This window comes from Microcoleus sp. PH2017_09_SFU_O_A (genome assembly GCF_020738625.1).
In the GTDB taxonomy this organism is placed as follows: Bacteria; Cyanobacteriota; Cyanobacteriia; order Cyanobacteriales; family Microcoleaceae; genus Microcoleus.
Genome location: NZ_JAEQCF010000006.1, coordinates 126,967 through 184,637, shown reverse-complemented (window position 1 = coordinate 184,637; position 57,671 = coordinate 126,967). Strand labels below are relative to the sequence as shown.

Sequence of the window (57,671 nt, the reverse complement as noted above, 5' to 3'; positions counted from 1 at the left end):
TGGACTTCCGTCTTAATTTTAATCTTGCTGCGGTTAGCTTTGGCTTCGAGAACCGATCGCCCTGCGTTGTATTCCTCGATCGCGTCGATCGCATTTCCGATCAAATTCATAAACACCTGATTGATTTTACCGGAATAGCACTCAACTAAAGGCAAGTTGCCATATTCTTTAATTACGGCAATTTCGGGATAGTTGCCTCGGGCTTTCAGGCGGCTTTGCAGGATTAGCAGCGTTCCTTCAATGCCTTCGTGTAGATTAACCTTGGTCATTTGAGAATCGTCTTTGCGAGAGAAATTTCTGAGCGATCGCACAATTTCCCGAATGCGATCGGCTCCAATCTGCATCGAAGAGATAGCTTTTGGCAAATCTTCTAAGAGAAAATCTAGCTCGATATCCTCAATTTTCTGTTGAATTGATGCCGGTGGCTGTGGGCAGTGCTGCTGGTACATATCGATTAAATTCAGCAAATCTTCGGTATAGTGACCTATGTGGACGAGATTGCCGCAGACGCTACTAACGGGATTGTTAATTTCGTGAGCAACACCGGCTACCATTTGACCGAGGGTAGACATTTTCTCGGTGTGAATTAATACTGCTTGAGTTTGCTGCAATTCCTGTAAAGTATGTTCGAGCTGAAGTTTTTGCTGGGTTAACTCGGTTTGCGATCGCAGCAAAGCTTCCTCGCTGCGTTTTTGTTCGGAAATATCAGTAATTAACCCTTCCAAAGCGAGCAATTCGCCTGAGTCGGAATATACTCCCAAACCTTGCTCCCAAACCCATTTTAATTCCCCGTTTTTAGAAGTTATGCGGTAATTTAACTGATATGGTCGATTTTCTCGCAGGGCAATTTCTACGGCATTACAGAAGATTTCGCGATCGTCCGGGTGAGTCAATTCCGATAGAGAAACTTGCGGGGTGCCGATAAATTCTTCGGGAGAATAGCCGGATAATTGATAGCAGCCTTCGCTGACAAACTCCATACTGCGATCGGCATCGTTGCGAAAGCGGTAGGCCATCCCCGGCAAATTGCTCATTAGGGTGGACAAGGCGCGCTGGCTTTCCCGCAGGGCTTCTTCTGCGTGTTTGCGATCGGTAATATCTGTCATCACCACGAGCACGCAGAGTTCCCCCTCCAAATGAATCAATTCGGCTGACACCAAACACACCACCACCGATCCCGACTTCACCCGAAATTCGCATTCGGCGTTGCGAACAACACCCTGTACTTGCAGCAATTGCCTAAAATCAAGTCTGTTTTGAGGCTTTACCCAAATATTTAATCCCGCTACTGTATTGCAGGTCATTTCTTCTAAACTGTAACCAGTTATCGATAAAAAACTATCATTAGCTTCTATAAAACGACCCTCAGCAAAAGTAGTAATAGTCATTGGATCTGGACTCGATCGAAAAGCCTTAGAAAACTTTTCCTCCGACAAACTCAACCTTTTAATAGCTTCTTCCAACTGACTTGTCCGCTCTTTAACCCGGCATTCCAATACCTCGTTAGCCTGCTTCAGAGCAACCTCTGCCTCCACCCGATAAGTGATATCGCGCACCACGGCTTGCAGCCGCATTTTGCCGCCGATATCCATAGAAGTTAACAGCACTTCCGCCGGAAACTCTGAACCGTCCAAACGGCAGTGTACCCAGTCAAAACGACTATTTCCTGTTTCCATAGCCGTATTAATTCGCTCTAGAGAAAGACTCATAGAATCTTGCCCGTTCGGTTGCAGCCGCGGGCTAAATTCCGAAGGATGCTTGCCACAAAACTCCGATTCACTGCTGCATCCAAATAAAGTTAAAGTAGCCGGATTGCAATCTAAAAAACTCTTTTCGTCTAGCAGCATTACCGCATCTGTCGTCGATTCGTACAGAGTGCGAAACTTTTTTTCTGAAGCTTGCAAAGAAGCAATCAACTGCATTCTTTCTTCTCCAGCCCGCTTTTGGTTAGTAATGTCCTGCATTACTTGAGAAAAGCCCTGCAACTCTCCGCTTTCATCCCGCAAAGGAGTCACAATAATCTTCGCCCAAAATCGGGAGCCATTTTGGCGGAACCGGTAGCCTTCACTTTGATATCTACCTCTTTCGCTAGCTGTGATTAATTTTTCTTGGGGTTTGCCAATTGCAATATCTTCAGGCGTATAAAAGCATTCAGAATTTTTCCCAACTATTTCGCTAGATTCATACCCCAAAATTCTTTTGGCTCCCGAATTCCAGCTTGCTACATACCCCTTAGTATCTAGCATGAATATAGCATAATCTTTAACACCTTCTATTACCATTCGCAGGCGTTCTTCACTTTCTCTAAGCCTAGATTCGGCATTTTTGCGCTGGGTAATATCTTCGACAAAACCTTCGTAGTAGAGCAATTGACCGCCTGGGTTGCGGACTGCGCGGGCATTTTCCGCGATCCAAATTACTGTTCCATCTCTGCGATAAATCTGCGACTCAAAATCTGACACGATGCCTTTTGCTTGCAAAGCAGAAATAAAATCATTGCGGCGATCGGGATTGACGTAAAGCTGATCGCTAATATTAGTCAGACTGTCCATCAATTCTTCGGCAGAATTATATCCGTAGATGCGAGCCAAAGCTGGGTTAGCGCTGATGTAGCGACCGTCATGGGTTGTTTGGAAAATGCCGGAAACAGCATTTTCAAACATACTCTGATATTTTGCTTCCATTTGGTGCAGTGCCTCCTCTATATTCAGGCATTCTATCGTTTTATTTTCTAATTTACAGTCGTTCGTTTTGTTTGCTAATTTTTGGTGTGCCATTTTTGAATACCCTGGTGTGTTTTTGTGAAAGATTCAATATTGTTGAGTGTCTGTTAGTAGTATAGATGCTGGATCGCCAAGTCGATAAATCCACCGCCGAGCCGTGCGATCGTTGTTGTCAAGCCTTAATTGCTTGCAACACATATCAGGACACAACGCTGTGTTGTGTCCCTACAGAATATGTGTATTGGATCCGATCGAGAACGGCTAGAGTCTGAGATTCTCCGGACACTGCTGTATTTATTGACTTCATCTACTGCGCCGTTAGTTGTTAGTAGAGTTACGAAAGTTTAACCAGTCGGGTTTATTTTATTTTGAGCTACAAATGACTGTCAAAATCGGATTTGCCAATCAATCTGCTGAAAGTTGCGATCGTTCGATCCAAACTCGTCTGTTAAAAGCTTCCTGAATAAATGAGGAATAATTGTACAGGCTGAAATTAGCTGTAAACTGTTTTTTCCTGTTTCGGCAGTGACTTTGACAACGATCGCTCCAAAGTACAGTACCAACTGCTGATTTTTTAGACGATCGCCCCATCGGCTGGCAAACTTGCTGCAAGCAATCCGCCACTCTAGCTGAATGCTGCCACCAATGGTGCCAGTTACCATTGATTTTTGCTGGCAGATTATATAGCTGACGGTCGATCGCTCTTTAGTAGATGAGGCCCCTATCTAAAATTGTCACAATCCGAGGGAGCATTGTTGTATCAAAAAATTCATATTGGGCTAGTTTCGTGGAATAAATTCTGTAGCCGTTACATAAATCCTACCCAAAGCGACCCAAAATTAGGCAATGTTGGATGCCTCGGGGCTTCGTTTACTTCCTGCTTCATCCTGGTAGTGTCGGCACTTGTCCAGTCCACAGGCTAACCCCGCCTAACTGACGGTTTTTGACAAATTGATTGCCGCATTTAAGTCGCGGTCAATCTTAAAACCACAATGGCTGCATTCAAACATTCGCTCACACAGAGAGAGTGTTTCTTTTTTGGTTCCACAATTAGAACAGGTTTTTGAGCTTGGGAACCAACGGTCAACTATTACCAACTTTGAACCGTACAACTTGCACGCTCTAGGTTAACTGGCGGCGGAACTCAAAGAAACCCATATCAGCAACTGATGCAGCCAGTTTATGATTAGCCATCATCCCGGATACATTCAAATCCTCTATAACTATTACACCGTGGTTTTTGGCAAGTAATGTCGTTAGTTTGTGTAATGTATCTTTACGGATGTTAGCTATCTTTCTATGCAATCTTGCTATCTCGTTCTGTGCTTTTTGACCATTACTCGAACCGATGACTTTATGGCGACTAAACCATTGCATCCTTGAGAGTTTTGCTGCGTATTTTTTGTAAGATTTAGCACCTATAACTACTTCACCTGTTGAGAGAGTAGCCAATGCTTTAATACCGAGGTCAACTCCTACAATATTTGTTTGGCATGATTCTTGTTGTTCTACATCAAACCTGAAACTGATAAACCACCTGTCGGCAATCCGGGATATCGTGCAAGATTTAGTCAATACTTGCGGTAACTTTTCATAAGTTTTAATGACGCCAATTACAGGAACTTGGATTTTGTTGCTCGCGCTGATTTTGACTGTTCCTTCTAATGTGAAAAAATCTCCCCTTCCTTTTTTCTTAAACTTCGGTACGCCAGCAGTCTTTTTAAAACACCGTTTCCATGCTTCTCGCAATGCTATTAATGCGATCTGCGGTGTAGATTTGCTGCACTCGTAATACCAAGCATTCTCTGATTTTACCATAGCTACTAACAGTTTGTGCAGGTCAATAGCTGTAGGAAATTTGAGTTTTTCGTTGGGGTTTGCTTGATTGTGGTCGAGAATGTTTTTGGTCAACCACAGTCCCCAATTCCAAGCGTGACGAGCTACCCCGCAATGTTTGGCTAGCAGTATTCGCTGTCGGGCATTAAGTTTTAATTCGGTTTTAAATCCGAGTAGCATGGCATTCCTTTATTTGGCTCGCGGCATATATTTCTTGCTTGCACTGTCTGATTGTGACCAATATCAGACACCGCAGCAAGTATGGAAAATCTAACAGAAGACAAAAGCTACCCACGATCGGGCGCATATGGGCAACTTTGTCTAACAATCTAGTTACAGTTTTTCGCCCTGCTGTCATTTTGGCAAAAATTTGGGTCAGGGCGCGCCAAATGTCGGCAGCAACTCTGGTAAAATCCCGATCGACACTCGGCCCAGGCCCGACATCAAACAGCCCACCCCAGCAAAAAATTCATTGTCGCTACATGACTGATTCTTCCGTACTTACAACACCAGATATATCCGCAGCTTCAACTTTGACAGCGGATTCTCCCCTGTGGCCAGCCCTGCTGCAACAACTGTTAGACAGACAATCTCTTTCGCACGTCCAAGCTGCCGACTTAATGCAGGGATGGCTGGCAGAAGCCATACCCCCCGTGCTTTCAGGAGCCATTTTAGCAGCCCTCCAAGCCAAAGGCATCTCGGCCTCAGAATTAGCAGGAATGGCTCAGGTATTGCAGTCTCAGTCCCTGACGGGCGAGTCCCAGAGCGTTGTCGATCGCCAATCTCCCATCTCGAATCTCAAATTAATTGATACTTGCGGCACAGGCGGCGATGGTGCGTCCACATTTAACATTTCCACTGCTGTAGCCTTTGTGGCTGCTGCGGGCAAAGTTCGAGTCGCCAAACACGGAAATCGATCGGCATCCAGCAAAGTCGGTTCGGCTGACGTGTTGGAAGCACTCGGAGTCAACCTGGGCGCCGATCCTGCCAAGGTAAAAGCTGCGGTAGACGCTACGGGCATCACCTTTTTATTTGCGCCTGGGTGGCATCCCGCACTTAAGGCTGTAGCATCGCTCCGACGCACTTTGAAGGTGCGGACTGTTTTTAACCTTTTAGGGCCGCTCGTCAATCCTATGCGCCCTACAGGGCAGGTAATCGGGGTGTTCGATCCCAGTCTGGTATCAACTATTGCCCAAGCTTTGGGCGAGTTGGGAACTGAGTTGGCGATAGTCGTTCACGGCCGAGAAAAGTTGGATGAGGCGGGTTTGGGTGATGTGACGGATTTGGCGGTTTTGTCGGGCGGCCAGGTTGAACTGACAAGTTTGCATCCGGAACAGGTAGGATTGACGCCAAGTGCGATCGGCTCGTTAAAAGGCGGAAATGTTGAGGAAAACGCCGAGATTTTGAGCAACGTGTTGCAAGGCAAAGGTACAGCAGCACAAATGGATGTTGTAGCTTTGAATGCGTCTTTGGCTTTTCAGGTGGGAGGTGTAATTCCGATCGGTTCCCACGCAGCAGGAGTTACTTTGGCCAAGGAGATTTTATCGAGTGGTGAATCTTGGTTGAAGTTGCAGCAGTTGGTGGAGTTTTTGCGGTGAAGGAATAAGTTCGGCAACGATCGATGTGCGGGATTTAACGGATTAATCAAGGTACAAGGTACGTAGTTGGGCTTTAGCCCTCTATACAGGTATGTTGAAAGAGGGCTGAAGCCCAACTACGTACTTATTTCCATGATGACAAGAAAAGCACCCTGCTTTTTAAGGGGGATGCGAGGGAAATCTGTGGGTAACAAAAAGTGTTAAGTGAACCGTATTGCGTTACATCTGTTACATAATCCGCTGCCGAACTTCTCTCTATGAGCGCGAGCGAAATTCAATCACATCTTGCTTAATAGTCACATCTTTATTACCAAAAAAATCGTGACCGAGCAGCCCAATTTCTAGTGCTGGGGAGATGGGTACAACTATATTATTAATCGCCAAACCGCCAGCTTCAATTGAAGTAAGACTGCCGAGAGAAAAAGTAGCCTCTCCGTTCGGAGTTTTTGCTTGCACGGTTCCTTTAGGAACTATCCCCAAAGCGGTAGCCATTGCTGGTGTAATGACGGTGCGGCTGGCTCCCGAATCCACCATCATCTCAAACTTTTGTTTGCCATTAAAGGTGACTTCTATGACTGGGATATTAGCTTCTCGGCGTTTAATTTTGACTAGAAACACTCCCGACTTGGTATCAGGCGAAGCAGGCGAAGCAGGCGAAGCAGGCGAAGCAGCGGGAGTCGATTCTTGAGGGAGAAAACCGCATACCGATCGACTCAAGCTGACAGTTTGACCGCTGGAGTTCCGCATAAAGCATCCCTCGCTCTCTTGAGCTGTCGCTCGCGAAGAGTAGACGGCGGTGTCAAGTAAAATTGAGCTGCTCAGAGAAATAACTGCTGTTAAAGCCAGTAAAGGTTTCCGCAGGTTTTGAGGGTTCAGCAGAGGCTTGATTGAATTGGAGGATAAAGGTAAGGGAGATTGGCCGATCATAATTTGATTAAACGGTTTAGCTCGATCGTAACAACGACAACTGCCTTTTGGCATAGATAGCCCTGGACTCCGGCACCAACACATTCTGCCTCGGCTGGCACAAATTCCAATAATATCTGTATATTGCCGGCTAGCATCAAATCCCAGGCAGTGGTAAGAATTAAACCAAACGACTGTAATTTAAGGATGCCATGTCACTTTCAACTGCACAACCCGCTCTCCTAGTCCTAGCTGACGGTACTGCTTACCGCGGCTGGTCTTTTGGCGCTGACGCCACCGTCGTCGGCGAGGTCGTATTCAACACGGGAATGACGGGCTATCAAGAAGTTTTGACCGATCCGAGCTATTGCGGTCAAATTGTCACTTTTACTTATCCAGAATTGGGCAATACCGGGGTAAACCTCGAAGATGAAGAATCTTCGCGGCCGCAAATCCGAGGTGCGATCGCCCGTAACGTATGCAGCCGACCCAGCAACTGGCGCTGTTCAAAATCCCTGCAAGATTACCTAAAACAGTACGACATCCCAGGTATTTACGGCATCGATACCCGCGCCCTGACTCGCAAAATTCGCACCGTAGGAGCCATTAACGGCGGCATTTCGACCGTGATTCTCGACCAGGCGGAGCTTTTGGAGCAAGTCCAAGACGCCCCCAGCATGGCCGGGCTGAATCTGGTGAAGCAAGTAACCACCCGCGAGGTTTACGAGTGGTCTGAAGCCACGGATGCTGTGTGGGAGTTCAGTCCGACAGTTAAGCCTGCTAATGGCAAAATGTGGACAGTGGTAGCCCTAGACTTTGGCGTCAAGCGCAACATCCTGCGCCGTTTGGCGAGTTACGGCTGTCGGGTAATTGTTGTACCCGCCGACACGTCAGCGGAAGCAATTCTCAAATACAACCCGGATGGCATTTTTCTGTCCAACGGGCCTGGAGATCCTTCGGCGGTAACGGAAGGGATCGCGACGGCGAAAGCTTTGTTGAAGTCGGACAAACCTGTGTTCGGCATTTGCATGGGACACCAGATTCTGGGCATTTCCTTGGGTGCGGAAACTTTTAAACTGAAGTTCGGGCACCGGGGATTGAATCATCCAGCAGGTTTAACTCAGCAGGTAGAAATTACTAGCCAAAATCACGGTTTTGCGATCGACCCTGATTCCCTAGTCCCGGAAGTAGAAATTACTCACCTCAACTTGAACGATCGCACCGTAGCCGGATTGAAGCACAAAACCTTACCCCTGTTCTCAGTCCAGTACCACCCAGAAGCCAGTCCGGGCCCCCACGACGCTGACTATTTGTTCGATCGATTCGTCCAGTCAATGCGAGACAATCAGAAAGTACCAGCTTAGTCATTGGTCAATAGTCAATAGTCATTAGTCATTAGGAAACATGACCGATTACCAATGACTGATGACCTGTTTGGCCAATGACCTGTTTGGCCAATGACCTGTTTGCCCCATGCCCCATGCCCCATGCCCAATGCCCCATGCCCCATGCCCCATGCCCCATGACCCATAACTAAAAAACTGTAGACAAAATACCAAAAAACTCCTATAATGAAGCCTCGACTTTAAGCCATACCTAGCTAGGAGGGTGTCATTCCTGAGTCATTGACCCTGACCGTTAGCCTCAGAGGCACTCGCGAAGTCAAGAATAACCATCAGTTATTTCGCTTGACTGGCCTGCTGGACGCTTTTTCTGAGGCCACTTTTCGGAAGGTACTAAGCAAATGTATTGACGAGGGCCCAAAACACGTAATTTTGGACTTGTCTCAGATAGATTTTGTGGATAGTTCAGGCTTGGGCGCACTTGTGCAACTTGTCAAGAAAGCCCAAACCATGGAAGGGACATTGCAAATTGTCTCAAATCCCCGCGTAACTCAGACTGTTAAACTGGTTCGCTTAGAGAAATTTTTGTCTTTGCAGCCTTCGGTTGATGAGGCGGTAAAAAACGTCAAGGATGCTTGACGCTACAGTGGGTTTAATTCGCTATCCGGCGATCGATGCTGGATAGCAAATTCTTATGGTTGTGCCGCGAGTTTTCAGCTCGCTTGTCTGTAGAAGATCTCAGTTTCTCACAGAGCACACTCCTGTGAAAGCTATAATTATCTGAAGTGACAAAAGACGAAATAAGTAAGTGTAGAAAAGCCAAGCTGTGCCGAAGTTTTATTTAAAAAAGTATGTCGCCGATCGCCGATGACAACCCAAAGCTGAGTCTGACAGATCTCGGTTTAGATCGAATCCATCCTCCGAGGGCGACACCCGCAGAAATAGAAAGAATTTCGCCCGCAGCATGGGCATATTTGGGGGATGCAGTTTACGAACTCTACATTCGGAGTTCGTATTTAATGCCACCGAGAAGATTGCAAGCTTATCACGAATTGGTGGTGGGGCAAGTACGAGCAGAAACTCAAGCGCGTCACTTGCGATCGATCTCTCCTTACTTGAACAGTACAGAATTAGCAATTGTCAAGCGCGGCCGCAATGCCGTATCGGGCCGTTCTAAGCGAGCAGATCCAGAAATATACCAACAAGCCACCAGCTTAGAAACGTTGGTTGGATATTTGTACCTGACAGACCCCGAAAGATTGACCGAAATTTTGGGATTTTTAGAACTTGATACTGAAAGTATTTAGCCGAAATTTGGGAAGAGTGAGGAATTAATTGATAATTCTGGCACGGTTAGCCTAAAACAGCAAAAAGCTCGCGAAGACAAACAAGATTGATATGTCGATCGTTAGCAAGTTAAGCAGCAGTAAAATCCTTGCTCCCTCAATCTAACATCTAAAATCTCAAAGCCCTAAGATTGCTCCCTCAATCCTAAATCCCAAATCTAAAATCTAAAATCGTGTTGACCACAACAAACAAATGAGAAAATTTACTAGACCAAACTCCTCGCGATCGAATTCCGACAGCAAGCCCTGGAGCAGCGAAGGCCGCCGTCAGGACTCACAACCGTCCTCTGCCAGATTTGAACGCAAGCCCCGTCCCGACACTCGCCCAACAGACGCCCCTCAAAAGCGATCGACCTTTTCGCCCCAATCCCGAGAAATGCCCGTGCGAGCAATTTTCAAACGGAGAGTCGATTCCGACAGCCAACCGCCCACCGGCAGAAAGAATTTCCCCGACAGAGACAGAGACGGAGACGGATACAGCAGCCCGCGGCCAGCCCGCAACAATTTCCGAGACAGAGACAGCAGCCCGCAGCCAGCCCGCAACAATTTCCGAGACAGAGACGGCAGCCCACAGCCAGCCCGCAACAATTTCCGAGACAGAGACGGCAGCCCACAGCCAGCCCGCAACAATTTCCGAGACAGAGACGACAGCCCACAGCCAGCCCGCAACAATTTCCGAGACAGAAACAGAGACAGCAGCCCGCAGGAATCCCGGGGCAATTATTACAAAGACAGAGACAAAAACAGAGACAGAGATAGTAGCCCGCCGGAATTCCGCGGCAACCATTTCCGAGACAGAGACAAAGACAGAGACACTCGCCCGGTAGACACGAACTCAAATACAGTCGTGCAGCCAGACGCAGACACAGATGACATGATTTACGGCCGCCATGCAGTGCAAGCAGCCTTAGAAAGCAACCAAGTCCTGAACCGAATTTGGGTTGTCCCGCACCTGCGCTACGATCCCCGCTTTCACAGCTTGCTAACCGAAGCCAAGGCCAACGGCAGCATTATCGACGAAGTTGACGATTTGCGCCTCGACTACATCACGCGCAAGGCAAACCACCAAGGCGTAGCCGCCCAAGTATCAGCTTACGAATACCTGGATTTGAGTGAACTGATCGCACAGGCTAAGGCTGCTTGTGCAGATCCCGTAATTGTGGTAGCCGAAGGACTCAACGACCCCCACAATCTAGGGGCGATTATTCGCACCGCAGAAGCATTGGGAGCTCAGGGGATGGTGATTCCGCAGCGACGGGCAGTTGGGATTACCTCGGCAGTGAGAAAAGTGTCAGCCGGCGCATTGGAAAGCCTGCCAGTGGCAAGGGTTGTGAATCTTAACCGGGCCTTGGAAGAATTGAAAGAGGCTGGATTCTGGATTTACGGCACAGCAGCAGGCGTGGGTGACTCATTAGAGACAATCAACTTCTCCGGGCCGACTGTTTTAGTTGTGGGCGGTGAAGCTGACGGTTTGAGCCTTTTGATACAGCGCGGATGTGATGGATTAGTTTCAATTCCTTTAAGGGGAAAGACTCCTAGCCTGAATGTCTCGGTAGCAACGGGAATGGCTTTATACGAAATTTACCGCCAGCGCGGGCCGAAAAAATTTCACGTCCACGGATAGTCAAATTGGTTGAAAAAAACAGCACAACAGAGTAATTTATGTAAGTAGCTAAAGCCTGGTTATCGGTGTCTCTAGCTACTGAGACCTCACTAGCAAAATATCGAGTAGAATGTCACCTGAGAAAACACCTAATATGTACTCAAATTAGAGCCCAACTGCATAACAAACAGATAACTCTGAGGATAAAGCACTTTGGTTATTCCCAATAGGTAAGCAACTACGGTGATGCAAAAATATGCGAATGCCGCCAAAACATTGAGCGGTAGTACCCTCCGAACAAGTAATAATACATCGGCCGCCGTTACGGACAGGCGAAAGTAGAAGGGGCCTTCTCCTTACTGTCAAACAGGAAATCGACACCAATCTATTTAGATATTGACTTTAAATAGGTTTGGATTGTTTCTTTGTAGCATTAAAGCCGCGTAAATAACAAAAGCGCAGGCGTTGCCCGCAGCACCCTGAAAACACCGTTAAATACATTAGAAGAAAAGCAGATGAAAGAACTCTTGATTAGCTTGCTCAACTTTTTCGGATTGGCTTGGTGGGTTGAAGTGAAAACTTCAGCGCCGCGGTGTATTTACTATTTTGGCCCCTTCTTGACGGCTCAAGAGGCGGAATCTGCAAAAGCAGGATATATAGAAGACATAGAAAATGAAGGTGCAGAAGGTCTGAGTGTTTCCATTCAGCGCTGCAAACCTATTGCTTTGACGGTTGCAGATGATTTGGGAAAGTTTGGTGAGGGAGGGTTGTTGCCTGTTTTGAGCAGCCAGTAGCAGCAGGAATTTTGAGTTTTGAGTTTTGAGTTGTCAATTTAAATCCGGCAATATCGGAATTATACCCTGCAAGGGAACCCCGATCGCCATTTGGGACGATCGCACTGTTTAACTCGGATGCCAACGCCAACGATATAGCTTCAAAACTCTAGACGGTTGGATGATTGATTGCTTCTAAAAATTCAAAACTCAAGACTCGGAATTGCCAACTGCTTGGGGGTGACTCTCAATCCACCGATCGATATCTGTGACTACCCGATCGGGAATTTCCCAAGGAAATAAGTGGGCTGTATTGGGATAGCACTGCCACTGACTGTCCTGAAGGTGGCGGGCTGTTTCTAAACTGGATGCTGAGGTGATATGTCGATCGCCCTCTCCGGCCAACACCAAGCACGGACATTGAATCTCGCCGAGTTGTGGTAAGCGATCGTATCCGGCTCTGAGAGCGGTATTTAACGCCTTTGTCGCCTTGTGGGAAGTCTGGAGGTAGGCGGGAGTACCTGCTGCGGCTAAGTAGCGGTAAGGGGTCGCTGTATGCTGCTGGATTAAGTAGCGAAAGAGCGATCGCCTGCCAAAAGTATCAATATTCCACTGCCAACCGGGTACCACCCAGTTGATAATTCCGGCTAAACCGGTGTAAAGATTATCTTGCCAAGAAATGGGCGGGTGACTTCCGCGCGGTTTGGCTGCGGATGCGAGGAGAATCAAACCGGTGACTCGCTGGGGATATTTCATGGCTAATTCCAGGGCTAAAATGCCTCCCAAAGACCAGCCGATGACTAAAGTGCGATCGACTCCCAATCGGTCTAGAAGTGCCTCTAAATCAAGCAAGTGGTCGGTCATTTCAAAGGAATTTGAGGTGCGACTGTTGCCATATCCGCGCAAGTCTGGGGCGATCGTCCGAAACCGCTGTGATAGGTGTTCTGTGAAGACAGACATACAATCGCCGGAACCGGGATGGCCGTGCAAGCAAAGGATCGGAAATCCTTCGCCTTTGACGGAAACGTTGAGTTTTGTGTGGGACATTTTCTGATTTGGCGATTATATAAATCTACGTTATTAAGGTATGTTGTTGCGCTTCAGCGCTCTTGTCTATATGAAAGAGCGCCCAAGCGCAACAACGTACCTAATTATGTTAATCGCACTTTAAACCTGCCGCAGCCGCTGTCGGATACTTGACGGGAACAAAAGCAAGGCCTAACTGCTTTCCGACAAAGAGTTCTTCATTGAGCGGAGTTCCTTCGATGTATTCTTGAATTAAGTAAAAATTTCCATTTTCTGGAAAGCGATGAACCTAGGAGTGCACTCGCACTTATAGAGTTCCTCCAGGGCTTTAGCTTCTTTTTCAAATAGTGCTTTTGCTCCTTGCAAAACTTGCGAATCTTTAGATTGAGGAGGCAAAATTTCCTTGACTACACAAGGAGAATTTTCTAGTTGCTTTAAATCCTTAGCTGTATAGGTAATCGCAAACCCTCCCCGCCCCAATTTTTCGATAATTTCGTAGCGATCGCACAGAATATCTCCTGGATTCAGGCACATAAATTTTTAACAAGTTTTCACATTTTTAAAAGCTGGGATTATTACTAATATAATCGGCAATTTTAGCAATAGACTTGCGGATTTGTAGATCGCCACTGGTGCGGCTGTCTATCACAGTCATCACATAGGCTTCGCCGTCAATGTTCATCGCTAAAGTTGTGCCTAGCACCAGGGAATTCTCCCCGGTTTTTTCGCCCAACCACTGAGCTTTACTTCCTTTCAAGGCGGCAAATCCCAAAGCGCGATCGTACTGCTGGTTGAGAGTTTCTACTAACAGTTTAGCGCCCGGTGTTTCGCCGTTGTAAATTTGCACCATCATTTCGGTGAGTTCGTTAGCAGTTACGCGGTTGGGCCCGGAACCGGGGTTGGCGGGCATAGTTTTTTCCCCCATTAATTTGAAGTTCACGCGGGTGACTTGGTAGCCGCGATTTTCTAAGAATTGATTGATGTAATCGGAACCCAAATAATCGATCAGTTGATTGGTGGCGATGTTGCTGCTGCGATCGATCATTTCTTCTAACAGTAGTTGTACCGGGTAATTGCGCCTAGACAAAATCTTCGTCGATGAGTCTTCGGTGAAATTGCCCGGATCGACGAATACTTCATGGTTCAGACTGATTTTTTCTTTGTCGAGTTTTTGCATCAGGGCGACAGCTATCGGCACTTTAATTAAGCTGGCCGGGCTGATAGGAGGCACATCGCCCCGGAGGTTGACGCACTCTCTAGAAAGGTGGCAAATCCCGATCGACGCTTCATTCGACAAACCGCTTGAACGGGCAACCTCTGCCAAAAAATCGGATTTTGCTTGCTGGACTTGAGAGGTTGCTACGGTTAAATTTTCCCGGTATTCTTGAGCTTTGGAGGCTGTGAGGGGAGCTAAAAATGAATTTTGCGGAACTTCTTGTAAGTTGTTGAGGGCCTGGTGCCACAAAAATTGAGTTTGCTGCGAAGATTCGATCGACTGATTTGACTTCCCTCCCGTTTCTACGGCTCGGTTGGCTAAACGGACTGCTTGCTGTAAGTTGTCGTTAGATCTCTGTTCTACTAATATTTGAACTTCCACCTCTTGCAACTGCTGTACCAATTTTTCTTGAGAATTGCCGGCGAAGGGAACTAAGCCAGAGAGCAGGGTTGGTTCTGGGGAGGGTGAGGCGGGTTGTTCTAGTTGGGTGACGAGCCGATCGCGAATTTTGTAGAGTTCGTCTAGGGAACGCGGATTAGATGATTGAGCAAGTGAACTGGCGATGGTTAACACCTGAACCAGTCCGATGCTGGCTGCTACTGCCGCCATCTTGTTTGCGATCGACAAAAAACGGCTGAACCCTGGCATACTCGACATCCTCAACACAACCAAATTCAATCTAATCAGCTATTATTGCACGATTCAAACGATTTTAGATTTTAGATTTTAGCCGCAGCCGTAGGGTGCGGATACATCGACAATCCTCAAGAAAGAGCGACAATCGATCGAGCGACGCACTTTTTCTTTTCAAGGGATGAGGAAACCAACCCAACATTTTTGTGGTAGCAAGCTTGTTGATAAATCATATAAGGTGCGTCGCCACAAAATTGTGGATTTAATTTAGGGATTTATCGCAGGCGACACACCCTACGAATACTGACAACTGACTAATGACTTCTGCCAAAATAAAGGGAGCGATCGCACCCAATGGCGATCGACCCCTCTAAAATATTGCGAACTATCTACTTTCTGCGGCGGCGCCGCCAATCAACACCCAACCGCTTGAGGTAATCCCAGCCGCGTTGGGGCCAAACATGAGCGCTACCAGTCTTTTCAGCAATCCAGCGAGCTACTTTGGGGCCTGTCCAGTCTCCGCCGTCGGGGGCGGGGCCTTGCAGGGCTTGTCGCAGTTCTTCTTGCTGTTCGGGGCTCAGCAAGGATTTGGCAGGAGGGGGCTGGCGGTCTCCGCTGCGGTTTCTCACAGAGTTAGGCCCTTCTCGGTTGTAGCGCTGGACAATTTCTTTGGCGTAGTCGTAGTTAATCCCTACGACTTGGGCTGCTTGTTTGATAGTCCAATTTCGGGAAACTAAGAGTAGCAAGTGCCAGCGGCGCGACTCTGTGGTGTTTTGTGCCTGCCGGTAGCGAATTTTGAGTTCCTCTGCCGTCAGGTGAGATTCTAAGTGAGCTTTAGGTGGCATTCCTCCAACGGGGCATCGGGAACTTCTTACCATATATCTTTGGTTTTGGGGAGAATTCCGGATGAAATTGTCTTCTTGGGGATCGTCGCGGCAAATACGTAGCTTTTTTTACCGCAGATGCAAGCATAGAGACGCAGTTGAAGAAGGGCTGTAAGTGCGTGCAATTGCCAGCTATATTGGCTAAGTGGCTGAAAGTAGAAATGATAAAGGTACGAGCATGGCATCCATCCGCGAGTTGCACCGACAACTGGTCAATAAAGAACGCTCTGCTGTGGAAATTACTCAAGAAGCATTAGACCGAATTACCCAGCTAGAGCCGAAATTGAAAAGCTTTCTGTGCGTGACAGCAGACAGCGCATTGGCGCAGGCCCACAAAGTGGATGCCCAAATCGCAGCAGGCGAGGCAATTGGGTTGTTGGCCGGCATCCCGATCGCCGTTAAAGACAATATGTGCACCGAGGGCATTCCCACAACCTGCGCCTCTCGGATTTTGGAAAATTTTGTCCCTCCCTACGATGCAACCGTCGTCTCCAAACTCAAAGCAGCCGGTGCGGTGATTCTGGGCAAGGCCAATATGGACGAGTTTGCCATGGGGAGCTCGACGGAAACTTCGGCCTATCAAGTTACCGCGAATCCTTGGGACTTGGAGCGCGTGCCCGGAGGTTCTTCTGGCGGTTCTGCCGCAGCGGTAGCCGGCGGAGAATGCGTCGTTAGCTTGGGTTCGGATACTGGAGGTTCGATCCGCCAACCTGCTGCTTTTTGCGGTTTGGTGGGGCTGAAACCGACCTATGGGTTGGTTTCTCGTTACGGTTTGGTGGCCTACGCTTCTTCTCTCGATCAAATCGGGCCCTTTGGCCGGACTGTTGAGGATACGGCGATTTTGTTGGGGGCTGTCGCTGGTTATGACAGTAAAGATTCGACGAGTCTCAATGTCCCAATTCCTGACTACGCCCAAGCTTTGAGACCCAGTTTGCGACCGAAGGGTCAGATTAGAATTGGTGTAATTAAAGAAACTTTTGGCGTCGGGTTGGACTCGGCGGTTAAAGACGCCGTGACAAAGGCGATCGAGCAATTTCAACAATTGGGCGCAGAAATTCAAGTCGTTTCTTGTCCCCGGTTCCGCTACGGTTTGCCCACTTACTACATTATTGCTCCCTCGGAAGCTTCGGCGAATTTGGCGAGATATGATGGAGTAAAGTATGGTTTCCGATCGCCCGATCCCGAAAATCTTTTGGATATGTATGCCAAAACTCGCGCTCAAGGGTTCGGTGCAGAAGTTAAACGCCGGATTGCGATCGGCACTTACGTGTTGTCCGCTGGATATTACGACGCCTATTATCTCAAAGCTCAAAAAGTTCGGACTTTGATTAAAGAAGACTTTGAAAAAGCTTTTTCTCAAGTTGATGTTTTGGTCTGTCCCACTGCTCCGACTACGGCTTTTAAGGCAGGCGAAAAATTCAACGACCCCCTGAGTATGTATTTGTCAGATTTGATGACTATTCCGGTGAATCTTGCTGGTTTGCCAGCTTTGAGTTTGCCCTGCGGATTTGATGATAAAGGACTGCCGGTGGGTATACAACTGATTGGTAATGTTTTGCAAGAATCTCGGCTGTTTCAAGTGGCTCATGCTTACGAACAATCCACTAATTGGCACTTGCGTCACCCGGAATTGAATTAATTTTTGAAATTCGGCGGAACGCTGCTGCGGAAGTTAGTAATCGATCTAAAGCTAATCATATGAATTAATCATTTGTCATTAGTTTTTGACCGATTTCTAATCTCCCGCGTGTCTTATTTTCTATGAACAAGTTACTGGTATTTGTTTTGTCTAAATCCCTCATAACTTTTGGGATAGTTTTGGCGATCGCTTATTCTGCTGCTTGTGTATTGCTATTTGTAGCGCAAGGTAAGTTTATCTTTTTTCCGGCGCGGGCGATCGAAACTACGCCAGATGATTTTAAGTTGAAATATCAAGATGTTTGGCTGCAAATTCCAGCTAAAACAGCGGCGCTGGAAATGGAAAGCGTACATGGGTGGTGGATTCCTGCCTCGGAAAACCCCCGCAAATTTCGGGGGGAAGTAAGAGAGGTGGTTCCACTTCAACCATCCCAAACCCCCCCCAGCCCCCCCTTGTTAAGGGGGGGAGTCAGAGAGGCTGTTCCTGTCCCCCCCCTTAACAAGGGGGGGTTAGGGGGGGTTCCGGTTCCCCCACTTCACAAGGGGAACTTAGGGCGGGTAGTTTTGTACCTGCACGGTAATGGTTCAAATGTGGGAGCAAATGTCGAACACGCTAATCGATTTCATGGCTTAGGTTTGTCAGTATTTCTGATCGATTATCGCGGTTATGGAAAAAGTCAGGGCGATTTTCCGAGCGAATCTCGGGTTTATGAGGATGTTGAACAGGCCTGGGATTATTTGGTGAAACAGCGGGGGATTAACCCAAATCAAATTTATATTTACGGTCATTCTTTGGGAGGGGCAATTGCGATCGATCTAGCAGTGCGGCACCCGGAGGCTGCGGGGTTAATTGTGGAGGGTTCTTTTACTTCGGTAAGGGCAATGGTAGACTTCCAAAAACCGCTATTTAGGGCGTTTCCGATAGATTTGTTGCTGGCGCAGCGGTTTGATTCTCTGTCAAAAGTCGATCGCCTGCAAATGCCGGTACTATTTATTCACGGGACTGCTGACACTGTAGTTCCAGCCGAAATGAGCCAAAAAATGTTTGATGCAGCACCCGAGCCCAAACAGCTTTACATGGTTCCCAATGGAGGACACAATAATGCGGCACAAATCGGCGGTGCAGAATATCTGCGGGTAGTGAGCAAATTTTTATTGTAGGGTGCGTCAGCTCATAGTGCGATCGTAAAAAAAGATAAAAAAGGGTACGTAGTTGCGCTTGGGCGCTCTTATCTTATATATATGAAAGAGCGCTGAAGCGCAACTACGTACCTAAAGATCGACACCTATAAACGGCTTACCAATTAATTCAACCTTAAAATATCTAACCACCAGTCATTGACGGCACGGCAGTAATTGCAGTAATTGTTCGAGCTAATCGGTTGTTGTTTTTTAACATCACAACCTCGCCGAGATATTTTGCGGTTCGGCATCCGGGCGCCGCAGAAATTAGCATCTGTAAAATTAGCTTTGTTCAATCTCGCATCGCTCAAATCTGCCCCTCTGAGGTCAGCACCGCTGAGATTTGCACCGCTTAAATCAGCTTCTTTGAGGTCAGCACCGCTGAGGTTTGCCCCAGTAAAATCGGCGTTTCTCAGGTCACTTCGACTTAGTTTAGCTGCGATCAAATTACTGCATTTTAAGTTAGCCAACTGGAGAGTTGCGTCGAGCAGAGAACTCTCGCTGAGATTGGCATTTTCTAAGTTTGCTCCCCTGATGTCTGCCCTGCTCATGTCGGCTTTGCTGAGGTCGGCATCGATTAAAAAGGCATTTCTCATGTTGGCGTTATTTAAATTAGCTTCCATTAAATCCGCCGCAGTCAAATCCGCATCTACTAAGTCGGCCCTGCTGAGAGTGGCGCGACTCAAGGAAGCGCCAAACAAATCTGCACGGCTCAAGGAAGCGCCAAATAAGTCGCATCCGGGACATCCTCTTGTTGCTAGCAGCCGCTTGATTAGAGGCAGATTTTGAGCTTGTAAGGGAACTGCTGCGCCAAATGGGAGTAGCAGAATCACTGCTGCCAGAATTGTCAGTTTAATTTTTGTCATCAGGTGTTGCGCGTTTAAATTGTATATGTCAATTACCTATTACCTAGTTGTCAAATCATCTCCTCATCAGACTTTCTCCCTGGATCTCTCCCCTCTGCCGGAATCTCCTCGAACATAACAGACTATGTAGATGCAAGCAAAGCTTAGTCCGGGTAATTCATCTAACTGCGTTTTATCGCCTAGTTTTCTCCTGGAATAACGCGCGCGGGGCTAAAAACAGGGTTTATTGCTAGATTTTTCGCTGTCAAATCCAATATTTTTAGCAGAAACGGCCTCAAGCGAATTTCGACCTGTGGTACCCGCCACGTGATTTATCCGTGGAATCAATCCCAAATCGAAAATCGAAAATCCTCTCTTCCCCCGAATTTATCCGTAGGGTCGCCTCTAAAATCTAAAATCTAAAATCTAAAATCTAAAATCGATTGACGTGGCACGCCGGTGTGAGGTTGGCGGACGATCGCCTTTGCGGATATTACTTACTCCTTTAGGATGAGAGCGATTACCTCAAATCGGCTTTGCAGGCTACCGGCGAGCCACCGTTGGCAGTGGCTCAATGCCTTGTATTTTGTAGCTGGCGACGGCTGGGGTAAATGAGCTCCGGCAGTGATTCGGTAATTTCTGGTGGATGCAGGCGGATTGTGCTACGGGGGCGATCGCTCTCCGTACAGGCGATCGGTAAATAAGCCAATTGGCTTAGACTCTTAAGACATATTGCTGATGCGATGCCTTCTACAAAAAAGATAGCATTTTGGTATGAACGCCGAAATTATACTGAATAAGCAAGTATAAAAAACGACAAAGTGTGTCGGCGGGTGTGAAAAATGGGTACAACTAATACTTTCAGACGAGGAAAATCAATGTCGAACAGCATAGATCAACTGGCAGAAGGCGGCAGAGGCATCAAACTCATGTGGCAGATTGCAGACGAGCTGAGTTACACCCGGACTCTTGACGGTCGAAATTGTTTGTCGCTGAGCAAAAGTTACGAAGTAGAAAGTCGCTCGCGATCGCAAAATATAAAAAAGGCTAGCGTTTTAGATGGGTTAATGAATTTGTTAAAGAAGTGGGATTGGCAAGATGACATTGAGCAGGAAGCAGAACTGAATGAAAGTTCTTTGAAAAACATCAGCCTGCAAGTCAACACAGATATGAATGCTTTAACTAAAGTTTTGGACTGGTTGGAGCAGTTGCAAGATGTATCGATCCCCAATGAGGTTTGGTTCCAATTACAGCTAGCTTTAGCTGAAGGTTTTACTAATGCAGTTCGTCACGCTCACAAAAATCTGCCCGCAGAAACTCCTATTCAACTGCAAATTACGGTATGTAGCGGACACTGGCAATTCAAACTTTGGGATTGTGGGCCGCGTTTTAATTTTGATGCTAAGCTCGAAGAAATTATCGCAACAGATAGAAAACGCTTTGCTGATTTAGAGGTTTTGAGCGATACTTGCTTGATACCTAGCAGACCGACAACTTTGGAAATGTCTCAGTTTCGGATTGCTGGGTAAAGTAACAATTAACAGACTGGCACGGTTGAAAATGTGTTATACTAATAACGGTGTTAGGGGAAGAGTTACGGGTTGTGTCTCCGCGCGGGTCAGGGGTTTTTAATACTAGCGACCTGCTGCGGAGAAGGTTAAAAGCTATGGGCTTGGGTGAGTCTCTAGCAGTTCGACAAAAATGGGTTCCTTTGTTAAATTAGACATGAAAAATTCACCACAAAAAGTTAAAATTTATTCACATTAATTTTTAATTTTTTAATCTATGATGGTATCTGGTCGCTCACCAAATACTAATGATTTCCAAAGAAAGTTTATTTGTGCTGTCTCTATTTCCCTACTTGGGTTTTCTCTGGTTTTTGACGAAATCTGGAAAAACTCCTCGTTTAGCTCTGATGGGATTTTACGGCACTCTCGTGTTTGTGGGTGTGACTATTCCCGCAGCAATTTATGCAAAAGTTGCCTACAATGAGTCGCTAGCAAATGTCGATTGGCTCCACGGTTCTGCGGAACTATTCTTGACACTTGCCAATATTTTAGTAGTTTTAGGCTTTCGGGAAGCGGTGATTAAAGCCAAAGCATCCTCACAGAATGGTGGCGAAAAGCAAGAATCTCTTGCAGACGGGGGAATTGATTAAGACTTTGAGCGGCCATTCTGACGCGGTGATTTCGGTGGCTATCAGTCCCGATCGCGAAACTATGGCTAGCGGCAGTCGAGATGGTACTGTTAAAGTCTGGAACTTGCAAACAGGCGAATGTTTGTGCAGCCTAGTTGGGTGCAATCCGGTGGCTTTTAGTCCTGACGGTCAAACTTTAGTCACCGGTGGGGATGGGGCCCAAATGTTAGTTTGGCAGGCGTTTGTTTAGTTGGGCGAGATAGCTGAGATACTGGGAAATGCGATCGACATCTGCGTCAAGCAAGCGATTGGCCCAAGAATATATCTTAAGTTGCGATCGCATTTCCCGAAATATTGCAGCATCCCCGCGACTGTCGAGAGGGAAAACCGAAGCATCAAATCCCGCCGACTTGAGACGGCTAACAGCGCCATCGCCATCTTGTACCCACAATTGACGCTTGATGCGAAGAGGTTGACAGCAATATTCACCGACAACGATTCCCCCCACCGAAACGCTAGCATCCTCTCCACGATTGGAAAGTTCTTGCAAAATAGCTTTCAGAGAATTGAGGTTTTTGACATCTTGCACCTGCGGCGGTGTAAACTTGACAATCACCATTTCTGTAACTTCCACTGGTTTAGTCGATCGTCCAAAGTTGACCGGTTGATTCGCCCAAGAATTTTGTATTTCCGATGGCGCCACCCAAGAATTTTGCGTTTCCGATGGCGCCACCCAAGAATTTTGTATTTCCGATGGCGCCACCCAAGAATTTTGTATTTCCGATGGCGCCGCCCAAGAATTTTGTGTTTCCGGTAGTGGGATCTCGATTTCCTCTGTAACCTCTGGTGTTTCTACAGGCTTTGCAGTATCTACAATTATCTGAATTTCCTCACCATCCTTCTCAATTTTCCCGCTAATCAGTAATACAGCATTCTCTATAATATGCGGTTTTAATTGTTCGTAAGCCTTCGGAAACACAACAGCTTTGATTTGATGTGTCAAATCTTCTAATTGCAAAATTGCCATCGCATCGCCTTTTTTCGTCACTACCAGTTTGATAGCGTTGAGCATGACAATAACCGATACTTTACCCTTTTTCTCGGCTAACTGTGCGAGAGTCACAACATCTGGATCTTGATTAGATTGAAGCAGAAACTTGAGGGGATGATCTGATACATAAAAACCCAGCAATTCTTTTTCTAAACGCAATTTTTCCTGTGTGTCAAAATCTTTCACAGTTTTTGATTTTGGCGCAGATTCATACTTATTCGCCGACTTCCCAAAGCTAGTATCTCCTAACAAGTCAAAGAGATTACCTTGACCAGTTTCTCGGTCTTTTTTGCGGTCTTGCGCCCATTTCATAACCCCTTCCAAGTCGTTTACTAATTGCTGGCGGTTGGGTGCGATTTTGTCAAAAGCACCACAGTGAATCAAGGCTTCTAGGGCGCGGCGGTTGACAGAATGTAGATTTACGCGATCGCACAAATCTGGTAAAGAATTAAAATCACCCCCTGACCTGCGCGCCTCCAAAATATTTTCAATAGCCCCCTCACCAACATTTTTAACCGCCGAAATTCCAAACAAAATTTTATGTTTTTCCGCCTTTGTCATCTCCATCGGCAATGGCGTAAAAGTAAGTTCAGAACCATTAATATCAGGTGGTTCAACATCAATCTTCAGCTTGATACAATTAGCAATATATCTCTGTACCTTCTCCTGGTCGCCTCTGTTAGCAGTCAGCAGTGCAGCCATGTATTCTACAGGAAAATTTGCTTTTAAATAAGCAGTTTGATAAGTGATATAGGCATAGGCCATTGAATGGGATTTATTAAAGCAATTAGATGCCACCAGACTATTTTCTAGTGTAAAATTATGATCTCTTTCAACGCCAATGTCATATACTTCTTGAGTTCCTAGTGATTTTCTACTAATGATTTTAACCATGTTTGTAACTCCTGAGAATATCTTCAATTTTAGTCTTTTTTCGTTGTAAACCTAATCTGGGATACTGATACACAAAATCATAGAATGCTTGTATATTTTTCCGACTAAATATTCTCCAATAATAAACTTTTTTAAATTGATGCTCTTGTACAGAACCCATGCCTAAGTGCCTTGTTAGTTCGCAGGGAAATTTAAAGGAACTAACAATGCAGACTAAACCGCCACTCCTACCTTTGTTTGCATAAGCACAACCGTCACCATCAAAGTACCCTAACACATAAGACGCTAAATATTTGGAGTTAGGAAAATAGGTAACTTCTGAAAAAGTCCTTCCTGTTATGATGCCGTAGCCCTGTAAAGAGCTTGCCAGTTTTTCAGAAGAAAAATTTATTCGGTAGTGAGGAGCATAATTTTGAGGCTGAACAATTCTAATTTCACCAGAGTATTGTAGCTCTATGCTGAGCATTTCTGTGAGTTCTTTGTCAATTGATTCAAAAGCTACATAATTAGTTTGAGTAACGCAGCCATCAGCAGCTAGCAATCCTAACAAATAGGCTTTAGCTTGAGAGTCAATTATATCAAAATAGCTTTCATTTAAAGTATAGCGGTTTCGTCGCTTAGTATTAATGTCAGCTTCTTTTAAAACTCTTGAAACTGCTCTCTCGCTTACCCCAAGGTAGTTAGGGATTTCTCGACACTCCATGCCTTGGTTAAAAGCTAAAATGATTTGTTCCTTGTGTTCTGATTTTAGTTTCCTATAGTCTATATACATTTTATAGATGTGAGCTAGAGTTGATTTGTTTTAAGTCTAATCCTTTTTCAAAGATTTCGTCAATAGGTAGCATTTGACCGTCAAAAGTCATAAACTTGTGATCTTTTGTCGCGCGAATTATCGAGCCATCTTCCAGACAATACTCAAAGACCTCCTGCTGACCTCGGCGATGCCACTGTGCAATTGGCTGTGTATAAATATGGCCATTATTATCAACACTGTAAACGGTACATTCAATTTCTTCCTCGACAATTTTACCAATAGCCATCGGCCCATATTCCATAGTCAATATCTTCGTGTCATAGCTCAAACAATATTCCGCGAATTGAAGCATCTGTCCGAACAACTCTTCGGCAACTCTTTGAGCGACACCATTCTTAGTTGCGCCATCAATAAATGTTTCCTTTTGCTTCTGCATTTCATCAGCCTTCTTCTTGCCCATTGCGCGGCGCAGCAAGTCAGCTTGACCTAAAGAATAGCCCGCCAAATCTTGAGCCATCCGCATAATTTGCTCTTGGAAACAAAGCGTTCCATAAGTCTCTTTTAAAATTGGTTCTAACAGCGGATGGTCGTATTTAACGACTTCTCTACCATGTTTGCGATCGATAAATTGTGGAATCAAACCAGCATCCAGCGGGCCGGGACGATAAAGCGCCAGAATAGAAGAAATATCATCCAGACAAGAAGGTTTGATTTTTTTTACTACATCCAGCATCCCAGAAGATTCTAGCTGAAAAATACCTTCTAAATCTCCTTTTTCTAATAGTTGATAAGTCTTTGCTACATCACCGGGTAACTTGTTGTTCCTAGTAAATGTCTCTTGAGCTCTGCGTTCTATGTCAGAAGGTAAGCCTTCAGCATTGATAGTTATATCTTGAGTTTGCTTAACATAATCAACAGTTTTTTGGAGAGTCGTTAAATTTTTGAGTCCCAGAAAGTCCATTTTGAGTAACCCCAAAAATTCCAAGTCTTCCATAAAATATTGGGTGATTACAGCACCATTTTCATTTTTTTGCAGGGGCACAATTTCATCAAGGGGGATGGAAGAAATCACCACACCGGCGGCATGAACACCATAGGTTTTGTTAGTTCCTTCAATGCGAATTGCCATGTCAATCCACTGACGCACTGGGACTTCGGTGCCAGTTTCGGCATTAGTACAAATAGTATTTTCGTAGTTGGTTTTAAATTCCTGTGCCGGTGTTGCATCGGAAATCATTACTTTGAGTTTTTCCGGTTTCCCCCGCGATACTGGAATCATTTTCGCCATCTCATCGGCTTTTTTGTAGGGAATACCTAAAACTCTGGCAACATCTTTCAAAACAGCTTTTGATGTCATCCTGTTGAAGGTAATAATTTGCGCTACGCGGTCTGTACCATATTTGTCTGTAACATATTTAATCATATCGTCCCGTCTTTCGATGCAGAAATCGCTATCAATATCTGGCATCGATTTGCGTTCGGGATTGAGAAATCTCTCGAATAGCAATCCGTGGTGTACCGGGTCTATGTTGGTAATATTGAGGACATAAGCAACTAAAGAACCTGCCGCAGAACCACGTCCTGGCCCGACGGGAATATTGTTGTCTCTAGCATATTTCATGTAGTCCCAAACCACTAAAAAATATTCAGAGAAACCCATCTGCTGAATCATTTTTAGCTCATATTCTAGTCTTTGTTTGTAGACTGGGGGGATTTCATTTCTGGTACGGGCTTTGAGTCTTTCTAATAATCCTAGCCAAGATATTTCTTCTACATAGGTATCGGCGGTATGTTCTGGGGGAATTGGGATTGTGGGAATCCGAGCTTCTCCTGTTAGATCGTATCTTGATACTTTGTTTGCTACTTCTAGGGTGGTTTCGATCGCCTCTTCGATCGTTTCATCATCCAAATGGTCTCGAAATAGTTGCGCCATCTCCATAGCAGACTTCAGATATTCTGTGCCGCTGTAGCGCATCCGCTTTTCTTCTTCAATCAGTTTGTTGGTGTTGATGCACAACAAAGCATCGTGAGCTTCTACGTCGTTGCAGGAAATATAGTGAGAATCATTGGTGGCAATTATTTTAATATTGAATTCGCGGGCAATTTTGACGATTTCAACATTAACCATGCGGTCTTCTTGGGAACCGTGGTCTTGAATTTCTATATAATAGTCTTCTCCAAATACTTCTTTATACCATTTGGCAACTTCGCGGGCAGTATCTAGCTTGTTTTGCAGAATCATTTGGGGAACTTCGCCACCCAAACAAGCGCTGGTAACAATGAGACCTTCGGAGTATTGTTTGAGGAGTTCTTTGTTGATGCAAGGACGGGCAAAAATACCTCTTTCGGGCATTCCTTTTAAATGGGAAATTGTGGTAAGCTTTACTAAGTTTTTATAACCTTGCGTATTTTTAGCTAAGACAACTTGATGGTATTTTCTTCTACCTCGAACTTTGACTTCGATGTCGCCGTTGACGACGTACATTTCATTGCCAATGATGGGCTTGATATTTTTATTTCGACAAACTTTGATTAGCTCGATCGCACCATACATCACGCCGTGGTCTGTAAGGGCGATCGCGGGCATCCCCAATTCCACCGCCCGTTCAGCTAGCTGCTGTAGCTGAGATGCCCCGTCTAGCAGGCTGTAATCGCTGTGAATGTGCAAACCAACGAAAGACATAGCGATTTTATATTGTAGATTTTAGATTTTAAATCTTACACCATTGGCGTGTCAAAGGATAAAATAAAAAACAAAGCTTATTATCACTTTTAAGATAATTTAGGGTGGGGGGTATGACACCATAATACATCAGTTTGCTGTGGTATGGATGATAGAATGGGTAAGTTGTTGTCGATCGCGATGGCTACGCCCTGGCTTACGCCTACGCACTTTTACAAACTTGCTTGTTCCAAATAACCCTCCAAATCTTTAATACGTTCTTTTGTGACTCTGGCTCTGCAATAACCGTAGATAGAAGGAGCCACGCTACCACCCTCAAAGTAACCTGCTTCATAATCGCAAGATTCATCTCTAAACTTGAGCCAACTTCGCTGTGCGACTATCAATCTCTGCTTTTGTTTGCTGTTGAGTTTTGGTTGAAGTTGCTGATATACTTGATTGAGTTTTTTGTCTGCTGCCTGAAACTCTTGGCTGGAACACACATTCTGATCCAGTGTCGTTTGAGGACTTTTACAGTTAGGTTGTTGGGCGAGTATTAAGGATGTATTACTAGCTTGACTGGGAAGTAAAGATGTGGCTGTCAATAACAGTGAACTAGCTGCCAATGTTGTCCAAACAATGCTATTTTTCAAGGATTTTTCTCCTTAGTTTGTTAGTAATGACTGATTTCCTATCAACTATCAACTGTCAACTGTCAACTGTCAACTGACTGCTGAGCCGATCGCCAAATCCACCAAGCAGCCGCCCACAGAGTAAAATTACCGATGACAGTCATCGCAGCTTGCAGGGTAACAATCCATTCTAGGGCTGGGGAGTTGTCGAAAAAGTGCCACGTACAGGCGCACATAGCGCTGACAAGGGCGGGCAGCATTCCGACAGAAAGGCCCCACCAAGCTCGGTTTTTAGTGACTTCGCCGTAAGTCCAAATTAACCAGATGGCGGCAATCCACTCGACGACACTAGAGACATGAATAATCCAGGTTGGAATTGACAAAGCGTGCATTTTTTGTATTGTGAAGGAAGATGTGTGACAGTTGGCAGTTGGCAGTTGGCAGTTGGCAGTTGACAGTTGGCAGTTGACAGTTCACCGTTACATTAGTGCTGTCCGCCGCTCGCTAACTTCGTGATTTGACAACTTGCCTGGTCGCTTAGAAAAGGGTTGACATTTACACCATTTATGGTAGCAGGTTTGCGGTGCTATTCATGAAGTTATTTGTGCGAAGAGCGATCGGGCGGTTGCGATATTTTGTTGTTTTAAAAAAGAATCTTTTGGTAACAATAATTAGGTATTGTAATAGTTATATTCGATTCCAAACAAAGAGTAGAAATGCGAGCAATTTTGTGCGGCTATTATGGTAAAGGCAACGGTGGCGACGAGGCGCTGTTGGCTTCGCTACTGCAAATGTTACCAGATGGGGTGACGCCGATCGTCCTTTCTGGCAATCCCGTCGAGACAAATCAGCGGTACGGAGTAGCTGCGCGCGATCGCATGAATGCGTTTGGTGTCCTCGATACACTCCGCAGCGCTGACGCCCTAATCTGGGGTGGCGGTAGTTTAATCCAAGACAGTACCAGCCTTGTCAGCCCTTTTTACTATGGTGGCTTGATGGGATTAGCGCAGCAGATGGGCTTAAAAACTGTTGCTTGGGCCCAGGGAATTGGCCCTTTAAATCGTGAGATTACTCGTAAATTATCTCAGCGGTGTTTTGGTGGATGCACAGCCGTCAGCGTGCGCGATAAAGGCTCAGCTACCATACTTGCAGATTGGCAAATTCCCTTTACATTAGCGCCCGATCCAGTGTGGGCTTTGGAAAATTCCCCCGTCTCCGGTTTGTGGGATTTGCCGTCGCCGAGAGTTGCGGTTTGTTTGCGATCGCACTCTACACTAACACCCGCCCGTTTGTCAATCCTAACTCAAGCTTTAGTTGACTTTCAAAAAGCCACTCGCACCTTAATTTTGCTGCTGCCTTTCCAAGCTTCCCACGACTTAGAAATTGCCAAACATTTGCACGAAGCGCTGCCGAAAAGGAGCCGCATCCTTAGTTTAGACGATCCGAGAAAGTTGAAAGGAGTGTTCCGGGGAGTCGAAATGGCGATCGGGATGCGCTACCACAGTTTAATTATGGCAGCATCCGAAGAATGTCGCTGTTTTGCCCTCAGCTACGATCCCAAAGTTAGCCAATTGATGGACGAGTTAGAAATGCCGGGATACTTATTATCAGAATTGCCCGAAGATCCCTATTTAATCAGCAAAACCTGGATGGATCACTATGCCAACGGCGCCGCACTATCGCCAGACAGGATAAAATTTATTGTAGGGCGATCGCTCTTTCATAAGGAAGTATTGCAAACCGCACTCCAGCAGTCTCAGTAAACAGTTGATAGTTGACAGTTGACAGTTGACAGTTTACCTGGAACAGCACAGTTTTGATGGCGGGGAGGCTGAATCTATTTTTTGCTAAGAGGTAAAATATTATGACAGTAAGTACAGCCGACATAAAAATTACCTGGGAAAAATTGCCAGACGATTTCATCTTAGACGAGGAACCAGTGGAAAATATCGACCAACCATTACTCGCCGCCGCCCTGCGCGAAATCCTAGAAATTGCCGGACTATTGTTAGAGGGAATCTTAGTTGCGCCGAATATGTGTGTGTGCGCGACATTAAACGACAAGCTAGTTACCAAAGCGCCAGATTGGTTTTATGCCCGCAACGTACAACCGCTTGCTGCCCCCGAAATTCGCCGCAGTTACACCCCAAACTTAGAAGGAGAAATCCCGGATATCGCGCTGGAGTTTTTATCAGCTAATCAGTACGACGAATATTCAAGTAAACCAACTTTTCCCCCGGGAAAATGGTTTTTTTACGAGCAAATGCTGCGAGTACCAATCTATGGTATTTTTGAGCCTGCGGCAGGATTGCTAGAAGTGTATCGGTTGAATTCATCAGGAAGATATGAAGCACAGCAGCCGGATGCAAACAATCATTATTGGATAGAAGGAGTTGGGTTATTTCTAGGCGTTTGGCAGGGAACAAAGGCTGAAAGAACCGGATATTGGTTGCGCTGGTGGGATGAAAGCGGACAGATGTTATTGTGGGGTGCAGAGATGGTGGAAAGGGAAAGACAGCGAGCCGATCGACTAGCCGCACAATTAAGAGCAGCAGGCATTGAACCAGAAGCTTGATACAATAATTAGAAATGAAAAATCCTAAGACAGCGATTTTTCATTTCTAAAAATATCTGCGTTAATCAACGTTAATCTGCCCGCATCAGCGGTTAAAAATTACATTCAGGAGACAGCAAAATTGGCAAGAGTTAGAGTTCGGGAACACGTAAATCCCCTATCGATGAGATATCAAACATCCGCCAGTCCCCCAGATTGGACGAAAATATATAGCGACTTAAATTTGCCACTGCATTTAGATATCGGCTGCGCCAGAGGCAGGTTTTTGTGGCATATGGCGCAAGCACAAGCTGATTGGAATTTTCTCGGATTAGAAATTCGGGAACCTCTGGTAGACGAGGCAAATCTTTGGCGGGACGAAAAAGGCTTGACAAATCTGCACTATTTGTTTTGTAATGCGAATAGTTCTCTCAAGCCTATTTTAGAAACACTTCCCGCTGGTACTTTGCAGCGAGTTAGCATTCAATTTCCCGATCCGTGGTTCAAGAAAAAGCACCACAAGCGGCGGGTGGTACAGCAGGAATTAGTCGGCGAGTTGGCGACTTATCTGGCTGTTGGCGGCGAAGTGTTTATTCAATCGGATATTGAGGAAGTAGAAGTCGAAATGTGCGATCGCTTTTCATCTCATCCTAGCTTTAAACGCACAAATAACGGTGAATGGTTAGCAGAAAATCCCATGCCTGTAGCCACTGAAAGAGAAATTGCTACTCTCAAACGCGGGGAACCAGTTTATCGCGCAGTGTTTCAAACATAAAACGTATTGTTTCACCAATAAAGCCCGCCGAATTAATTGCGATGTTTCACAAATAAAGCCCGCCGAATAGAATTCGGGGCTACACAAACAATGTCCGCGGAGGTGGACTGAAGATAAGAGTATCAATAAAAGCTGATTTGGTGTTTGAGATCGTATCAAATTCATTAAAAATTACATTAAACCTCTTGCAAAAATCCTTTTAACCAAATTTTGGGACGGGCTAGAAGCCCATCCCACAAGAAAAAAGATTGTTGTGGGATGGCTTTGAGCATCGTCCTAACTATTTTTGCAAGAGGTCTATTTTATACTATTTCTTTAAATTGGCATTTATCTCTTTTATTGAGTCCGTGGAGGCGGACATTGTTTGTATAGGCGCGAATTCTATTCGCCCGGATTATTCTGTTTATTTTAACCCGGAATTTGGGGAGGTTCGGGGTTTGTTGGTTTCGACTTGTTTGTCGATCGCACTTCTGTAACTATCCACCACATGATTCGGCATCACATCCCCATTAGGCGCCAAAAAAGCCCACTCCTCACCCACGTGCACATATTCAGTCTTAAAGAACACCGTAAAAGGCACCAGCGTAATAGCATCCGCCAAATTTACCACTCGATAGCTGTTCGGTACAACTCGATTGTGCTCCCTCGCAAACACCGGATCGCCCACCCTCGGACTGCCATAAGTATACAACTGCACCTGCTTTTTCAACCGAGGAACATTCACCGCAATGTCGATCGCAGCCAAAGTCGCGATCGCAGCACCCAAACTGTGGCCCGATAGATAGCAAGGAACCGACGGATTCAGCTTTTTGGCAATGTCCAGCGTTTGAGTGGCAATATTGCTGTAGATGGTTGAAAAACCGGGATGAATTGTACCGTAGGACTTACTGAAAACCTTACTTTCTTTTGTAGCGTAGGCAGGTAATTTTTGCTGGAATATACTTGGTCATACACTAACTCTAAATATCAATATAGCGGTTCTCAAAAAAGTCAGGTACGTTGTTGGGCTTTAGCCCTCTTATGTGTATAATATAGTAACCGAAGTCGCATGAAAAAATTCATTTATAGTCATACCTCATCTTTCGCTCGAAAGGCTATATCAAAAAACGGGTTTTTTACCTAATCTGCTGGCTGCAATCTAATGATTTTAATAAAAAACCCAGTTTCTCACCTCGTCCTTAATTGCTACTTTCCCACTGTCAACAAAGGTTTCCCTCATAATTGAGGTTCAATTCCAGCCGATCGCAATTGAGCGCGCAATTGCTCTAATTCTTCTTGAGCGCGATCGGCCCTTTGCCGTTCTTGTTCAGCCCTTTGCCGTTCTTGTTCAGCCCTTTGCCGTTCTTGTTCAGCCCTTTGCCGTTCTTGTTCCGCCCTTTGCCGTTCTTCCTCAACTCTTTCAAAGCCAGTTAACAGCAAATTCCCTTCACTATCCCACCAGCGCAGCCAAGGTAACTCAACATTTTGATACCTTCCCTGCCAAATTCCCAATTCCACTCCTAACGGTGGAATTGGATAATGACCGCGATCGTTTGCCGGAAGTAAATGATAGCTACGGCCTACTAAATGGTAAACTTCGACACTCGCCTTAGTCACCTCATAAATCCCGTAAAATTCCGGACGGATGACATTTTCGTAAATCCAGAATTTGCCAGGTTTAGTTTCCTGTTGACCAGTTCGCAACAAAGGCGTTCTATCTCGTTCTTCTGCACCATTTCCCGACACAAATTCTAACACAATTAATGGTGCTAAAAACTCTTGCCACATCACATAAGAACGACGCACTTGACCGTCAAATGTTGGCGGGACATTTGGCACGTAAAACCAATCAGGTGCTTCCGCACCACGCTCTAGTGGCTCAGTCAATCGCCAATAAATCCCGCTATCTTGACCGATACAGTAATCAGCATCTGGATGAATGCTTTGGAGGATCGGAGTAATAGAATCAGTTAACAGAATGCTTTGGGGATGTTCTTGAAAGTTTTTCACAAAAGTGCCGTCGGATTCTGGTAGCTGAGTGTGATCCGGCCAACCTGCGGGGTTGTTTTCTACATCTAGGGAGAATTTCATGGTTTTATTTTGGTGACAGGTATTAATGAATAAAGTCTTTAATTTTTTCCTGAAACTCCTCTTGACTTATATTACCATTTATCAAGTCATCAGTGAGAGATTTAATCGGATTTTCTGTTACTTGAGCTGGAAAGGCGATCGCCCCAATATTCGCCTCAAACAAAGCCGCCCCTTCCGGTTGAGAACTATCGAAAACTTCCTTGAGTTCCGCTGCATTCATTTGGCGGCCGCTAGCATAATAAAGGTGAGTCGCCTTTCCCACCCTCCAAGTCAGTGCAAACAGCGACGAAGCCACCGCAAAACCGCCCACAAACGGCACAAACAAACCCAAACCATACATCGATATCCAAGCCATAAACGCTACCCAAAAAGAACCAAAACCCCCGAACAGATTGCCTCCGATCGCCAGCGCATCTTGACCTTTTGGATAGCCCCATTTTGCCCCAATATCCCGCATCATTTTTAATAGCAACACGCTCGCCACCAGTAGCGTCACCGTCATACTTCCCGGCAGCGGGTTGAGTCCCAAAATAGCAGATCCAATGGCATAATCTATAATCAAGTCGCGGATTTATTTGTTGATTTCGACAAGGTTTGGTGCGCGGGCGATCGCTTCCATTTCCTCTGAGGTTTTTGGAGAGTTTTTAGACATAAGATTTCGTCTTTATGAAAATCTATAAAAACTCTTGTGGGGCAGGCAAGATGCCTGCCCTATACAGGCTTTTATGGAGAGATATATTCTAATCTAAACCCAAGACGGCAGCCACATCCTAATTTTCCATTCCATTTGTGACAAAGGCAATCCCAAATAGAGAGGCATCCAGAAAATAAAAGCACCCAAAACCATAAAAATTATTGTTACCCCCATCCCTCGGAGGCGGGTTTGTGGGCTGTGCAGCCACCTGTCAGTCCACCAAGCAAGTGCTAAAGCTGCAAACACAGAACAGCCCATATAATGATACAAAAATACGCAGCGAGTCACCTTCACCCAAGGCAGCAAATTAGCCACCCAATTAACTATTAAATACAGCGCCATCCACATTTCAGTAGTCGGCGGAAACAAAATCGGCCGCTGCTGTTCGATCGCCTCAACAGAAGCCACCCGGCGCGTTTCCCTCCACACTAAAACCCGGTGAACCAAAACTCCTATTACTAGCAGTAAAGCTAAAGTTGACAGCCACCAAAGCAAAGGATTTCCCATCGCGTGAACATCAAGAATTACCGGGTTTACACCGCTGGGTAAAGGCGGCAAAACTGGATCTGATGGTGCGTTGCTGCTAATACTTTTGTAGAAGTAGACTATCGGGCGCAGCATCAAAGGCCAACTGTACCACGCCGAACAGTAAGGATGCACGTCAGGCCCGCTTTTAATCCGCTGGTGATAAGTCAAAATTTCCGTTTGCATCTGCCAAAAGTTGGGAGTTGGATTGAGATGCAGGTGAGGAATCCAGGAGATGCTGTAAACTAAAACAGGAATCACAGCTAGACTCAAAATTACTTCTAAGAATTTGAGTTGAGTCAGTCTTTGTACGGGACTTTCGGGCGGCAGGAGAGCAGGATTTACCTCGGCACTCTGTTCTTCATCTCCTCGGTTTCCTTGGATTAAACGCACTACCCAAGCGCAGATTAAAATTAGATACGTACCGAATAGAAACCACAGCCCATTCCATTTGATAGCAGCAGAAGCACCGAAACCTATTCCTGCTAGCACCAGCCAAAGCCACCGCTTTTTGCCTTCTGATTCTACGGATTTTAAAATAAATAGTTGTCCTAAGATTCCGAACAAAACTAGATAAATGTTGTTGAGCGCGTAGCGAGATTCAACTAAAAATAAACCGTCGCAGGCGATAAAGAAAGCAGCCAGAAAAGCAAAGGTGTGGCGGCGCACTAGCTGATAAGCCAGGGCTCCGACAACTAGGGGAATAAAGGAGCCTGTGAGAGCATTTAGCCAGCGGTAATCCCAAGGGGAAAGCAGGGAACCCGCCAGCGGGTTGACGGCTGTTTTGCCGAAGGGGAGGTGAGTGCCGATCGCAATGCCGATCGCAATTATGTACTGACTCAGCGGCGGGTGAGCGTTGAAAAAAGGTGTTTTAGTGAGATAATCGTTGGCAAACTTCGCGTAATAAACCTCGTCAAATACGAAAGCGTTAAATCGCTCCAGTTCCCAAAAGCGCAGAATCCAAGAAAATAGGAACACACCGAGCATTCCTAGACCAAAAACAAGAGTGGATCTGTTGAATTGTTTTTTGTTGAGTTGCATAAAATAACCGAAAATAGTAGATGCTAGATTTGGGGGCGATCGCTAATTTTAAAATAATCAGTTGAAAAGAGCGTAAAAATTACTATTATGACTTTTAACCTTCGCTGCTACAAACCCGATGCAGGCAATAATGCTTGTCACGTGGGGCGATCGGCGGTAGCGACTATTGTTTCACAATATGCTGCCTATGTAATTGGCACCCAGGCAGGAAAAACGCATATGACAATGTGCGATCGACTATGATACCGGTTAACAAGGTCTTGTTTAAGGCGGGTGTTTATGAATCTCAGGCTGTGGGTTTGGGGGATAGCTGTAGGTGCAAGTATCCTCCTAGGAGTTCCAGCGGTGGCGGCACCCAGTGCGATGCAAATTAGTCAAGGGGTATCGCAGCAGGGAGGGGGAAACACTGCTGCTGCGGCTGAAAAATCCTTGAAAGAAGGGCTCCAACTGTACCAGCAAGGGACGGCGGAATCTTTAAAAGGTGCGATCGCCAAGTTTGAAGAAGCATTAAAACTGTATCGAGAAGCGGGCGATCGCGGTGGAGAAGCTGTCACCCTCAACAACATCGGCAAAGTCTACTCAGATTTGGGAGAGAAACAGAAAGCGCTAGAGTATTACAGCCAGTCCCTTCCGCTGAGTCGGGCCGTAGGCGATCGCTCTCTAGAAGCTACGACCCTCAACAACATTGGCTTAGTCTACGATGATTTGGGAGAAAAACAAAAAGCACTAGAATATTTAAGCCAGTCCCTTCCCCTGAGTCGGGCAGTAGGCGATCGCGGTGGGGAAGCTACCACCCTCAACAACATCGGCGGTGTCTACTCAGATTTGGGAGAGAAGCAGAAAGCCCTAGAGTATTTGAGCCAGTCCCTTCCGCTGAGACGGGCAGTGGGCGATCGCAGTGGGGAAGCTGTCAGCCTTTACAACATCGCTTTTGCCAAACGCGATCGAGGCAATCTCACTGAAGCCCTCACTAATATTGAAACCTCCCTCAAAATTATTGAAAGCCTCCGCACCAAAGTTGCTGGCCCAGAACTCCGCACCTCATACTTTGCCACCGTACAAAACTATTACCAGTTCTACATTGACCTGTTAATGCAACTGCACAAAACCCAACCCAAATCTGGTTATGATACCAAAGCCTTTGAAGCCAGCGAACGTTCCCGCGCCCGCAGCCTCCTCGAACTTTTGCAAGAAGCAAACGCCGATATTCGTCAAGGTGTCGCCCCAGAATTATTGCAGCGAGAACGCAGTTTACAACAGCAACTCGATGCCCTTGAAAAACGACGAATCGAAGTTCTAAATCGCCCCAACCACACTCCCGCCCAAGAAGCAGAATTAGAACAACAGCGGCAAACTTTAATCACACAATATCAGGACATTCAAACCCAAATCCGCACCACCAGCCCCCGGTACGCCGCCCTCACCCAACCGCAACCCCTAACTCTTTCACAGATTCAACAACAAATCCTCGACGAGAATACAATTTTACTCCAGTATTCTTTAGGAAAAGACCGCAGCTATCTCTGGGCTGTGACGAAAACCAGCATTACCAGTTATGAATTACCAAAAGCTGCCGAAATCGAGACAACTGCCAAAAACTTTCGTGCTGCTGTCACTGATCCGCGCTACCGAGACATCCCCAATCGAGTCGCTGAAGCTAGCAACGCCCTCAGTCAAATTATTTTACAGCCCGTTGCTGCCCAACTCGGTCAAAAACGCCTGCTGATTGTTGGCGATGGTGTTTTGAATTATCTTCCCTTTGCCGCCCTTTCGCTCCCCGGAAAATCCGGTGAAAATGGGAATCCGCCTTTAATAGTAAACCATGAAATTGTGCTGTTGCCTTCCGCTTCCACCTTGGGAATCTTAAGACAAAACTATAGCGACAGACAAGCCCCTACTCGCACTTTAGCAATTCTCGCCGATCCAGTTTTTAGCGGTAACGACGAACGAATTAAAAATTCTTCTTCTGCCACCACTGAGCAAGCGGTAGAATCAGCAAATCCCGGTTTGAGTCGCTCCCGAGGCAACAATAACGTACAGTTTGACCGTTTAAAATTCACTCGCCAAGAAGCTCAAATCATTCAAGCCTTAGTTCCTGCCAATTCTCGCACCGAATCTTTGGATTTTGCAGCCAGTCGCGCCACAGCCACCAGCCCGAATTTAAGCCAATATAAAATCATTCATTTTGCCACCCACGGTTTCGCGAATAGCACTAACCCGGAATTATCAGGAATCCTCATGTCCTTAGTAGACGAAAATGGCAAACCCTTAAACGGATTCCTGCGGCTTACGGATATTTTCAATCTCAAATTAGCAGCAGAATTAGTAGTTTTAAGTGCCTGTCAAACCGGATTGGGGCAGAACATTCAAGGCGAAGGCATGGTGGGATTGACGAGAGGATTTATGTATGCTGGGGCGAAGCGAGTGGTGGTGAGTTTGTGGAGTGTGGATGATGAAGGAACCTCGAAGTTAATGTCGAGTTTCTATCAGGGAATGCTGAAAAAAGGGTTAACGCCAGCAGCAGCTTTAAGGGCGGCGCAATTGGAAATGTTGCAGCAGAAACAGTGGCAGTCTCCCTATTATTGGGCTGCGTTTACGCTTCAGGGTGAATGGCGGTAAACAGTTGACAGTTGACAGTTGACAGTTGACAGCGGGGTTTTAAAACCCTGAATTTTGATAAAGTTGATGAAAAATCAGCATCAATTTAGTACGAAAAACCAGAGACGTAGGGTGCGTCGCCACTAATAATTCTCGCCCTCAACCAGGATGCCAGTGAGCGACGCACCCTACAATTTATAACCGGGATTAATAACGACGTAGAGTGCGTCGCCACGAATAATTCTCGCCCTCAACCAGGCTGCCAGTGAGCGACGCACCCTACAATTTATAACTGTCATCAAAGTTATCCAGTTGTGTGCATCTGCTTTGTAGTCTACAAAAGAGTTGCGTCTTCCCGATCGCATATTACCAGAAAGAATTGGTTGAAAGCCGGAACCCCTTGAGGGAGAAATTAAAATCAGACTATTCATTACTCCAATCCTCTTCCTTCTAGGTAGAGGTGGCTCTCAAACTGTCAACTGTCAACTGTCAACTGTCAACTGTTGAATCACCCTTCATCTCAAAATTAACTCCTTGGTAAAGTTCGCTCAATTGAATTTGAAATTCGATCGCACTTAATGTCATAACTTCATCAGCCGTTGTATATTCTGTTAATACCCATTTATTTTCTGAATTTTTAGCAAATTGTTCGATATAACATTTATATTGGTCGATCGTAATATATTCTCGAAGACTGGGGATCGATCGATAATACTGAAATTTATCGCCTCGATCGTAATTTTTGGTTGAATTTGACAAAACCTCAACAACCAGCACCGGATTAGTTACCGTAGTCGTACCGCTGCCCTCATAAGCAGGCTCTCCAGAAATCACCATGACATCGGGATAAGTGTAAAGGCGATATTGCGATATCCACAAACGCACGTCACCCATATACACGCGATAGTTCGGCCTTCCCAAAGTCAATTTAAAGCGGGCATAAAAATTACCTGCGATTTCATTGTGATTCGTTGTTCCACCTGTCATTGGCACTATTTCTCCATCACGGTATTCACTTTTAAACTCCGCAGCTTCTTCTAATTGCAGATATTCTTCGGGAGTGCAGTAGCGTTTTTCTGTTTGTACAACCATAATATCCTCAGAGCGACGCGCATCAAAATGAGACTAACATTATACCAAAAAAAAGCGGCTCTGCCATCGCAGAACCGCCGTAACAGAGGATCGGAAATCAAAACTTAACGGACTGCACCCTCAACAGAAGGCGACTCGATTGTCTTCATGAAGTACAGTTTCACCAACTGCCAACCGTTGGACAAATACAGAGGCAATTTTTGGAACAATTGCAAAACTTTCGGAGTTTTAGACTCAACAATCGCGGTTAATTGCTGATTGTTTTTGAGGCAAACATCCAACCGTTCATAAAATTCTGGATTGTTTACGTCGAGCATGACGGGGAAAACGCGGCCTGCTGTTTCGTTGGTTTTTTTGATCACTTCAATGTCGTATTCGCGAGCATCGAGTCCGAGCGATCGATAAAAACCACCGCGCTGGATATCATTGAGATACATTGTCGCAAATACCGACAGCAAGAAGAAACGGCACCACAGCTTAGCGCGCCAATCATTCAACATCTGAGGCTGAGCTCTCATCACCGCATCGAAGAAATCTCCGTGGCGGTTTTCATCCTGACACCAATTTTCAAAGAATCGGAAAATCGGATAAATCTGATCTTCAGGATGCGCTTTCAAGTGCTGATAAATCGTGATGTAGCGCCAATAACCGATTTTTTCGGATAAGTAAGTGGCGTAGAAAATAAACTTCGGCTTGAAGAAGGTGTAACTACGGCTCTTTGTCAAGAAACCCAAATCTAGGGACAAACCAAAATCCGACAGCGCTTTATTCAGGAATCCGGCGTGCCGCGCTTCATCGCGGGACATCAGCAAGAAACCTTCGGCGAGTACCGGATTTTTGTCCTTGAGTTTGCGTGCCAATTCTTTGTAGAGCAAGAAGCCGGAAAACTCAGCGGTGCAAGAGCGTTCGAGGAATTCAATAAACAACTTCCGCTTTTCGCCGTCGATGTGTTCCCAAGATTGATCGAACTCGGCATCGCGCACGAAGTGGGTTTTGTTGTAGTCAACGCGGAACTCTTTGATAATTGCTTCGAGTTCGGCTTCGTTTACCGAGATGTCCATTTTGGCCATCTCGTCAAAGTCTGTTGTGTAAAATCTCGGTGTGAGAATAGTTTCTTTGGCTGGGGTTTTCGCTTCTTGCTGCTGGGCAAAAGCGGGTTTTTTGAGCGAATCTACCATATGTTTATTGGATTTTTTGCTTATAATTGCTCGCTTGTTTGAGGTTTCGGGTACTGCGGGCGATCGCCCTTGTATCTCCGACCAGCGCTGTGCGGCGCACTTTGGCGCTCTCTGTGGAATTCAGGTCAAAGCTGCTGAAATTTCCACGCCCTCCAGTTTACCAAGCTCTCGACCCGGAAAGATGTTGCTGGCGTTAAGAATTGCTACGCACAATTACTTATGGGCTTTGAAACAGAAGGGATTCGGGAACAAAATTCTGCCTGTTGTCAATTTATAGGATACAGCATAAATAAATTCCCGTGTCAAGCTTTTGAAACACCCGATCGCCAACCACAAAATATATATTGAGGGAGCGCAATAGTTAAATAACCAGGCAGGACGGGCATAAAATGAGCAATTTAGGTGTTAGTTACCTTTTATGGGCAGCTTGTTTTTTCGGCCCATTCGGACTCCACCGCCTCTACAACGGCAAGATTGGCACGGGTTTGCTGTGGCTGTGTACCTTTGGGTTATTTGGGTTCGGGCAATTGTTTGACTTGCTACTTCTGCCGCAGATGGTGGACGAGCACAATGCCACTATCAGGGGCAAACTCGGGGTATCTCCCCAAGGTATACCGCTATCTTCCACCAGTGGGGCGATCGCCTCGACATACCAGAAGCCAACCCCGGAACAGTTAGGGATTAAACTCCTCAAGGCAGCTTATACCAAAAACGCCAGATTATCTGTCACTCAAGGGGTGATGGCAACCGGCGCTACTTTTGCCGAAGTGGAAGAGGCTTTCACGGCAATGCTCAAAACCGGTTATGTCAGCATCGAGAACGACCCAGTTAGTGGCGTCGTGATGTACTATTTTCACGAGCTTTAAGGAATGAGAATTAAATAACTTACAATTTTAATGATTGTGGGATGGGCGTCCCGCCCGTCCCTTATAGACGGGCGGGACGCCCATCCCACTTTTAAGAGTCTAAGTTATTAAATTTTCGTTCCTAAGCTGGAGTGGGTGCGTCAGTTGGGGGATTTGGCGTGTTGTTGGAGAAGCTAATCGCTGACGCACCCTACTACTTGTCACAGAGAAATGTAGGGTGCGTCAGTTGGCGGATTTTATGTGTTATTCGACAAGCTAGTCGCTGACGCACCCTACTACTGGATATTGCTTGTTGTGGTTTGTCGAGCCAGCGAGGCAAAATCGGCTAGAATGTTTGTTTGTCTATACAACCAGAAAGTATTTAGCGTCATGGCAGTCCCTAAGAAGAAAACCTCCAAATCCAAGAAGAATATGCGTAAAGCCACATGGAAGCGCAAAGCTGTAGTGGCAGCTCAGAAAGCTTTGTCTCTCGGCAAATCTGTTCTGACTGGGCGTTCCAACAGCTTCGTGTATCCCGGCAATGAAGAAGAGGAGGAAGAGTAAAGCGATTAAAAATTAAAAATTGGCATTTCTGATATTTTGCACCATTCTCGGTTAACAGGCTTTGCTGGCTGTTGGGCAACACATATATTTTCTTGTGGGTGGCCACTTCTGGCCGCCCTAAAGGAAACCTTGAGAATGGTGCCAGATATGAGTTAATCGTTCTTTGCCATCGGTAAAATGATCGTGGCATCGCCAAAAGAATAAAATCGGTACTGATTCTCGATCGCCTCTCGGTACAAATCCAACAGCCGAGGCCTTCCAATCATCGCGCTTACCATCATCATCAAAGTAGAGCGCGGCAAATGAAAATTGGTAATTATCCCGTCTACAACCCTCCACTTGTAACCCGGATAAATAAACAAATTTGTCTGGCCGCAAAAAGGCTGCAACGAAAAATCTTCGCTCGCCGCCGCAGCTCCCTCTAAAGCTCTCACTGCTGTCGTACCCACAGCAAAGATCCGCCCGCCTCGGGCTTGAGTTTCGCGGATTTTCTCGACAGTGGAGGCCGATACTTCCACCCATTCGCCGTGCATTTTGTGAGTCGTCACGTCTGCAACCTCCACCGGGCGAAACGTTCCTACTCCCACATGGAGGGTGACAAAAGTTTTTTCGATTCCCCGCTCTTCCAAGCGGCTGAACAATTCTTCGGTGAAGTGCAACCCTGCTGTCGGAGCCGCCACCGCCCCTGGCTTTTCGGCATAAACAGTCTGGTACTGTTCCGCTGCTGCTTGGGAATTTTCGATGTAGGGGGGAAGAGGTACGTGGCCGTATTCGTCCAAAAACTTCGCCAGAGTCGCATCTCTAGGGATGTCAAACTCTAACAGCCGTCCCCCAGTTTGCTCGTCCCTCTCTATAACTGTCGCAGTCAATCGCCGATCGACTCCCACAGCCTGGGGAAGGCAACAGCAAGGCCCTTCCGCAGAGTCATCACAGGAGGCGGGCTCAAACTCAATTTTGGCTCCCAACTTTAAGCGTTTCCCCGGTTTAACCAAAGCCAGCCAGCAGTTGTGCTGGCGTTCTTCCATCAACAATATCTCCACAGCCGGGCCGTTAGGTTTGTGCCCGTAGAGCCTCGCTGGCAGAACACGGGTGTTGTTCAGTATCAGCAAGTCTCCGGGTTCGAGCAAATCCGGCAAATCGTGGAAAATCCGGTGTTGGTGGCTGCTGGGAGAATCTACCACCAGCAACCGAGAACTGTCCCTCGGCACTACCGGATTTTGGGCAATGCACGAGGGCGGAAGTTCGTAGTCATAAGCGTCCAAAGACCAGTCAATCTCTGTCATCGGGTGAATTCCTGTCAAAAATCTGTCAACTCGGTAACAAATTGGGTAAAAACCCCCATCCCAAGTCGGGTGCTTTTCCCCTTGTGGTGGCGGGTATAGCCCGCGACGATAGAGGTGTAGCATCAGCTTTGCTCGAAGGATAGTTATGGAATACCTCTACTACATCGCTAATACTAGCCTCACTCTGAGAGTCGTGGATTACCTACGCACGGCTAGTCATCTTCCTTTGCAATTTATCACTGTTATTCACCAAATTGACGGCTGGGTCGTGAAGGTGAAAATGAGCCAATATTTGACTCCAGAAATGCACGGGGATTTTCGGGCTTTTATGAACGAAGTCGGGATTCCTTACGATCCTGAAATTCGCTTGCAAATGGCACTGTGGAGCTTGGAAACGGGACAGTCGCCGCTGAGCGTGATGCGCCGCTACCAGGTGGCCGTGGTTTGTCACGGAAGCCCAGACCGCAAAGAAATTGAAGCGTTTCGCCAGCAGTTTGTCAAGGGTCTGGGATATTGCCCGGAAACTTTGGCCTAGACTGGGAAGCAGATAAATTGCCTGCGATCGCAGAGTCCGAGCGGGAGAAGGCAAGAGGGGCAGAGGAGTTAACGCTTTTTCCATGTCCGTTAAAGATGAAGAAACCAATGGGCCACAGTCAAGGCAAGTTAACAATTAAAAATTACCAAGCGGTATTACTTTTTAATTTTAGCCTGTAATTTTTAATTTGACATTTCTAATCACTAAAAGCCGATCGAATGTATTCTTGCAGGGTAAGCCGGTAGTTTCCGGCAAGGGCGGATTGAGAGTTCGCTGTCGTTGGTGGTAATATTTGCTTGGTCTTTTGCCGCGAAGGCTCGCACCTGACTAAGGCGACATCGAACCGACAAGAATTATTTGCTAAATCTGGACGAGTGCTTAAAAATATTTCGGCGGTTTGCCAAAGTTTGGCTTGTTTTGCTGCACTAACAGCCAAGATTCCCCCAGCATCCCAATTTCCACGACGGCGAGTTTTCACCTCTACAAAGGCTAATGTTGGGAATTGGCGATCGGAAATACCTCGGTTTTTTTCGCTTGATTCATCTCTTCCGAGGGCGATGATGTCAATCTCTCCCCAGCGACAGTGGTACTGACGGTGCAGGATTTCCCAACCTTGCTGCTGTAACCACTGGGCGACTAAGTTTTCTCCCAACGTGCCGATATCCCGAGAGTTTGTCGGTTGCGGAGAGTTGGAGGCGGCGGGAACCACCGAAGAGGAGCGCTTTCTGGTAGAATTCAATTCTGAACTGTCATTGCTGCCCATTAGCTTTAACTTATGAATTCTGGAATTCGCCAACATCGCAAAAATATTTATAATTTCTTGCTGAGTTTTGTTATTTTAGCAGTAATTGCCGCTGGGGCGATCGCCATCAATCCCGCACCTGCTTTCGCCTTGGATCGCGACAAAGAAATCCTAGTTGGCGCTGATTTTAGCGGACAAGTTTTGACTAACGACAGTTTTAATAAAGCTAATCTTCGCAACAGCAATTTTACCAATGCAGATTTAGGAGGCGTAAGTCTGTTTGGCGCCAATATGGAAGAGGCAAATTTTGAAGGCGCTAATTTAAGGGGTGCGACTTTGGATTTGGCTCGCATGATGAAAGCTAATTTAACTAATGCTATCCTTGAGGGTGCTTTTTGTTACAATACCAGACTGGAAGGAGCTGTGATTGACGGTGCTGATTTTACTGAGACTTTGCTGCGAGACGATATGATCGAAAAACTCTGTAAAGTTGCAAAAGGTACTAATCCGGTGACTGGTAGAGATACTCGCGAAACTCTGTTTTGTGATTATTAAAAGATATAGCGGTTCTCAGAAAGATGAGGTATGTTGTTGGGCTTCAGCCCTCTTGGTTTCAGTGGTTATATAACCTGTCAGTCATACCTCACCTTTTTGAGAAAGGCTATAAGACGGCGGTTGAAACCGCCGTGTCTTCTAAAATCTTATTAGCCCCAAGGTACAGAGGTTAAGTCGTAAAAATTAACTTGACGCAGCCTCTCTAATTCTTCTATCCATTCTTGTTCGGCGCACAGTTGTTGGTAATATTCTATAGCAGCATCGGTTTTTTTCCACATATCGAGGGCAATCCGGCGCCGCTTGATGCTGATGATTTGCTCGATACAGGCGATCGCCGATCGAATAACTAAAGGCGCGCGATACACATTTTTTTCCGAAAACTCGTTTAAATGAAATAAATGCGAGATTTGATTGAGTTGGGTCGGATATTCTATAAAGCTATCTTGTAATTTCAATATTAACTCAGAAGGCGCTGCTTGTAAATAGATGTTGTGCAGTATTTCTGCATTCAAAATCAGGTGCCACAAAAATCTGTGGTGAGACAAGCTAAACTGCACGTCTCTAGCTTCTATGGCTTCTCTGACTTCTTGACGGTATTCGGGACAGTGCAAGTAAATCTGCAATAATTGCGCTTCTGCTTCTTCTAACAGACTGCGGGCTGCTACTGAAAAGCCTGTTTTTGAACTTTTGCTGTCGCTGCTTGCACGCTGCTTTTTATATTGTTTGCTCGGCTTTAGTTTGTTTCTAATCAACAGTGGCATTGTCAATGCTTCGTCTTGATTCAGCCGCTTTTCCCAATCGCTGACTACTTGATTGAGCAAGTTTTCTGCTATCATTTTTGTGAGGCGAAAATCTCCTTTACTGAGGATTTCGGCACTTTTTTGCAGATAGTGTGATAACTGATTGTCGTCACTAATATTGGTTAATAATTTAATAATTTTTTTGGTGATTTGCTGGGAAGTATCCGCTTGCTTCAAATCTTGATTGACGAGCATTTGTTGGATTTGCCAATCGAGCCACAATGGGCAATTGTCTAGCAATTCTCGATATTGTTCTGGGGAGTAGGTTTTGAGGTATTCGTCGGCATCTTTGCCGTCGGGAATGTTGAGTACCCGCAGTTGTACTTCTCCTTGATAGGCGAGTTGTTCTATTTCTCCAATGGCTCGCTCTGCTGCTTTGGTTCCTGCTTTGTCGGCGTCGAAGTTGAGGATAATTTGTTTGGAGTCAGTATACCGCAATAACTGCCGCACTTGGTTTAAACTCAGGGCTGTGCCGAGTGATGCTACGGCGTTGGAGATGCCCGCTGCTTGAAGTGCGATCGCATCAAAGTACCCCTCTACGACGATCGCGCGATCGGCTTTGCTAATGGCTGTTTTGGCTGTATCTAAGCCATATAAAGTCTTGCCTTTGTCGAATAGTTCTGTTTCGGGAGAATTGAGATATTTCGGTTGTTCGTCGCCGAGAGCTCTGCCGCCGAAACCGATGACTCTACCTTGGGTATCGCGAATGGGAATCATGATGCGATTGCGGAAGCGATCGTAATAGCCACTTCCGCCTGATTTGCGCGGTACAATTAATCCTGCTTGCTCTACTAATTGCGCCGGATAGTTTTTTTGTTCTACTAAATAACTGTAAAGTGCTTCCCAACCTTGGGGTGCATAACCTAGTTGAAATTGTTGGATAGTTTCTTCGCTGAGCTTGCGTTCTGATTTGAGATATGCTAAGGGTTCTTCTCCTTGAGATTGCCGTAAAGCGTGTTCGTAAAATTTGGCGGTTAGTGCTGAGATTTCATAGAGTTGTTCCCGCAAAGAAATTTGGCGCTGCAATTCTTGTCGGTGTTCGGGTTCGACTGTTTTGATGGGAACTTGATAATTTTTAGCTAATTCTAATACGACTTCGCTGAAGGAGCGTTTTTCTAATTCCATGAGGAATTTAAAGGCATTGCCTCCTGCACCGCAGCCGAAACAATAGTACATTTGTTTGGCTTGGTTGACGGTGAAACTGGGAGATTTTTCGTCGTGGAATGGACACAAGCCGACGAATTCTTTGCCGCGTTTTTTTAAGATAACTCTACCGGAAATAACATCTACTATGTCGGCTCGTTGTTTGACTTCTTCGATTGTTTCTGGGTGCAGCCTAGGAACTTGCATAGGACTATGTTAGGTGAGTTAAAATTATGTTTGTTTTGATCGATCGCACAATTGGAGTTTTTCTGTACGTAGAAACCGGGTTTTTTACGAAAATACTTCTAGTCAGCCAGGATATTCGGTTTGAAAATCCGGTTTATTTGAGTTCGATGCGCTCGTGAAGTGTTGGCAAAGCAAGATACTCGCTTTATTGTAAGATATTGAGACTAACTTTAAGGAGCATGGGCAATAATGCGAATTTTAATGATGGGCGGTACTCGGTTTATTGGGGTTTATCTTACTAAGATTTTAGCAGCACAAGGGCATGAAGTGGTGTTGTTTAACCGGGGCAATAAGCCTGTGCCGGTTGCGGGGGTGAAACAGATTTTGGGCGATCGCACAAATGTTGCACAATTGCAAGAACAGTTATCGGCGGTTGAGTTTGACGCGGTTTTTGACAACAACGGTCGGGAATTGAGCGATACAAAGCCTTTAGCTGAGATATTTAAGGGGCGGGTGCAGCACTTTGTTTATATGAGTTCTGCGGGGGTTTATTTGAAATCCGACCAAATGCCTCATATCGAAGGAGACGCTACGGATCCGAAAAGCCGACATTTGGGTAAGTGCGACACGGAAAATTATTTGGCAGAGTCCGGTTTGCCTTGGACTTCGATCCGCCCGACTTACATCTACGGCCCTCAAAATTATAACGATTTGGAGGCTTGGTTTTTCGATCGCATTGCGCGCGATCGCCCGATTCCGATTCCTGGTAACGGGATGCACTTCACGCAGTTGGGGCACTGTCAGGATTTGGCGATGGCGATGGCGGGGGTTTTGGGTAACGAAAGGGCGATCGGGCAAATTTACAACGTTTCGGGCGATCGATTTGTCACCTTTGATGGTTTAGCGCGCGCCTGCATTCAAGCCGCAGGCAAATCACCCGATGCTATTAAGATTGTACACTACGATCCGAAACAATTTGACTTTGGCAAAAAGAAAGCTTTCCCCATGAGATTGCAGCACTTTTTCGCCTCAGTTAATAAAGCTGTCACCGAACTTAACTGGAAACCGGAGTTTGACTTAGTTTCGGGATTGAAAGATTCATTTCAGAATGATTATGTAGTTTCGGGAAGAGACAAAGCTGAGATAGATTTTTCCGTTGACGATCAGATTTTGAAAGCCATTTAAACTAAAATTAGACTGAGGCACTTGCGACTTCAGAAACCCGGTTTATTCGTAGATTTATCCTGATTGTTGGCAAAAATCGTAGAAACCGGGTTTCTAGCCCATGCGTCTAAACCATGTTAAATCAAAGTAAAGTGCACAGCCTGCACTCTAACTATCTGAGGTGAAAAGAATAATATGAGATTCATCAATCCCAAAATAGACTTTGCCTTCAAGAGAATATTTGGCTCGAATCAAAATACAGATATTCTGATTAGTTTCTTAAATGCCCTGCTTTATGACGGGGAAGCCATCGTTGAAAGTTTAGAAATCATCGATCCTTCTTTAGTCCCTCCGATAGTCGGACTTAAAAACAGCTACTTAGATGTCAAAGCCAGACTAAACGACGGCACATTTGTAATTATCGAAATGCAAGTTTTGAACGTGCAGGCATTTAGCAAGCGAGTTTTGTACAATGCTGCCAAAACTTATGCACTGCAACTAACAATGGGAGAACTTTACCGACAATTGCGGCCCGTGATTGCTTTGACTATCACAGATTTTAAAATGTTTGATGATTCTCAAGATGTGATTTCGCATTTTATTTTCAAAGAAAGAACTCGCCTGTCTGATTATCCCGATAATCAGATGGAGTTAGTATTCGTAGAGTTGCCAAAATTCCAGAAAGAATTGGAGGAATTAAAAACAATCGCCGACAAGTGGATTTACTTTATTAAAACTACTGGAAGTTTGAATGAAGTACCTCAAGCAATGGCTACAGTTCCGCAAATTCAGAGAGCTTTTGAAATTGCGAATCAAGTTAGTTTGACACGAGAGGAATTTGATATGTTGCAAGAGCAAGAGTTTTTGATTCAAGATCAGGAGGGTTCTGTGGCTCTAAGCAGGGAAGAAGGCAGGGAAGAAGGCAAGAAACAAGGACAAATAGAGTTAACTATGCGTTTGCTGAATCGCCGTTTAGGTCAACTAAACCCGGATGTTCAAACCCAGATCGGCGAATTGTCGATCGACAAATTGGATGATTTAACAGAAGCCCTGTTAGATTTCTCCAACGCGGAAGATTTGACTGCTTGGTTGGAGGTTAATTCTCAATAAACTAACCACTCTTTTTTGAAGTAAAACTGTCAGAGCAAAGATGATTCGCTGACTATTTTACCACTTGTCAGCAGAATCTACTGGTATTTTCATAGACTTTCTGCTGTAAAGCCGATCGCAAATTAGTTAAACTGAATCAGATACAAAACCTCTCCCCAAACCCCTGTTTTACTCCGAAAGGGGAGAAAAACTCGGAAATATCAGGTAAATTTCATGCTTGGAATCACACTCGGCACTCGCTACAGCATTATCCGTCACTTGGGAGGCGGCGGATTTGCTCAAACTTATTTAGCTGAAGATAAGCAGCTACCAGGTAATCACCTGTGCGTCGTCAAGCAGCTTAAACCTCAAGCAACCGATCCCGAAACTTTACAGATAGCAAGACGTTTGTTTGATACGGAAGCACAAGTCTTATATAAGTTGGGAAATCACGATCGCATTCCGCAACTTTTTGCTTACTTTGAAGAAAATCAAGAGTTTTATCTCGTTCAAGAATTTATCGAAGGCCACGATTTAAGTCAAGAAATTACACCCCCCCAACCCCCCCCTTACCAAGGGGGGGGTTCTTCAGGAAATCCGGGCGGAATGAAAGAAGATGAAGTGATTGCAATTTTGCAGGAACTTCTGGAGATTTTAGATTTTGTACACCAGCAAAACGTGATTCACCGGGATGTCAATCCGCGCAATATCCTGCGCCGAGATCGAGATGGTAAGTTAGTGTTAATTGACTTCGGCGCAGTCAAGGAAATTACTACTCAAATTACTAATTCTCAGCCCAAGAATAGCTTGAGTGTGAGCATCGGAACTCCCGGTTATATGCCCAGCGAACAAGCTCACGGTAATCCGAAACTCAGCAGCGATATTTATGCCGCAGGTGCGATCGCAATTCAGTTTCTCACGGGCATCAATCCCCACCAAATGCCAAAAAATCATGATACAGAGGAAATTATTTGGCAAGATAAAGTATCGGTTAGTCCTGAATTTGCCAAGATTTTAGATCGGATGGTAAAGTACGATTTTCGGCAGCGTTATGCGAGTGCTGGCGAAACTCTGCAAGCTATTAAAGAGTTGCAAAATTCTTTCAGCGGTACTGTTCCGATATTACCTCCGGTTGTTGCTGCAAAAAAGCTGCCTCAACCGCGACAAAAACTATATTTTAAAATTGGCGCAATCGCCAGTTTTATTGGTATCACTATTCTAGCATCAATTTATGGTGTCAATACTTTTAATTCTGCAAATGCAACTGACTTGCACAATCGAGGGATTACTCTTTACAATTTAAGCAAGTTTGAAGAAGCTCTAGCAGCTTACGAACGAGCCATAACTCTCCGCCCGGATTATGCGGAAGTTTGGCAGGAAAAAGCTAAAACTTTATATGAGTTGAAAAAATACAAGGAATCACAGTCAGCCTACGATAAAGCTATAGAATTAAAGCCGGAGTATTTGGAGGCTTGGACGGGACGCGGTTATGCTTTGGATAAGTTAGAACAGTCAAAGGAGGCGATCGCATCTTTTGACAATGCTTTGAAAATCCAGCCGGATTATCCCGCAGCCTGGGAAGGTAGAGGCGATGCTTTGTTAGACTCGCAGCGCTACGAAGAGGCGATCGCATCCTACGAAAAAGCCGTACATTTTCAGCCAAATTTGTACCTTGCGTGGTACAATCGCGGCCAAGCTCACCAAAATTTGAAACAGTACGATCGCGCTGTTGAATCCTATCAAAAAGCCGTTGAAATCAAATTCGACAATTCTGATGCTTGGTACAATTTAGGCAATGTTTTCCTAGAATTGAACAAAAACCAAGAAGCTTTTGAAGCTTATGAAAAAGCGGTGCGGTTTCAGCCTAATTTTTATCAAGCTTGGTATAGTAAAGGCATAGCTTTGCTGAAAATGCGCCGACATGAAGAAGCGGTAGAAGCTTACGAAAAAGCTGTTAAATTAAAACCGGATTATCATCAAGCATGGTATAATTTAGGTTGGTCTTACCACGAATTACGCAAGTACGAATCAGCTATTGAGTGTTACAGTAAAGCCTTGGATTTAAATCCGAAAGAATCTCAAGGCTGGTACAATAGAGGTAATGCTCAGTACAATTTGAAGCGGTACGAAGATGCGATCGCCTCTTACAACGAAGCTGTCTATGTCAAACCGGACTATTCGGAAGCCTGGTACAGCCGCGGTAACGCCCTTGTAGCGGTGAAAAGATTCGGAGATGCGATCGGCTCTTACGACAAAGCAATTCGCTACAAGCCGGATTATGGAGCGGCTGTGGAGGCAAAAAAACGGGCCGAAAGTCAGCCCGGAATCAGCCAGCCACCGCCTAAACAACAATAATTGTTAATTAGGAAAACCGGGCGAATGGAATTCGCGTCTATACAAACAAAACCAGCCTGCGCGGGTTGAAGATAACCGGGCGAATGCAATTCGCGTCTATACAAACAAAACCAGCCTGCGCGGGTTGAAGAAACCGGGCGAATGGAATTCGCGTCTACACAAACAAAACCAGCCTGCGCGGGTTGAAGATAACCGGGCGAATGGAATTCGCGTCTATACAAACAAAACCCGCCTGCGCGGCCGCCTGCGCGGGTTGAAGATAACCGGGCGAATGGAATTCCCGTCTATACAAACAAAACCCGCCTGCGCGGGTTAAAAAAAACCGGGCGAATGGAATTCGCGTCTATACAAACAAAACCCGCCTGCGCGGGTTAAAAAAAACCGGGCGAATGGAATTCGCGTCTATACAAACAAAACCCGCCTGCGCGGGTTGAAGAATTGACCGTTAAAATTACGCGATCTTCTTCAGTCCGCGGAGGCGGACATCGTTTGTATAGGCGCGAATTCCATTCGCCGTCTGCATCTCGGACATCGTTTGTATAGGCGCGAATTCCATTCGCCGTCTGCATCTCGAACATCGTTTAAATAAATACGGTTTTAACCGCCGTATTATTTACTTTTACCTAACAGCAGGACTAATTACCGTAACACGGCGGCTGTCTACCAACATCGGCCAAAAACCGCGATCGCTCAATGCTTTTACCGCCGCAGTAGCAGCGTTTTGATCCGTTGTATAAGCAACGAATAAAAAGGGACGTTGGCCGTAGGAAGCTAAGCCTACTTGCGTACCCAATGCTTGCTTGACTTGGCCGGCTAATTCCGGTTGATTGAAGTAATCTACTAACACGGCGTAACCGGGGCCGAGGGCTTGGGGATTGAACCCACTATTCCCAGTCTGGGGATTGGCGATTGGTTCTGAACCTGGTGCTGGCTGGGGGTTGTAGACTGGCAGGTTTTGGGGAAGTGCTGCTGCGGGCGATCGAACTACGTAAGCTTGCAATCCGACAACATCTTTGATGTATTTAACCCAATCGATCGCAATTTGCGAGTTACGAAACCCACCAACCCTCGTCACAGTATCGTTAATGTACCGACAAACTGTATTGTCATTATTTCCGGGAAAAGAGCGTTTTGCTTTTTCTTGCTGTTCCGGTGTTCGGGTGACAATTAACAGTAGATATTCGTCGGACTTCGGTGGTTCGCAGCTTGACTGAGCTTTAACAGAACTCGCCAAAATTGTCAATGTCAAAATTGCGATCGAAGTAGCAGAAAATAGGGGAATAGACACAATAAAATTGTACAATTCTTCCCTAAATTTTCCTAACTTCGCTGTGGATTTTTGTGCTTGTTTATTCATGCTGTCTGTAGGGATGCGAGGGCATCGGGAATAGTTGCTGACGGTGCTTGAAATTCACCTGTCAGTACATATTCTAATCGCAGTTTTAACCAAGTAATGAACACTGGATCTGTGGAAACAATAGCTGCTGCTGGTTGAGGGCATTTTGCTTTAATGGCTGCCATTGCGGGTGCTTCTAGGAAAGCGGGTTGTTTGACCAACCAGAAGTCTATTTGTTTTTCTTGTTCATGGTAGTTGCGAGTTCTTTCTTTAAACACTTCATCAAGGGCTTCTTCTTCTAGCAAAAAGCGTTGGCTGGCTAAAACGTAGTAGTAGGTTTGCATTTTTGTCGGTTGTTAGGGGTTGGTAGTTGGTGGTGAATGTCGCCTGTATCTGTGAGTTTTGTCGATTAAGGGTGAATGTGCCGAGTTGTGGCAGTTCGAGAACCTTAGACTATTGTGCCGTTTACTTTACCCTATTTGTTGTCATTTTGGGTAGGTGCAGCGCCAGTTATGTCTGAAAAATGATTGGTTTGAGGGGAGTTGGGGGAGTTGGGGATTATTTTTCTGAGGGTTGATTTTTGTGGAAAATTTAGGTGACAATAGTAAATTAGATAGAGTTGTACGTTGAAGAATTACAAATTATTAAGGCAATCTTGGGCTGTCATACCGGATGAGGAGTGGTTTGCATATGGACAGTATTGCGATCGGTATTGCTTGGTGTGTCGCGTGGGGCGATCGACGGAAACCTCAATTTGATCTAAGCGTGTTGCAGGAAATGCGACGGGCGTTGACTTCTGGGGAGGAAGTGCCGCCCCAGGTGAGGGAAATTGTCGATCGGGTGCGGGAACTTCTGGCTATTCCAGAAAATATTTCCAGAGAAGAGTTTCCAGAAACAATTACTGATTTGCAAAATAAATACCCGAATTTGTGGAATCAGCCGGGAAAAATTGGTTTAGTGTACGGCGGTGTCACTAAGGTTAAGCAGTATGTATTTGAAGATGCAAAACTGCCAGACATTCGGGGTGCATCTGCACTACTCGATCGCATAAACTTAGTTGATTTGCCTGCTTTTTTTGGCAAACGTCCTGAATCTGCAAGTGATAAAATTCAGTCTTTAGAAGTAAAAAAATGGCTGGATAAAAACTTTACTGGAGTTCCAAAGCTTTCAGAGGCTTTGATTTCCGAAATGATTGTCTATTCTACTGGTGGCAATATTTTAGCTTTCTGCCCAGCAGCTTTTGTGAATGAGTTAACTGATGCCATTGAAAAACGCTATTCCCATGAAACCATAACTGCTAATTCCTGCGCGGTGGGAGATACGTTTAAGCTTTTAGAAATTCGATTTGGCTTGCTGCGAGACCAGATAGAAGAAACTTTCTGGCTAGATAAATACCGCCCAGAATATAAAAATCCGGTGGTTGCAGCTTATTTTGGCAAGCTGGATAAAGAGTCAAATCAACCTGTCTATTCATCTCATATTGAAGAGGCGTTTATAAATCGCAAGAGTTTTAATGAATTAACTACTAAATTAGCCGTGATGTTTAATCAACGGCGCAGTGGTAATGACTTTGAAGGGAATGACGTTGAAAAGCGTCCCAGCCGCCGCTATCCGCCGATGTTGGAAACGCACCCTTATTTGCAAAGAGATCAGTCGGATCGGCGATCGGCTATCACGCGCGCTACCGACAATCCCGACAATCGCAGTCAAAAAGGTCTTCCGGGGAGTCCTTGGTTTTCGGAAGTTTCTGCACGGAAACGCAAAGCGGGCGATCGGGCTAAGAAGGGAACAATCAAAGACACTCATTGGTACGCAGAATGGCGTCCTGATGTCATTGAAGGTTGGGTTGACAAATTTGAGGATTTCTTAGAAAAGCATCCCGAAAAACTTCAGAAATACTGCGACGACACCAACCTTGAAAACGTTGAGATAGCTCAATCTCTAACTCAGCTTGGCAGTTTGAGTAAAGGTTTTGTAGCTTACATCTATGCTGACGGCAATAACATGGGTGGCTATATTCAAAAAATCACCACTCCCCAAGAGTATCAAGATTTTAGCGAAGATGTTGACAATGCCACTAAATATGCTGTTTATCAAGCCTTAGCCGAGCATCTTCATCCCCGCCAAGTCAAAGAAAATAACAAGTCAGAATCGACTCTTCCCGATGGTGCTTGGATTCATCCCTTTGAGATTATTACGATTGGTGGCGATGATATTATCTTGATTGTACCCGCAGATCGGGCATTGGCGATCGCCAAAACTATCGGCGAACAGTTTGAACAAATCTTGCTCAAACAAGTTCAGATACCGGGCGTGGAAATCAAAGGAAACTATGAAACTAAAACTCAGCCAGAAAAGCCGATCGATCTCAGTAAGTGTCACCGCTACCTAAGTCAAAATGCAGCAGCTAGCAAATGTCAATTAAGCACATCAATCGGCGTGTTAATTGCCGACCAGAAAACTCCGATTTATTATGCCAAAAAACTTTACGAGCAATTGCTCAAATCAGCCAAAAAACGTGCTAAGGATTTAAAAAAACACGGATACTGTGGAGGTACAGTTGATTTTCTGGTAATGAAATCGGTAACTGCCCTTTCATCTAGCATTGAGGACTTCCGCAAGGAAGCATTAACCAAAGACAGTCCTCAAGAACTTAAGTTGTACGCCGCACCGTACACTTTGCATGAAATTGGCGGATTGATTGAGTCGGTCAAAGCGCTGAAAGAAGCTGAATTTCCCAAATCGCAACTCTACCAAATTCGCAGTTTCCTAGAACAAGGGAAAAATACAACGATTCTCAACTACCGCTATTTCCGAACCAGACTCAAAGATGGTAATTCAGAAATACTTAAAAAAGAGTTTGAAGAAGCTTGGTGCAAGCCAAAAAATGCAGAAAATCATGGTAATCTAGCTCCTTGGATGTCTGTGATAGAGGAAAATAAACGAACCGTATATGAAACCATCTGGCGGGAAATTGTAGATATTTACGATTTCATTGAATTAGAAGATTCCCAATTAAGTTCAGAAAGCTCGGCAGAGGCGGAGGTTGAATCATGATTGTTCTCAGGACTTTATCAACGTCAATAGAGACTTACGCACTTACAGCAGTAATTGATACAGCTTTGTGTGTAGGCGCGGGCGGTTCCTCCGGTTCCCTTGCAGATAAGCCAATTGTCCGCAATGCAGAAGGAAATCTGTTAATTCCTGGTTCGCAAATCAAAGGTCGCCTCCGCCACGAATGCGAGAAAATTGCTAGAGGTTTGGGTTGGGAGATTTCCGAGTCCCCTAGTCCTGGAAACATGGTAATTCGCCGAGAAAATGCACCGGATAATTTTAAACGCAGCGAATACGAAGTTTTAGGATATAATGATACTTATCACTGTTTAATTAGTCAAATTTTCGGCGATCCAGTTTTGCCGTCGCGCATAATTATTGACGACTTAATTTGCACAGAAGACCCGGAAAATTTAGCTGAATTTATACGTCCGGGAGTCACAATTAATCGCCGCCGTCGCACCGCTGAAGAAAACAAACTTTACTTTTTAGAGACTTCTCCGCCGAATGTTTCACTGAAGTTTAAAGGTCAAATTCATCTGTTACCAAATTGTCCCAGTTATGCGAAACCTCTGATGTTGGCTGGTTTCAAGCACATTCACGCATTAGGTGGAAGTAAATCGGCAGGTTTGGGATGGCTGAGTTGGGAAACTTTACCGAATTTTGAAGTTACTGATGCAGATTGGGATTGTCTAGCGAAGGGAGGGGAAAATGCAGCGAATTGAACTGGAAATTAAGGTTTTGTCTCCTTTGGCGATCGCGCGCCAGAAACCGGGAGGTTCGATTAGCGAAGCTGTAGACTATATCCCCGGTACGGTGATTCGGGGTGCTGTGGCTGCTCAGATTTTGGATCTATCAAATGGGCGATCGACTGATTTGACCAAAAATGGCGGCGATTTTCAAGCTTTATTCTTGAGTGAACATCCCGCAATTTTTCAAAATGCTTATCCAGCACTGATATTTGATGGCGATCTAGTCTCTAAAGATACATTTGAAGAATATGGAGTTTTACCTGCAACAGCACTCAGTTCTAAAAATAAGCCTGGTTTCAAAGAGGAAGAGGACGATCCAGAAAGAAATGGCGTTTTTGACACTTTAATCGATCGCTTTTGTGCTGAAGGTTATGGACATCCCTACGATCCAAATTGCCCAAAAGATGGAGGGAGAGTCGATTCTGCTGGAATTACTTTTTATGGTAAATTCGACGATATGTATCACAGTCTTAAGGTCAACAAACGCCTACTAACGCGAGTTGGGATTAATCGTCGCAGGGCTACATCGGAGGAAGAAATACTTTACAGCCTGGAAGTTTTGAATGAATCTCAGGAAACCAAACAAAATCCTGTTTACTATCTAGGTGCGATTTTAGTGGAAGACGATTTAGCAGAATCTCTGCGAAATTTCATTCAGGATCGCCATCAAAATTTTCGGTTGGGCGGTTCGACTTCCAGAGGATTGGGGAAAGTTGAAATTCAGACAAAAAATCCTGTTGATGCTAAGATAGATGTGAGCGATCGCATCGATGAATTCAATCAAAGGCTAAAAGAGCGTTGGGACAAATGGGTAGTTTTTGGCAGTCCTATTAAAGAGTCACCAACAAAGCTAACTTACTTCACCCTGGACTTGCAATCTGATGCTATACTGACTGAAAACTGGCGACGTACAACTGTAATATCTGAAAAGATGTTGCACCAGTTTGCAGGGGTTGAAGCTCAAGATAAATCTTTGCGTTTGGAGGCGGCTTACAGCAGTTATGATTTTCTGTCTGGTTGGAATGCGGGCTGGGGGTTGATGAAAGATGTAGAGCTGAT

General features: G+C 45.5%; 55 protein-coding genes (2 of these 55 only partly in view). 28 read left to right on the top strand and 27 right to left on the bottom strand.

Annotated features, from left to right (window positions below; all coding sequences use genetic code 11):
- From JGK16_RS04390 to JGK16_RS04375, 4 genes are all read right to left on the bottom strand, one after another.
- Positions 1–2,777, bottom strand: partial view of a PAS domain S-box protein gene (locus tag JGK16_RS04390; RefSeq protein ID WP_293174915.1) — the 5' portion only. 238 nt of this gene lie to the left of the window's left edge; only the first 2,777 of its 3,015 coding nucleotides appear in the window; it begins with the start codon at positions 2,775–2,777; its stop codon lies off the left edge, out of view.
- A 332-nt stretch (positions 2,778–3,109) separates the two neighbouring features.
- Positions 3,110–3,385, bottom strand: a complete 276-nt coding sequence (locus tag JGK16_RS04385; RefSeq protein WP_293174912.1) for a hypothetical protein — start codon at positions 3,383–3,385, stop codon at positions 3,110–3,112.
- Between the two features lie 267 nt (positions 3,386–3,652).
- A complete protein-coding gene (locus JGK16_RS04380; protein WP_293174909.1) occupies positions 3,653–3,820 on the bottom strand; it encodes a transposase in 168 nt (55 codons plus the stop codon).
- Between the two features lie 25 nt (positions 3,821–3,845).
- Positions 3,846–4,739, bottom strand: a complete 894-nt coding sequence (locus tag JGK16_RS04375) for an RNA-guided endonuclease TnpB family protein (protein ID WP_293174906.1) — start codon at positions 4,737–4,739, stop codon at positions 3,846–3,848.
- A gap of 302 nt (positions 4,740–5,041) precedes the next feature.
- Between JGK16_RS04375 and trpD the strand changes: the two genes are divergently transcribed.
- A complete protein-coding gene (gene trpD / locus JGK16_RS04370; protein WP_293175013.1) occupies positions 5,042–6,157 on the top strand; it encodes an anthranilate phosphoribosyltransferase in 1,116 nt (371 codons plus the stop codon).
- Between the two features lie 255 nt (positions 6,158–6,412).
- On the opposite strand, the gene JGK16_RS04365 is transcribed toward trpD, so the two are convergent.
- The gene (locus tag JGK16_RS04365) at positions 6,413–7,138 is read right to left on the bottom strand and encodes a retropepsin-like aspartic protease (RefSeq protein WP_293174902.1); all 726 of its coding nucleotides are present in this window, start codon (positions 7,136–7,138) and stop codon (positions 6,413–6,415) included.
- A 137-nt stretch (positions 7,139–7,275) separates the two neighbouring features.
- Between JGK16_RS04365 and carA the strand changes: the two genes are divergently transcribed.
- The 5 genes from carA (at position 7,276) to JGK16_RS04340 (ending at position 12,149) form a co-directional block, all read left to right on the top strand.
- Positions 7,276–8,427: a glutamine-hydrolyzing carbamoyl-phosphate synthase small subunit gene (gene carA / locus JGK16_RS04360; RefSeq protein ID WP_293174899.1), complete on the top strand. Its 1,152-nt coding sequence runs from the start codon at positions 7,276–7,278 to the stop codon at positions 8,425–8,427.
- Between the two features lie 261 nt (positions 8,428–8,688).
- Positions 8,689–9,045: an STAS domain-containing protein gene (locus JGK16_RS04355; protein WP_293155451.1), complete on the top strand. Its 357-nt coding sequence runs from the start codon at positions 8,689–8,691 to the stop codon at positions 9,043–9,045.
- Positions 9,046–9,257: 212 nt separating this feature from the next.
- Positions 9,258–9,713 (top strand): ribonuclease III domain-containing protein, encoded by a 456-nt coding sequence (locus tag JGK16_RS04350; protein ID WP_293174896.1) that lies wholly within the window; start codon positions 9,258–9,260, stop codon positions 9,711–9,713.
- Positions 9,714–9,945: 232 nt separating this feature from the next.
- Positions 9,946–11,376, top strand: a complete 1,431-nt coding sequence (rlmB, locus tag JGK16_RS04345; RefSeq protein WP_293174893.1) for a 23S rRNA (guanosine(2251)-2'-O)-methyltransferase RlmB — start codon at positions 9,946–9,948, stop codon at positions 11,374–11,376.
- A gap of 494 nt (positions 11,377–11,870) precedes the next feature.
- Complete coding sequence (locus JGK16_RS04340) at positions 11,871–12,149, top strand: DUF1816 domain-containing protein (protein ID WP_293174890.1); 279 nt, start codon at positions 11,871–11,873, stop codon at positions 12,147–12,149.
- Positions 12,150–12,338: 189 nt separating this feature from the next.
- Here JGK16_RS04340 and JGK16_RS04335 read toward each other — a convergent pair whose 3' ends face one another.
- The 4 genes from JGK16_RS04335 to JGK16_RS04320 all read right to left on the bottom strand — a co-directional run bounded on the left by JGK16_RS04335 (position 12,339) and on the right by JGK16_RS04320 (position 15,848).
- A complete protein-coding gene (locus tag JGK16_RS04335; protein WP_293174887.1) occupies positions 12,339–13,175 on the bottom strand; it encodes an alpha/beta hydrolase in 837 nt (278 codons plus the stop codon).
- 231 nt (positions 13,176–13,406) lie between these two features.
- Positions 13,407–13,688, bottom strand: a complete 282-nt coding sequence (locus JGK16_RS04330; protein ID WP_293174884.1) for a hypothetical protein — start codon at positions 13,686–13,688, stop codon at positions 13,407–13,409.
- A 25-nt stretch (positions 13,689–13,713) separates the two neighbouring features.
- Positions 13,714–15,018, bottom strand: coding sequence for a serine hydrolase (locus tag JGK16_RS04325; protein WP_293174881.1), 1,305 nt, complete (start codon positions 15,016–15,018; stop codon positions 13,714–13,716).
- A gap of 374 nt (positions 15,019–15,392) precedes the next feature.
- Positions 15,393–15,848, bottom strand: coding sequence for a helix-turn-helix domain-containing protein (locus tag JGK16_RS04320; RefSeq protein WP_293175010.1), 456 nt, complete (start codon positions 15,846–15,848; stop codon positions 15,393–15,395).
- A gap of 217 nt (positions 15,849–16,065) precedes the next feature.
- Between JGK16_RS04320 and gatA the strand changes: the two genes are divergently transcribed.
- Together gatA and JGK16_RS04310 are read left to right on the top strand one after the other, a co-directional pair.
- Positions 16,066–17,526 carry an Asp-tRNA(Asn)/Glu-tRNA(Gln) amidotransferase subunit GatA gene (gene gatA, locus JGK16_RS04315; RefSeq protein WP_293175005.1) on the top strand — a complete coding sequence of 487 codons (1,461 nt, stop codon included), beginning with the start codon at positions 16,066–16,068 and terminating at the stop codon, positions 17,524–17,526.
- A 122-nt stretch (positions 17,527–17,648) separates the two neighbouring features.
- A complete protein-coding gene (locus tag JGK16_RS04310; RefSeq protein WP_293189637.1) occupies positions 17,649–18,686 on the top strand; it encodes an alpha/beta fold hydrolase in 1,038 nt (345 codons plus the stop codon).
- Positions 18,687–18,829: 143 nt separating this feature from the next.
- On the opposite strand, the gene JGK16_RS04305 is transcribed toward JGK16_RS04310, so the two are convergent.
- Positions 18,830–19,573 carry a pentapeptide repeat-containing protein gene (locus tag JGK16_RS04305; protein WP_293174876.1) on the bottom strand — a complete coding sequence of 248 codons (744 nt, stop codon included), beginning with the start codon at positions 19,571–19,573 and terminating at the stop codon, positions 18,830–18,832.
- An 857-nt stretch (positions 19,574–20,430) separates the two neighbouring features.
- Between JGK16_RS04305 and JGK16_RS04300 the strand changes: the two genes are divergently transcribed.
- From JGK16_RS04300 to JGK16_RS04290, 3 genes are all read left to right on the top strand, one after another.
- Positions 20,431–21,081, top strand: coding sequence for an ATP-binding protein (locus JGK16_RS04300; RefSeq protein WP_293189639.1), 651 nt, complete (start codon positions 20,431–20,433; stop codon positions 21,079–21,081).
- Between the two features lie 287 nt (positions 21,082–21,368).
- On the top strand, positions 21,369–21,710 hold the full coding sequence (locus JGK16_RS04295; protein WP_293189641.1) for a DUF3593 domain-containing protein: 342 nt from the start codon (positions 21,369–21,371) through the stop codon (positions 21,708–21,710).
- The gene (locus JGK16_RS04290) at positions 21,703–21,939 is read left to right on the top strand and encodes a hypothetical protein (protein ID WP_293174868.1); all 237 of its coding nucleotides are present in this window, start codon (positions 21,703–21,705) and stop codon (positions 21,937–21,939) included. Before JGK16_RS04295 ends, JGK16_RS04290 begins: the two co-directional genes overlap by 8 nt.
- On the opposite strand, the gene JGK16_RS04285 is transcribed toward JGK16_RS04290, so the two are convergent.
- From JGK16_RS04285 to JGK16_RS04265, 5 genes are all read right to left on the bottom strand, one after another.
- Positions 21,916–23,634: an OB-fold nucleic acid binding domain-containing protein gene (locus JGK16_RS04285; RefSeq protein ID WP_293174865.1), complete on the bottom strand. Its 1,719-nt coding sequence runs from the start codon at positions 23,632–23,634 to the stop codon at positions 21,916–21,918. The two genes, JGK16_RS04290 and JGK16_RS04285, sit on opposite strands and share 24 nt — an antisense overlap.
- Complete coding sequence (locus JGK16_RS04280; protein WP_293189643.1) at positions 23,627–24,406, bottom strand: endonuclease; 780 nt, start codon at positions 24,404–24,406, stop codon at positions 23,627–23,629. The genes JGK16_RS04285 and JGK16_RS04280 overlap by 8 nt, the downstream gene beginning before the upstream one ends.
- Before the next feature lies 1 nt (position 24,407).
- A complete protein-coding gene (locus JGK16_RS04275; protein WP_293174859.1) occupies positions 24,408–27,071 on the bottom strand; it encodes a DNA polymerase III subunit alpha in 2,664 nt (887 codons plus the stop codon).
- Between the two features lie 212 nt (positions 27,072–27,283).
- On the bottom strand, positions 27,284–27,703 hold the full coding sequence (locus JGK16_RS04270; RefSeq protein WP_293174856.1) for a lysozyme inhibitor LprI family protein: 420 nt from the start codon (positions 27,701–27,703) through the stop codon (positions 27,284–27,286).
- A gap of 62 nt (positions 27,704–27,765) precedes the next feature.
- Complete coding sequence (locus tag JGK16_RS04265) at positions 27,766–28,074, bottom strand: DUF2499 domain-containing protein (RefSeq protein ID WP_293174853.1); 309 nt, start codon at positions 28,072–28,074, stop codon at positions 27,766–27,768.
- 324 nt (positions 28,075–28,398) lie between these two features.
- On the opposite strand from JGK16_RS04265, the gene csaB reads away from it, so the two are divergent.
- From csaB to trmB, 3 genes are all read left to right on the top strand, one after another.
- Positions 28,399–29,445 (top strand): polysaccharide pyruvyl transferase CsaB, encoded by a 1,047-nt coding sequence (csaB, locus tag JGK16_RS04260; protein WP_293174850.1) that lies wholly within the window; start codon positions 28,399–28,401, stop codon positions 29,443–29,445.
- A gap of 101 nt (positions 29,446–29,546) precedes the next feature.
- Entirely contained in the window at positions 29,547–30,257 is a 711-nt protein-coding gene (locus tag JGK16_RS04255) for a Uma2 family endonuclease (protein ID WP_293174847.1), read from the top strand.
- A 121-nt stretch (positions 30,258–30,378) separates the two neighbouring features.
- Positions 30,379–31,011, top strand: coding sequence for a tRNA (guanosine(46)-N7)-methyltransferase TrmB (trmB, locus tag JGK16_RS04250; RefSeq protein WP_293174844.1), 633 nt, complete (start codon positions 30,379–30,381; stop codon positions 31,009–31,011).
- A gap of 403 nt (positions 31,012–31,414) precedes the next feature.
- Here trmB and JGK16_RS04245 read toward each other — a convergent pair whose 3' ends face one another.
- The 4 genes from JGK16_RS04245 to JGK16_RS04230 all read right to left on the bottom strand — a co-directional run bounded on the left by JGK16_RS04245 (position 31,415) and on the right by JGK16_RS04230 (position 35,341).
- The gene (locus tag JGK16_RS04245; protein ID WP_293175002.1) at positions 31,415–31,951 is read right to left on the bottom strand and encodes a lipase family protein; all 537 of its coding nucleotides are present in this window, start codon (positions 31,949–31,951) and stop codon (positions 31,415–31,417) included.
- Positions 31,952–32,226: 275 nt separating this feature from the next.
- On the bottom strand, positions 32,227–33,081 hold the full coding sequence (locus JGK16_RS04240) for a Uma2 family endonuclease (protein ID WP_293189645.1): 855 nt from the start codon (positions 33,079–33,081) through the stop codon (positions 32,227–32,229).
- A 22-nt stretch (positions 33,082–33,103) separates the two neighbouring features.
- On the bottom strand, positions 33,104–33,643 hold the full coding sequence (locus JGK16_RS04235) for a hypothetical protein (protein WP_293189647.1): 540 nt from the start codon (positions 33,641–33,643) through the stop codon (positions 33,104–33,106).
- 183 nt (positions 33,644–33,826) lie between these two features.
- Positions 33,827–35,341: a phospholipid carrier-dependent glycosyltransferase gene (locus JGK16_RS04230; protein ID WP_293174835.1), complete on the bottom strand. Its 1,515-nt coding sequence runs from the start codon at positions 35,339–35,341 to the stop codon at positions 33,827–33,829.
- Positions 35,342–35,428: 87 nt separating this feature from the next.
- Here JGK16_RS04230 and JGK16_RS04225 point away from each other — a divergent pair, with 87 nt between their 5' ends.
- Positions 35,429–35,584 (top strand): hypothetical protein, encoded by a 156-nt coding sequence (locus JGK16_RS04225; RefSeq protein WP_293174832.1) that lies wholly within the window; start codon positions 35,429–35,431, stop codon positions 35,582–35,584.
- Positions 35,585–35,620: 36 nt separating this feature from the next.
- Positions 35,621–37,960: a CHAT domain-containing protein gene (locus JGK16_RS04220; protein ID WP_293202808.1), complete on the top strand. Its 2,340-nt coding sequence runs from the start codon at positions 35,621–35,623 to the stop codon at positions 37,958–37,960.
- Positions 37,961–38,127: 167 nt separating this feature from the next.
- Here the strand turns inward: JGK16_RS04220 and JGK16_RS04215 are convergent, their stop codons facing one another.
- The 3 genes from JGK16_RS04215 to acsF form a co-directional block, all read right to left on the bottom strand.
- Positions 38,128–38,370 carry a hypothetical protein gene (locus tag JGK16_RS04215; protein ID WP_293174826.1) on the bottom strand — a complete coding sequence of 81 codons (243 nt, stop codon included), beginning with the start codon at positions 38,368–38,370 and terminating at the stop codon, positions 38,128–38,130.
- Between the two features lie 58 nt (positions 38,371–38,428).
- Positions 38,429–39,031 (bottom strand): Uma2 family endonuclease, encoded by a 603-nt coding sequence (locus JGK16_RS04210; RefSeq protein WP_293202805.1) that lies wholly within the window; start codon positions 39,029–39,031, stop codon positions 38,429–38,431.
- A 104-nt stretch (positions 39,032–39,135) separates the two neighbouring features.
- Entirely contained in the window at positions 39,136–40,209 is a 1,074-nt protein-coding gene (acsF, locus tag JGK16_RS04205; RefSeq protein ID WP_293189653.1) for a magnesium-protoporphyrin IX monomethyl ester (oxidative) cyclase, read from the bottom strand.
- Positions 40,210–40,216: 7 nt separating this feature from the next.
- Between acsF and JGK16_RS04200 the strand changes: the two genes are divergently transcribed.
- The 3 genes from JGK16_RS04200 (at position 40,217) to rpmF (ending at position 41,618) form a co-directional block, all read left to right on the top strand.
- The gene (locus tag JGK16_RS04200; RefSeq protein ID WP_293174817.1) at positions 40,217–40,486 is read left to right on the top strand and encodes a hypothetical protein; all 270 of its coding nucleotides are present in this window, start codon (positions 40,217–40,219) and stop codon (positions 40,484–40,486) included.
- A gap of 112 nt (positions 40,487–40,598) precedes the next feature.
- A complete protein-coding gene (locus tag JGK16_RS04195) occupies positions 40,599–41,075 on the top strand; it encodes a TM2 domain-containing protein (protein WP_293174814.1) in 477 nt (158 codons plus the stop codon).
- A 369-nt stretch (positions 41,076–41,444) separates the two neighbouring features.
- Entirely contained in the window at positions 41,445–41,618 is a 174-nt protein-coding gene (gene rpmF, locus JGK16_RS04190) for a 50S ribosomal protein L32 (RefSeq protein WP_006632406.1), read from the top strand.
- Between the two features lie 152 nt (positions 41,619–41,770).
- Here rpmF and queA read toward each other — a convergent pair whose 3' ends face one another.
- The gene (queA, locus tag JGK16_RS04185; protein ID WP_293202813.1) at positions 41,771–42,901 is read right to left on the bottom strand and encodes a tRNA preQ1(34) S-adenosylmethionine ribosyltransferase-isomerase QueA; all 1,131 of its coding nucleotides are present in this window, start codon (positions 42,899–42,901) and stop codon (positions 41,771–41,773) included.
- A 145-nt stretch (positions 42,902–43,046) separates the two neighbouring features.
- Here queA and JGK16_RS04180 point away from each other — a divergent pair, with 145 nt between their 5' ends.
- Positions 43,047–43,436: a hypothetical protein gene (locus JGK16_RS04180; protein WP_293154581.1), complete on the top strand. Its 390-nt coding sequence runs from the start codon at positions 43,047–43,049 to the stop codon at positions 43,434–43,436.
- 196 nt (positions 43,437–43,632) lie between these two features.
- Here JGK16_RS04180 and JGK16_RS04175 read toward each other — a convergent pair whose 3' ends face one another.
- The gene (locus JGK16_RS04175) at positions 43,633–44,199 is read right to left on the bottom strand and encodes a YraN family protein (RefSeq protein ID WP_293202802.1); all 567 of its coding nucleotides are present in this window, start codon (positions 44,197–44,199) and stop codon (positions 43,633–43,635) included.
- Between the two features lie 12 nt (positions 44,200–44,211).
- Between JGK16_RS04175 and JGK16_RS04170 the strand changes: the two genes are divergently transcribed.
- Positions 44,212–44,733: a pentapeptide repeat-containing protein gene (locus JGK16_RS04170; RefSeq protein WP_293202799.1), complete on the top strand. Its 522-nt coding sequence runs from the start codon at positions 44,212–44,214 to the stop codon at positions 44,731–44,733.
- Positions 44,734–44,882: 149 nt separating this feature from the next.
- Here JGK16_RS04170 and dnaG read toward each other — a convergent pair whose 3' ends face one another.
- Entirely contained in the window at positions 44,883–46,883 is a 2,001-nt protein-coding gene (gene dnaG / locus JGK16_RS04165) for a DNA primase (RefSeq protein ID WP_293174805.1), read from the bottom strand.
- 26 nt (positions 46,884–46,909) lie between these two features.
- Here dnaG and JGK16_RS04160 point away from each other — a divergent pair, with 26 nt between their 5' ends.
- From JGK16_RS04160 to JGK16_RS04145, 4 genes are all read left to right on the top strand, one after another.
- Positions 46,910–47,041, top strand: a complete 132-nt coding sequence (locus tag JGK16_RS04160) for a hypothetical protein (protein WP_293202797.1) — start codon at positions 46,910–46,912, stop codon at positions 47,039–47,041.
- Positions 47,042–47,111: 70 nt separating this feature from the next.
- Positions 47,112–48,047, top strand: coding sequence for an NAD-dependent epimerase/dehydratase family protein (locus tag JGK16_RS04155; protein WP_293202795.1), 936 nt, complete (start codon positions 47,112–47,114; stop codon positions 48,045–48,047).
- Positions 48,048–48,221: 174 nt separating this feature from the next.
- Positions 48,222–49,136 carry an Rpn family recombination-promoting nuclease/putative transposase gene (locus JGK16_RS04150; protein ID WP_293189661.1) on the top strand — a complete coding sequence of 305 codons (915 nt, stop codon included), beginning with the start codon at positions 48,222–48,224 and terminating at the stop codon, positions 49,134–49,136.
- Positions 49,137–49,349: 213 nt separating this feature from the next.
- Positions 49,350–51,470 carry a serine/threonine-protein kinase gene (locus JGK16_RS04145; protein WP_293202793.1) on the top strand — a complete coding sequence of 707 codons (2,121 nt, stop codon included), beginning with the start codon at positions 49,350–49,352 and terminating at the stop codon, positions 51,468–51,470.
- A 619-nt stretch (positions 51,471–52,089) separates the two neighbouring features.
- On the opposite strand, the gene JGK16_RS04140 is transcribed toward JGK16_RS04145, so the two are convergent.
- Both JGK16_RS04140 and JGK16_RS04135 read right to left on the bottom strand, forming a co-directional pair.
- On the bottom strand, positions 52,090–52,827 hold the full coding sequence (locus JGK16_RS04140; protein WP_293174793.1) for a hypothetical protein: 738 nt from the start codon (positions 52,825–52,827) through the stop codon (positions 52,090–52,092).
- Positions 52,824–53,150, bottom strand: a complete 327-nt coding sequence (locus tag JGK16_RS04135) for an MgPME-cyclase complex family protein (protein WP_293174790.1) — start codon at positions 53,148–53,150, stop codon at positions 52,824–52,826. The genes JGK16_RS04140 and JGK16_RS04135 overlap by 4 nt, the downstream gene beginning before the upstream one ends.
- A 346-nt stretch (positions 53,151–53,496) precedes the next feature.
- Between JGK16_RS04135 and cas10 the strand changes: the two genes are divergently transcribed.
- The 3 genes in view from cas10 to csx10 are tightly spaced (each overlapping or abutting the next) and all read left to right on the top strand, a layout consistent with a single transcriptional unit that may run on beyond the window.
- Entirely contained in the window at positions 53,497–55,863 is a 2,367-nt protein-coding gene (cas10, locus tag JGK16_RS04130) for a type III-B CRISPR-associated protein Cas10/Cmr2 (RefSeq protein WP_293202790.1), read from the top strand.
- Positions 55,860–56,585 carry an RAMP superfamily CRISPR-associated protein gene (locus JGK16_RS04125; protein WP_293189665.1) on the top strand — a complete coding sequence of 242 codons (726 nt, stop codon included), beginning with the start codon at positions 55,860–55,862 and terminating at the stop codon, positions 56,583–56,585. Before cas10 ends, JGK16_RS04125 begins: the two co-directional genes overlap by 4 nt.
- Positions 56,572–57,671, top strand: partial view of a CRISPR-associated RAMP protein Csx10 gene (gene csx10 / locus JGK16_RS04120; protein ID WP_293174781.1) — the 5' portion only. It continues 169 nt past the right edge of the window; the window shows 1,100 of its 1,269 coding nt (coding positions 1–1,100); it begins with the start codon at positions 56,572–56,574; its stop codon lies beyond the right edge, outside the window. Before JGK16_RS04125 ends, csx10 begins: the two co-directional genes overlap by 14 nt.

Coding starts and splice junctions, on each gene's coding strand:
- JGK16_RS04385 (WP_293174912.1), bottom strand. CDS start 3,385: ATGGTAACTGGCACCATTGGTGGCAGCATTCAGCTAGAGTGGCGGATT.
- JGK16_RS04375 (WP_293174906.1), bottom strand. CDS start 4,739: ATGCTACTCGGATTTAAAACCGAATTAAAACTTAATGCCCGACAGCGA.
- trpD (WP_293175013.1), top strand. CDS start 5,042: ATGACTGATTCTTCCGTACTTACAACACCAGATATATCCGCAGCTTCA.
- JGK16_RS04365 (WP_293174902.1), bottom strand. CDS start 7,138: ATGCCAAAAGGCAGTTGTCGTTGTTACGATCGAGCTAAACCGTTTAAT.
- carA (WP_293174899.1), top strand. CDS start 7,276: ATGTCACTTTCAACTGCACAACCCGCTCTCCTAGTCCTAGCTGACGGT.
- JGK16_RS04350 (WP_293174896.1), top strand. CDS start 9,258: ATGTCGCCGATCGCCGATGACAACCCAAAGCTGAGTCTGACAGATCTC.
- rlmB (WP_293174893.1), top strand. CDS start 9,946: ATGAGAAAATTTACTAGACCAAACTCCTCGCGATCGAATTCCGACAGC.
- JGK16_RS04340 (WP_293174890.1), top strand. CDS start 11,871: ATGAAAGAACTCTTGATTAGCTTGCTCAACTTTTTCGGATTGGCTTGG.
- JGK16_RS04335 (WP_293174887.1), bottom strand. CDS start 13,175: ATGTCCCACACAAAACTCAACGTTTCCGTCAAAGGCGAAGGATTTCCG.
- JGK16_RS04330 (WP_293174884.1), bottom strand. CDS start 13,688: ATGTGCCTGAATCCAGGAGATATTCTGTGCGATCGCTACGAAATTATC.
- JGK16_RS04325 (WP_293174881.1), bottom strand. CDS start 15,018: ATGCCAGGGTTCAGCCGTTTTTTGTCGATCGCAAACAAGATGGCGGCA.
- JGK16_RS04320 (WP_293175010.1), bottom strand. CDS start 15,848: ATGCCACCTAAAGCTCACTTAGAATCTCACCTGACGGCAGAGGAACTC.
- gatA (WP_293175005.1), top strand. CDS start 16,066: ATGGCATCCATCCGCGAGTTGCACCGACAACTGGTCAATAAAGAACGC.
- JGK16_RS04310 (WP_293189637.1), top strand. CDS start 17,649: ATGAACAAGTTACTGGTATTTGTTTTGTCTAAATCCCTCATAACTTTT.
- JGK16_RS04305 (WP_293174876.1), bottom strand. CDS start 19,573: ATGACAAAAATTAAACTGACAATTCTGGCAGCAGTGATTCTGCTACTC.
- JGK16_RS04300 (WP_293189639.1), top strand. CDS start 20,431: ATGTCGAACAGCATAGATCAACTGGCAGAAGGCGGCAGAGGCATCAAA.
- JGK16_RS04295 (WP_293189641.1), top strand. CDS start 21,369: ATGATTTCCAAAGAAAGTTTATTTGTGCTGTCTCTATTTCCCTACTTG.
- JGK16_RS04285 (WP_293174865.1), bottom strand. CDS start 23,634: ATGGTTAAAATCATTAGTAGAAAATCACTAGGAACTCAAGAAGTATAT.
- JGK16_RS04280 (WP_293189643.1), bottom strand. CDS start 24,406: ATGTATATAGACTATAGGAAACTAAAATCAGAACACAAGGAACAAATC.
- JGK16_RS04275 (WP_293174859.1), bottom strand. CDS start 27,071: ATGTCTTTCGTTGGTTTGCACATTCACAGCGATTACAGCCTGCTAGAC.
- JGK16_RS04265 (WP_293174853.1), bottom strand. CDS start 28,074: ATGCACGCTTTGTCAATTCCAACCTGGATTATTCATGTCTCTAGTGTC.
- csaB (WP_293174850.1), top strand. CDS start 28,399: ATGCGAGCAATTTTGTGCGGCTATTATGGTAAAGGCAACGGTGGCGAC.
- JGK16_RS04255 (WP_293174847.1), top strand. CDS start 29,547: ATGACAGTAAGTACAGCCGACATAAAAATTACCTGGGAAAAATTGCCA.
- JGK16_RS04240 (WP_293189645.1), bottom strand. CDS start 33,081: ATGAAATTCTCCCTAGATGTAGAAAACAACCCCGCAGGTTGGCCGGAT.
- JGK16_RS04230 (WP_293174835.1), bottom strand. CDS start 35,341: ATGCAACTCAACAAAAAACAATTCAACAGATCCACTCTTGTTTTTGGT.
- JGK16_RS04225 (WP_293174832.1), top strand. CDS start 35,429: ATGACTTTTAACCTTCGCTGCTACAAACCCGATGCAGGCAATAATGCT.
- JGK16_RS04220 (WP_293202808.1), top strand. CDS start 35,621: ATGAATCTCAGGCTGTGGGTTTGGGGGATAGCTGTAGGTGCAAGTATC.
- JGK16_RS04215 (WP_293174826.1), bottom strand. CDS start 38,370: ATGAATAGTCTGATTTTAATTTCTCCCTCAAGGGGTTCCGGCTTTCAA.
- JGK16_RS04210 (WP_293202805.1), bottom strand. CDS start 39,031: ATGGTTGTACAAACAGAAAAACGCTACTGCACTCCCGAAGAATATCTG.
- acsF (WP_293189653.1), bottom strand. CDS start 40,209: ATGGTAGATTCGCTCAAAAAACCCGCTTTTGCCCAGCAGCAAGAAGCG.
- JGK16_RS04195 (WP_293174814.1), top strand. CDS start 40,599: ATGAGCAATTTAGGTGTTAGTTACCTTTTATGGGCAGCTTGTTTTTTC.
- rpmF (WP_006632406.1), top strand. CDS start 41,445: ATGGCAGTCCCTAAGAAGAAAACCTCCAAATCCAAGAAGAATATGCGT.
- queA (WP_293202813.1), bottom strand. CDS start 42,901: ATGACAGAGATTGACTGGTCTTTGGACGCTTATGACTACGAACTTCCG.
- JGK16_RS04180 (WP_293154581.1), top strand. CDS start 43,047: ATGGAATACCTCTACTACATCGCTAATACTAGCCTCACTCTGAGAGTC.
- JGK16_RS04175 (WP_293202802.1), bottom strand. CDS start 44,199: ATGGGCAGCAATGACAGTTCAGAATTGAATTCTACCAGAAAGCGCTCC.
- JGK16_RS04170 (WP_293202799.1), top strand. CDS start 44,212: ATGAATTCTGGAATTCGCCAACATCGCAAAAATATTTATAATTTCTTG.
- dnaG (WP_293174805.1), bottom strand. CDS start 46,883: ATGCAAGTTCCTAGGCTGCACCCAGAAACAATCGAAGAAGTCAAACAA.
- JGK16_RS04160 (WP_293202797.1), top strand. CDS start 46,910: ATGTTTGTTTTGATCGATCGCACAATTGGAGTTTTTCTGTACGTAGAA.
- JGK16_RS04155 (WP_293202795.1), top strand. CDS start 47,112: ATGCGAATTTTAATGATGGGCGGTACTCGGTTTATTGGGGTTTATCTT.
- JGK16_RS04150 (WP_293189661.1), top strand. CDS start 48,222: ATGAGATTCATCAATCCCAAAATAGACTTTGCCTTCAAGAGAATATTT.
- JGK16_RS04145 (WP_293202793.1), top strand. CDS start 49,350: ATGCTTGGAATCACACTCGGCACTCGCTACAGCATTATCCGTCACTTG.
- JGK16_RS04140 (WP_293174793.1), bottom strand. CDS start 52,827: ATGAATAAACAAGCACAAAAATCCACAGCGAAGTTAGGAAAATTTAGG.
- JGK16_RS04135 (WP_293174790.1), bottom strand. CDS start 53,150: ATGCAAACCTACTACTACGTTTTAGCCAGCCAACGCTTTTTGCTAGAA.
- cas10 (WP_293202790.1), top strand. CDS start 53,497: ATGGACAGTATTGCGATCGGTATTGCTTGGTGTGTCGCGTGGGGCGAT.
- JGK16_RS04125 (WP_293189665.1), top strand. CDS start 55,860: ATGATTGTTCTCAGGACTTTATCAACGTCAATAGAGACTTACGCACTT.